Source organism: Gordonia liuliyuniae, from assembly GCF_021739025.1.
Taxonomy (GTDB): Bacteria; Actinomycetota; Actinomycetes; order Mycobacteriales; family Mycobacteriaceae; genus Gordonia; species Gordonia liuliyuniae.
In genome coordinates, this window is sequence record NZ_JAKKOT010000002.1 from 230,687 (window position 1) to 288,357 (window position 57,671).

Genomic DNA, 57,671 nt, shown 5'->3' on the forward strand with positions numbered 1-57,671 from the left:
GTTGGCTGAGTTGGACCGCTCCGGCCCCGACCCGAATCGTCGACGTCGCGGCGAGCACGTGTGCCGCGACCACCGCCGGCGCAGACGAGGCGAGCGCCGCGAAGTGGTGTTCGGCCAGCCAGTAGCGCCGGTAGCCGAACTCCTCTGCGCGGCGAGCCAGGTCGACGGTGTCGTCGAGCGCCTCCCGTGCGGTGCCTCCCGCCCGGATCGGGACGAGATCCAAAACTCCGAGTTCGGTCATGCCGGGGCTCCTTCGCCTCGTCCTATCACCAAGTTGGCAGCCCACGCGATCAGCGCGCCGACCAGCAGAAACACTCCCGCATAGAGGAGCCCCCGGTCGGCGTCCGACGACGCATAGAGCGCGGCGGCGACGGCGGCGCCTAGTGCCCCGCCGAGGTTGTGGAATGTCCAGGACGCGCCGATGGCGAACCCGGACTCGGCTGCAGGCACCGCGGACAGAGCGGCGAGGGTTGCCGGTGCGAGGATCAACGCCCAGCCCAGTCCGAAGAACACGAAGCCGACGAGGAGCGTGACGAGCGATCCGGTCGACGCGCCGACCAGGACGGCGCCCGCAGTGACCGCCAATGCCGCGAACCCGTACCGCAGCGGTCCGGCGGGGCCGGCCTTGTCGACCCACCTTCCGACGTGGGGCGACGTCACCGCCATCGTCCCACTCACCAGCAACAATGATCCGCCGATCGCCGGGTCGCTCAGACCGTGTCGGTCGGCCAGGTACGGAGGTAGCACCAAAAGCGCCGATGCATAGAACGCGGCCAGAAAGAAGTCCGACAGCAGGGCCGCGCGGAAACGTGGGTGTGCGAACAGGTCGATGCGCAACAGTGGATCGTCGGCCCGCCGTTCGACGGCCACCAGTGCGATCACGCCGACCGCGGCGATCGCGGCGGCGACGAGGACGGGAGCACTGATCCACCCAATCGTCTCCGGCAGGGACACGAACGCGACCACCGCGGCGACTGTCACCGCCAGGAGCGCCTGGCCCGGCACGTCCAGAGCGGTGGTCGACCTCGGGGCCGGCGACGGGACCGCCGCGAGGATCAACGCGATCGCCGCCAGCCCGAACGGGACGTTGATCCAGAAGACCGCTCCCCAGCCGAAAGCGGGCACAAGGAGCCCGCCCAGCACCGGTCCGATCGCCAGCCCGACACCGTTCACCGCATACAGCCACCCCACGGCACGTCCACGCTCTCCCTCCGGGAACAGCTGTTCCACCAGTGTGGACGTGCCCGTGTACAGCACCGCGCACGCCGCACCCTGGACGAACCGCGCGGCGATGAGCCACCCGATGCCAGGCGCTAGCGCGGCGCCGACGGACGCGACGACGAACACTGCGAGCCCGACGAGCAGCACCGAGCGGCGCCCGCGCCGGTCGCCGAGACGCCCGGCGGTCACCATGAACATCGCGAGCGCGGTCAGGAATCCGCTCAGCACGAGCTGACTGGTGCCGATCGTGGTTCCGAGCTCTCGGGTGATCGACGGCAGAGCCGTCGATACGATCGTCAGATCGATGCACCCGAGGAACGACGCCGTCGCCAACCCGATGAATCCTCCGGTACGGCGTCCGACACTCACATCGGCCTGCGCCACACTCATCGCGCCGACCGCCGTTTCTTGAACCGCAACGGCAACCACGCCGCACCGCTCTCGACGAACAGGTCTCGAGTCGCCTGCATCGCGGTCGAGATCTGCTGCGGATACACGACGAAGTCGTACCCTTGCGCGGCCCACAGCGGTTGAATGATCGGGACCTCCTCGAGGAGGTAGGTGCGGCAGCCGGTGCGAACACGTTCCTCGTCGGGGAGGTCGTCACCGCGGCGCGCGACGAACCGATCGATGGTCGTGTCGATCGCAGACGCGTATGCGGCGTCGGACGCGTATGCGGCGCGCACTCGGTCGAGTGCCCGCGGATAGTCCGGGTCGCTGAGTGCGGCGTCCCAGCGCAAAATGTCGACGTCGGCGGTGAGAAGGTCGAGCAACCGGCGGTTGCGGGCCAGCCACTGGTCGCCGCGACGGCGCGAGAAGCGGTACGCGCTACCCGGGTCAGCGTCGAGGTTGTGCCGTTGCAGTGTGTCGGCGACGGCGACGGTGACGCGTCCGAATCCGCTTCGGTTGAGCAGATCGATCGTCGCGCCGAGCTTCTCCCCCTCATGGTAATCGGCTCCGACGCTGACCAGCAGGATCGTCGAGCGGCCCGAGTAGTCGTAGTGCAGCCCTTTGAGATCGAATGCCGCCTTGTGCGACACCGAGCCGACGGGTGCGTCTGCGGTGGCGACGGACATCAGCTCCACACCGCCAGCGGTTGCTCGTCGGCACGGACACCGATGAAGAGTCCGATCGTCACGCGAGGCCGATCGGCGGACGGCGCGACCGCATGGACTCTGCGTGGATCGATGAAAATCGCCTCCCCCACAGTCGGCTTCACCGTCACCGCGGGCTCGCCGACGATGCTCCGGTCGACGCCCCAGGCACGCCCGCCGGACAGCTCGCGGTAGTCGTCTTCGGTGGGGAACGAATCCCAGATCTCGAGTTCGCCGCCGACGTCCGGCACGTCGAGGTACACGTTCACCGACAGCTGCCTGCGGATCCCGAGGCCCCCGTCCGGCAGGTTGCGTTGGACGTTGTCGGTGTGAGGCTCCAGGTCGACGCCCGCCTGCTGGTAGCGGACGACGCCCGCGAAGAACTTGCGACTCTCAGACTCGAGGAGGGTGGCTCCGAACGGCCAGGTCTCGTCGAGCAGGAGCCGAACGCTGTCGGACGGGTACGGGTAAGGCGCAGCGAGCGATCGCAGCGAACGCCGGTGGCCCGCCGCTTCGTCGAAGTACTCGGCCTCCCGCCCCGGACCGGTCTCGGAGAACGCATGTCCGATGCGCCTGAACTGTGGGTCAGTAGCGAGCGGTCCATGATCGTCCCGTCCGACGAACACCCTGCGCAGCCCGTCGAGGGCGTCGGCATCGATCAGCCCCGGAACCCGCACGGCGTAGACGTCGCCTTTGAGCAACTGAAGCAGATGGTCGGCGGAGAAGTCGTCCGCCGCCGTGGTCGCGACGCGCGGATGCCCGTCGGCGGTCCCGCCCGGGCCGTCTACCCGGGTATCGAATGTCGTGGTCATCGTGCACCTCCCCTGTCCGGACCGTCGCCGGACTTCGTTCGATCTCGATCGGCCCAGGGGCCTGGACCGCCACACGTCGATCGATCACGAGCGGGCGAAGAACCGGCAGAGTCGCCCGGTGGCGGGTTCATCGTCTCTGGCATTAGCACCTGGTGGAGGATCCACGGTTGCTGCGGCGTCAAAGAGCCAGTCTCTCGGCCGCTCGTGATGAATGTCTGTGCATTGGAAACCTATGCGCGGCACTGCTTTCCCATCAATGGCCGATACCGCGCTCGCCGGATTCCCGCGCAGGTCGGAGCCTATTAATCGGCGCGCACGTAATCGAGGGTCTTCTCACCGTCGGAACAGAATGCTACGTTCATGTAGGAAATGGTCCTACACCACCGTAGGAATCTGAGAAGGGCACCATGGAGATCTTCAATCCGACGACGCACACGTTCGACGAGTTCGACACTGCGACGCAGCGCATCCTGCGCAAGACCGTCGACTACTTCGAGGACCTCGGCAAGGCACGGCTGCTTGCCGACACCCGAGACCGGGTCTGGTACCAGGACTTCCTCGACTTCAACCGGCGCGAGCGGGTGTTCGCCACTTTCCTGACACCGAAGGCACTCGCCGACGGCGATCGCGACAAGCGGTGGGACACCGCGCGCAACGCCCGGATGAGTCAGATCCTCGGCTTCTACGGCATGCAGTACTGGTACGTATGGCAGGTCACCGTGCTTGGTCTGATGCCGATCTGGCAGAGCACCAATGCGGCCGCGAAGAAGCGTGCGGCGGCCCTCCTGGACGACGGCGACATCTTCGCGTTCGGATTGTCGGAGAAGGAGCACGGCGCGGACGTCTACTCCACCGACATGCTGCTCGAACCCGGCGACGGCGGATTCACCGCGAACGGCGGCAAGTACTACATCGGCAACGGCAACCAGGCGCGGATGGTGTCGGTGTTCGGGCGACGGTCCGACACACCCGTCATCGACTCTGCGGACTCCACCCGCCGGATCTCCGACGACGAGTACGCCGGCTACATGTTCTTCGCGGCCGACTCGCAGCACGCGAACTACCGGCTGCACAAGAACGTCGTCGACTCGCAGATGTACGTCGCGGCGTTCGATCTGCACGACTATCCAGTCGCGTCCGACGACGTGCTCCACACCGGCCGCGCCGCCTTCGACGCGGCGATGAACACGGTGAACGTCGGAAAGTTCAACCTGGGTTTCGGGGCTGTGGGCGCGTGCGAGAACGCGATGTTCGAGGCGTTGACGCACGCCGACAACCGCATCCTCTTCGGTCACCGGGTGACTGAGTTCCCTCAGGTGAAGGCCCTCGTGTCCGACAGTTACGCGCGCCTGGCCGGGATGAAGCTGTTCAGCGAGCGCGCCGTCGACTACATGCGGTCGGCCAACCGCGACGATCGTCGATACCTGTTGATCAGCGCGATCGAGAAGATGTCGGTGACCCGTGCCGGACAGAAGGTGTACGAGGACATCGCGGACGTGATCGCGGCGCGCGGCTTCGAGAACGACATGATGTTCCCGAACGGCCTCACCTCGATGTTCGGGCTGCCCCGCCTGGAGGGCACCGTCCACGTGAACATGGCGTTGTCGCTGAAGTTCATGCCCGCCTACATGTTCAGTCCGACCGACGTCGGGCTGCTGGCCCTCAAGCATGTTCCGGCCGTCGCACCGTTGACCGGGGCGCTGCGCTGGGCGGGACAGCGGGCGGCGGGCGTGGTGCCGCGGCTGCGTTCCGAGACGGCCAAGGCCACGGTGCGTCGCGTCCCGGTACGACGCGACGCCGCCGACGACTCGTTTCTGTTCCACCAGGGGCCGAGCTCGGGGCTCGGCGCAATCACGTTCCCCGACTGGCGACCGGTGTTCACCGAGTTCGCACACATCCCGAACGTCGCGGTCTTCACCGAGCAGGCACTCGCCTTCCAAGCGCTGCTCGCGGCCGCAGAGCCGACAGCCGACCAGCGCAGTGACGTCGACTTCCTGTTCGCGATCGGCGAGCTGTTCACGCTGATCCCGTACGCACAGCTCGTACTGGAACAGTCGCGGATCGAAGGCGCGGACACCGATGTGCTCGACCATCTCTTCGACATCTTTGTCCGCGAGTTCTCCCGGCACGCGGTGACCCTGCACGGGAAGCCGACGGCGACCCCGATGCAGCAGTCGCGGGCGCTCGACCTCGTCCGACGTCCGGTCGCCGACCTCGACCGGGCCGACCGAGTCTTGGAACGGGCGCGCGGCCTCGCGGGCGCCTACACGATGAAGCCCTGACCCATCACACCCTGACCATCGGAGAATCCATGACTACCCAGAGTCCGTCACGCCCCGCATTCAGCGACCCGACGATGCCGCTGCGGGAGACCGACTACGGCTTCTTCGGCCCCGACTCCCCCACCTGGAAGGTGTGGACGTCGCCGACCGCGTTGATCGGCTTCCAGCGAGCCGTCACGCTCGAACACTTCGATCCCGATCTGACGGCGTCGGTCGCCGACGTCGGCGGCATCTACAGCGACCCGTACGGGAGGCTGGACCATACGTTTGCGTACTTCCTGATCGCCGCGGTCGGCGACAGCCGGATGGCGGTGACTGCCGCCGACCATCTGATGAAGGTGCACGCGGTGTCCACCGGGATCGAGCCGATCGCCGGGAAACGGTACAGCGCGAACAATCCCGCGTCGCAGCTGTGGATCCACGTGACGGGCTGGCATTCGGTCCTCAAGTGCTACGAGATGTACGGGCCGGGCGCGTTGACGCCGGACGAGGAGCAGCGGTTCTGGGCCGACTGCGTGGTGGCCGCCGAGTTGCAGACGTGTCGCCCATCGGACGTGCCGACGTCGCGCGACGAAGTGCACGACTACTTCGAGTCGGTCCGGCCGACTCTGTGCGTATCCGAACGCGCCCGACGCGGCATGCACTACCTGCTGCACACGCCGCTCGACCGCGGGCCGCGGGTGTGGGCGTCGAGCCGTCTCGTCGCACCAGCCGCAATCGCGACGCTGCCGAAGTGGATGCGGACGCTCGGCGGGTTCGACCAGCCTGCCGCCGTCGACGTCGCCTACCGGGCAGCGACGCGGGCCGCGGTGAGCAGCATGTCCCGAAGCCCGGAGTTGATGGACCGGCTCGTGTCGAAGGCGATCGGACCGATGACCGGCAGGCTGTACCGCCAGCATCGCCATGCGGGGACACCGATGTTCGCGCACACGGTGACCGTCGCCGATGCACGCGCGAAGTACCTCGGTGCCCCCGGCGGAGTCGGATCTGCTCCCTACCCCGACGGAGTCGGAGCTTCTCACTGAACCGTAGGGTTGGAGGTTGCTTCGACGAATCGAGCGGGAGGCGGGTGTGGCGGTGGTTTCTCGCACGTCACGGACGCGTGCACCGCACCTCGGTCCGGGCCGCCGCCGTCCGCAGATCTTGGATGCGGCGTTGGAGATCGCCAGCCGCGACGGCATCTCATCGGTGACGATGGCCGCCGTCGCATCGGCTCTCGACGTGACACGGCCGGTCGTGTATGCCGCCTACCCGAGCCGGTCGGAGATACTCGGCGCGTTGATCGCTCGGGAGGAGACGTATCTCGGCGAAGCGTTGTCGAGCATTCTCCGCGACCGCCGCGTGGACGCGACCGAATCGGTGTTCGTGGAAGGATTCCAGTCGCTGCTCGAAGCGGTCGACGCGCGGCCGGAGTCGTGGCAGCTCCTGTACGGGAACCCGGATGCGGAGGTCACGGACCTGTTCGGTCGGGGCCGCGCATTCGTGCTCGCCCGCTGCTGCGATCTTCTGCGGCCGACGCTCACCGCGTGGGGGACGCAGGACGCAGACCGAAAGCTGACCGCACTCGTCGAGTTCTGGGTGTCGTCGGGCGAGGGAGCAGTCCGGACGCTGCTCGCATCACGGGAGGCGGACGACGGCGCGTGGACGCCGTACGACCTCGGCGCGTTCGTCGGCGCGGCGGTGTACCGCGGACTCCGCGGAGCCTGACTCTGTACGCGTCATCTGGGAACCGTTCACTAGACGACGGGCCCCGACGCCCTTCGATTCCGAGCTGCGAGGACTGTGCCGGCTAGGATCGCGGATGCGGTCGATGCGATCAGGATCGCGGTTTTACCGTGTTCCAGGGCTGTGATGTCGTCACCAATACTCAGTTCAGCGACCAGCAGCGACACGGTGAACCCGATACCGGCGAGGGCTCCGACGCAAGCGAGATCGCCCCACCTGACAGATGGGTCAAGCTCACTGCGCGTGTAGCGAACCGTCAGCCACGTAGCGGCCACAATGCCGACGGGCTTACCGACGACGAGCCCGAGCAGGACGCCGATCGCGATCGGGTCTGTGAACATGTTCCCCAAACCTGTGAGACCGCCGACCGTCACACCCGCGGACAAGAATGCGAACGCAGGCACCGCGAACCCCGCCGAGATCGGGCGGAACCGATGCTCGAACTCCTCGGCGAGACCGGCCCCGCCTCGTCGAACAGGGACCATGAAACCAAGCACAACTCCGGCGATCGTGGCGTGGATTCCGGAGGCGTGCACGAGCGCCCAGGCAACCACCCCGAGAGGGAGCAACACCACCCACGCCGCCCAGCGCCGTTCCGAGAACCAGTCCGCCCAGCGGTGCGCAAGCACTGCGAACACCACAATCGGCACGATGGCGACCAACAACGGGATCGGCTTCACCTGTTCGGTGTAAACAACTGCAATGATCGCGATAGCGATCAGGTCATCGACCACAGCGAGCGTCAGCAAGAACAGTCGAAGCGCAGCGGGCAGCCCGCGTCCCACGACGGCGAGCACAGCGACCGCGAACGCGATGTCGGTGGCGGTCGGAATCGCCCAGCCATCGACACCGTCACGACCCCAGTTGACCGCCAGATAGATGGAGGCGGGAACAACCACGCCGCCGACAGCGGCGAACACCGGAACGATCGCGGTGCGTATCGACCGTAGTTGCCCGGCGACGATCTCTCGCTTCAACTCCAGTCCGACGAGGAAGAAGAAGATCGCGAGCAGACCGTCCGACGCCCACTGCCCGACCGTCAAATCGAGATACCAAGGCGCATAACCGATCGTGGTGTCGCGAAGGCTCTCGTAGGTGTCAGCGAGCGGGGTGTTCGCCATGACGATGGCGGCGATCGCAGCGGCGACGAGCAAGAACCCGCCGATCGTCTCGCGGCGAAGTAGCTCAATGACTCGTCGCGTCTCGGCAACGGGACCACGCTGGAAGACGCGGCCGACCACGGGGCTGTCGGTGTGGGGCATCAGGCTCCTCGAATCGGTACGACGACATAGACGCCGACCAGACTTCCCGGCACACCAGGTCTCAGCCTACGGGCCGCGAGAAGCGCCATCCAGCCAGTAGCCGGTTGTCTACTGCAGCGGTCCTCTTCCTACCTGACGCAAAGTACGTGGACGCGTACGCCTCGGCGCGTTCGTCGGTGTGACGGTGTACCGCGGACTCCGCGGAGCCTGACTACTCTGGCCACCATGCGATACGGGATCTGCATCCTCCCCGACATGCCGTGGCGTACGGCCCGCCCGTTGTGGCAACGCGCCGAGGAAATGGGATTTCACCACGCGTGGACATACGACCACCTGGTGTGGGGCGGACTCCCCGATTCCCGGTGGTTCTCTTGTATGCCGACATTGACTGCGGCGGCCGGTGTCACGTCACGCATCGGCCTCGGCACGTATGTGGCGTCGCCGAACTTCCGTCATCCGGCGGCGTTCGCGCGTGAGGTCCAGACCGTCGCGGACATCTCCGAGCACCGGCTGCTCGTCGGGCTGGGTGTCGGCGGATCGCCGGACTCGGGGCTCCTGGGGCAGCCGGAGTTGTCTGTGCGACGACGCGTCGACCGCTTCCAGGAGTTCGTCGGCGTCCTCGACCGCACTCTGCGCGACGACCACGTCACCGTCGACGGTGAATTCTTCGCCACGCACGAGATGCGTCTGGTCGGCGGCGAGGTCCGTTCGCGGGTACCGCTCATCCTCGCGGGCAACGGGCCTCGTTCGGTCCGGTTCGCCGCCCGCAACGGCGACGGCTGGGTGACGACCGGCTCGCCCGCAGACACGCTCGATGCGTGGTTCGCCAGCGTCGCCGCCAATCGCGACCTGCTCCTCGAGACCGCCGCGGGGCGGAGCCTCGACACGTATCTGTCGCTCGACTTCGCGCCCGTCTCCCCACTCACCTCGGTCGGCGCGTTCGACGACCTCGTCGGACGCGCTGACGCGACCGGCTTCAGCGACGTGATCGTCCACTGGCCGCGCGCCTGCGATCCCTATCGCGGCGACGTCGCCGTGCTGGAGGACGTGGCGTCACGCTTGAGCGGTCGTCCGGTCCGGTAACTGCGGACCCGACGTCCGCTGTATAGCGGGTGCAAATCATCCATTTGCGATACGGTCCGGCGGGGACCGTGTTCAGGCGTAGACATTCCTGATGTTGTCCTGCTTGTAGTTACCGGAAGGTTCATGGAAGACGACATCTCGTTGAGTGAAGACCACAATCTAGTAATGTCCGAGGACGTCTATCAGGTCCTGGTCGATCGTGACCCGGCGATATCAGGGACTGCAAGCGAACTAGGACCCGACGGAATCGTCCTGAATCGACTTATGCAGGGAATCTGACAGGCCATCATCCGAAGAGTCTGAGTCCCTTGAGCTATTTCCGCCTATTCAATTTTGCGGCCGCGGACGTCACGGACGTTCCCAGAGTTGACGCCGGAGGAGAGCCCATCGTGATGTTTGATATCGACGAGAATATGCCAGGCGCCCTGATCGGAAGGTTTGGGGCTTATGCCGTAACACGGGAGTTTGCGGAAGAACTTCGCCAGAGCGGGTTTACCGGATTTAGTTTCGGAGCAGCATCTATCCGCATCTCCGATCTAGTACCTGCCGACAATGCAATCAAGCGGACCGAGTTTGAACTTATTACCCCAACGGGAGTAGAAATGGTCGACGACCTCGCCCTAGACAGGCGGAAACGACTGGTCGCTTCCGAGAGGATGTTCCGGCTACTTTCAGAGTGGGATAGTTTTGTGTTGGAGGGCTCGACGATGCTGGACCAACCGGGACAGTGACGTTCTACAGACTAGATTACGCCGCAAGTGCTCATGTCGAATGTTCAGGCGGCCCGGGGGTCATCGACGGTTCGACTACTGAATTCTACCTCGACTACACGCCCCACGGGAGGTAATCGGGAGGTACGGAATATACGCCCTCACTGAACCACTTGCAGAATTAGTCGTTGAGCACGGATTCTCTGGTTGCCATTTTGAGGCCGCGGTTTCGTTAGTTTCGAGCCACGCCGATCCCGAGATAGAAATATCCCTTCCCGAATTACGTCGACTCGTAGCAGACGGCGTGTTCATGGAGGACGATTTTGCGGAGAAGGACGGTGATCTAATTGTTTCTCAGAGCGCCTACGACCTGATGGTCGCCCGAGACCCTGAGGTTGCGATATACACCCGTCAATTGAGAGAGGATGGGACGCCCATCGTTAGAGCAGGTTGGAGCGTTAGCTGATCTGCATCTGCGAATCCCCGGGCGCCGTCGACCTGCCTTTCGCCGGCGACAAGATGGGCCACGACTCCGCTGAGGCGCTGACGGCTGACGCTTGCCCTGTCGGAGAGCAATCGCGCATTGTCGGGCCTGCGCGGGTCGCGGGAACCATCGCGAGCCTTACGGTCAAGGGGTAGTCGGCCATGTCGGCGATCAGCGCTTCGAGTGCATTGCTTCCAGACTCTTGCGTGGGGGACGACTTCGTGGCCTCAAGCTCAGTTTGCTGAGCGTGCCTTCACGATGTTGACGGCGAGGTAGGCACCGTAGAGGCCGAGTCCGACGAACCCGATCTTGCGCGTCTGCGGAACTGCGATGGCCGTGCCGATCGCGGTCTCGAGTCCGCCGTTGATCTTGAGGGCCGTCGCGGCGTCGTCCGGGAACGCCGCCTCGGTGATCCCCCGGAACGCATCAGGAACGACGAAGTGCGCGACACCAGTGGCGGCAAGGCCGACCCCGGCCAGGGTGACGAGGCTGTTCGACTCAGACATGACGTTCTCTCTTTCGATGTCGCCGTCGGCGACGGCGGTTGTGTCATGTCTACCCGAACTTCGGACCGACATCAGGTTTCAACGCGAATCGGCGTGCGCCGCTGCCGATTCCGGAATTGTTCGGATATCTCTCGATCCCGAAGCACCCCGTCGCCGGACGCGGCCATCCGTGATAGACCGGAAGTCGCATTTAGTTAGGCATTCAAATTAATTAGTGGCACGACAACGTGCTCGACAAAGCGAGATCAGGGGGTCTGTACATGTGTGGAATCGTCGGCTGGGTCGGCTTCGACCGGGACATCTCACGACAACGCGAGATCGTCGAGGCCATGACCGACACGATGCGATACCGGGGCCCGGACGATGCGGGGACCTACATCGCCGACCACGTCGGGTTGGGTCATCGCCGTCTCGCCATCATCGACCTGCCACTGGGCCGACAGCCGATGACGCTGTCCACTCCGGCAGGGGAACTCGCCATCGTCTACAGCGGTGAGACCTACAATTTCCGCGAGCTTCGCGCCGAACTCTCGGGGCTCGGCCACCGATTCACGACCGAGAGCGACACCGAGGTCGTCCTGCACGGTTACCTCCAGTGGGGACCTGCCGTCGCCGAACGCTTGAACGGCATGTACGCGTTCGCAGTGTGGGACGCTCGGACCGACCAGCTCGTCATGGTCCGAGATCGCCTCGGCATCAAGCCGTTCTACTACTCGGAGACCGACGACGGCGTCGTGTTCGGCTCCGAACCCAAAGCTCTGCTCGCCAACCCGCTGGTACCCGGCGACGTCGACGCCGACGGTCTCCGCGAGTTGTTCGCGATGACCAAGAAGCCCGGCTGGTCGCTGTGGAAGCACATCCGCGAGGTGGAGCCGGGGACGATCGTCACCGTCGACCGCCGCGGCTGCTCCACCCGCACCTACTGGCAGCTTCCGACGCACGCACACGACGATGATCTGGACACCACGGTCGATCACGTCCGGGAGCTCATGACCGACATCGTCGAGCGTCAGCTGATCGCCGACGTCCCCCGCTGCGTCCTGCTGTCGGGCGGTCTGGACTCGAGTGCGCTCACCGGCCTCGCCGCAGCGAAGCTGCACGCCGAAGGCGAACGCGTGCACAGCTATTCGGTCGACTTCACCGACCAGGAGGCGAACTTCACCCCCGACGGCATGCGCGATACTCCGGACTCGCCGTTCATCCGCGACGTCGCCGGTCGCGTCGATTCGCTGCACCGCGATGTCGTCCTGGACGCCGCCGAGCTCACCGACCCCGATGTCCGTCGCGCCGTCGTCGCCGCACGCGACATCCCGGCCGGACTCGGCGACATGGACAACTCGCTTCTCCTGCTGTTCAAGGCGATCCGGGAGCAGTCGACGGTCGCCCTGTCGGGCGAGTCCGCCGACGAGGTGTTCGGCGGCTACCGCTGGTTCTTCGACGAGACGTCGCGCAACGCCGAGACCTTCCCGTGGCTGGCCTTCTCTGGCACCCAGATGGACTCCCGCAGCGCCATGCTGACCCCGCATGTCCGCGAGGTGCTGGATCTCGACCGATACATCGCCGACGAATATTCGACGGCGCTCGCCGGAATCCCCGCCGTCGCAGACGAATCAGACGTCGAGCGGCGCATGCGGGTCATCTGCCATCTTCATCTGACCCGATTCGTGCGCATGCTCCTCGATCGCAAGGACCGCACGTCGATGGCCGTGGGCCTTGAGGTGCGCGTCCCGTTCTGCGACCACCGACTCGTCGAATACGTGTACAACACGCCGTGGGCGTTCAAGACGTTCGACGGCCGCGAGAAGAGTCTGCTGCGCGCCGCCACTCGACACGTCCTCCCCCAGTCGGTGATCGACCGCACGAAGAGCCCCTACCCGTCGACGCAGGACCTGGGATACACCGAAGCACTGCAGAAGCAGTTGTCCGAGGTCGCCGGGGACGACAGCGACCTGTTCGGCATCGTCGAACGCGACGCTGTGCGCGCCATGTGCCGGGCCGACGCGGCCACCGTCTCCGGGGAGCTGCGCAACCAGATGGATCGAGTGCTCGACCTCCACCACTGGTTCGACATCTACAAGCCGACGGTCGACGTGGCGTGATAGCCCTGATGCGCCTGCGGCGATCGAGGTGAACGGGATGGCCTGCACTGCCCCGAGTTCTACGATCGGTCCATGGCACTTCACCCGAACGTGACAGTCACCGGACGTGGACCCGTGACCATCGTCGGCATCGACCGACCCGAGGTCCGCAACGCCGTGGACCGCCCGACCGCGGAGGCCCTCGCCGCCGCGTTCCGCGCGTTCGACGCCGACCCCGACGCGTCAGTTGCCGTGCTCTATGGCGAGAACGGCACCTTCTGTGCCGGCGCGGATCTGAAGGCGATCGCCGACGGATCCGGGAATCGGGTCGCTGAGGACGGCGACGGCCCGATGGGGCCGACCCGGCTGCGGTTAAACAAGCCCGTCGTCGCGGCCCTCTCGGGACATGCCGTGGCAGGTGGCCTCGAACTCGCCCTCTGGGCCGATCTGCGGGTCGCCGAGGAGAGCACGGTGATGGGTGTCTTCTGCCGACGGTGGGGCGTGCCACTGATCGACGGTGGGACCGTGCGGCTGCCCCGCCTCGTCGGCGCCAGCCGCGCGATGGACCTCGTCCTCACCGGTCGGCCGGTGACCGCGGCCGAAGCACTCGACATCGGCTTGGTGAACCGGGTCGTCGCCGACGGTACCGCACTCGACGCCGCGATCGATCTGGCGACCGAGATAGCGCAGTTCCCGCAAGAATGTATGCGGCGGGACCGACTGTCGCTGCTGGAACAGGACGGCCTCTCCGAGGCCGAGGCCCTCCTCAACGAGTACCGGCACGGGCTGACGTCGTTGCAGGCAGACACCGTCGCCGGGGCAACCCGCTTCGCCGACGGCGCCGGGCGACACGGATCGTTCGGCGAGTAGCGCACTGGCAGCGCTACTGCGGGCGCTTGGACCTGCGCAGATCGCGGCCGCACACGACGAGTACGACGACGAGCAGCAGTTCGACGACGTTGGCGAGCCATACGCGGGACAGCGCGATCGACCAGACGGTCGTCGTCTCCCCGGGCTGGGCCGTCCCCGGGAGCCCGGCCTCACACCGGTCGTCGAGCCAGGCGATCGAGTGCGGCGCGGCCAACGGGTGCAGCAGGATGTGTTCGCTGAGCCGGTCACGGAGAAAGGTGACGTCGGCGCCCTTCTCCCGGTAGCGGTCCACCTGAGCGGTCACGTCGTCGACGCTGATCACCGGATCGTTCACGGACTGGGTCACCAGGACCGGCATGGCAGGAGCCCGCCCGCCGAGTCGGATGTCGTCGAGAACCGTCTGCAGTCTGGGGTCGGCAAGGATCTGCGGCATCGTCAGATCGGTGAACTCGGAGATCTCGTAACGCGCGAACGCCCCGATCGCCTGCATCGTCGACATGCCGGCCGCTCGTTCGAGTTCCTGCTTGCCACGGTCGGTCCCGTGCACGTCGATCAACGAACGCACTTCGGGGTAGTTGCGGGTGAGTGCGGCGATCACCAGCACCGGAAGGCCGGCGAAGACCGTTCCGTTGAGCCGACGCAACGTCTCGCCCGGATCGCCCACCGGTGACCCCAAGACGGCGCCGATCACGTTGAGCTCTGGAGCGTATTCGGCCGCCATCTCGGCCGCCCACGACGAGGCGAGACCGCCGCCGGAGTATCCCCACAGTCCGACAGGTATTGCGGAATCGGTGGCGGCTTCATCGTTCAGAATCGCTCGGACACCGTCGAGAATGTGGTAGCCGGGCTCCCGGGCGACTCCCCAATTCCCTTGCAACCCTTCATGGTCGGGAATTGATACCGTCCATCCGCGGCGTACGGCAGCGGCGACGAGAAGATACTCCAGGCGGGGCACCGAAACGACGAAGCGGCTGCCGCGCTGGAACTCGTAGGACGGGAACTGAGTGCTGTCGATCGCGTCGATCGCGCACTGGTACGACAGCACACGCGCCGACACTGCGCGGCCTTTGCCGCGGACGACGGTGGTGACGGCGATTGTCGGCTCACCGTTCATCGCCGTCGAGTGATACAGCATCTGCGTCGCGTCGACCGCTTGGGGAACGACGCCGAGGAACCCGATCTCGACGGGTCGCGTCCTGATGATCGCGCCCGGCACGTCGTGCTCGAAATCCGTCGGCAACGCGTAGAACGGATCGTCCGCAGGGATCAACGGTCTCTGACGCTTCGACATGTGAACTCCCCCAGTCAGATACGCGTTGAGCCGCCCAGTAGCGAACGCGGCATCGTCGCGCGCGGGCGCTCGTCGAGTGTAGGGCACGGGCCGCGTTGCTCGAGCATCGCTGAACGGAGGACGAACCGGATATCCGGCGAATCTCGACGTCTGTCCATAAATCGGTCAAGAACGCCGGTCGGAGTACTCGGTGTAGGCGCGTCCGTCTCGAGGTAAGCCGTCGATCACGCCGGACCAGCGGTAGCCGGCGATATAGCCCCGTGAAGGGCGGACTTCTCCCATGGCGCGCTGGACTAAACTGACCCGCCTCCGTTCATTCTGACGAACCAACACAGAGGCCATTGACGCTCGCGTAGCCAGTGGCTACGCTGGTTTGAGTTCCGGAATTCTACTGATGGACCACCCATCCACTTACGCTGGCCACACCCCACACCCCACACAACGGACACCGTCTACAAATCGACCTACTCCAGTCAGGTGAACGTGTTCAAGAATCGACAGATAGGAATTGTCATCTGATGAGCCACTTGTTGGACAGGCACACATTGGGTGCCATCTCGCTGAAGAATCGTGTCGTGATGGCACCAATGACACGAGCACGAAACGCAGATTGCGTTGCCGGACCCCACAATGCAACGTATTACGGACAACGCGCGGGGGCGGGATTGATAGTCACCGAAGGCACCCCTGTATCACCCAATGGCCAGGGCTACGCTTTCGTTCCGGGCATATGGTCCGACGAGCAAGTCGCCGGCTGGCGTGGCGTCACCGACCGAGTTCACGAGCAGTCAGGTCGCATCTTCGCGCAGCTGTGGCATGTCGGTCGACTCTCGCACACCTCTCTGCAACCCAACCGGCAGCAGCCAGTGAGCGCCAGCGAAATTCCTGCGGACGGCGCCATGACCTTTGCGTTCGATGACAACGGGACCCTCGGCTTCCTGCCCGTGACCCCGCCGCGGGCGCTGACAGTTGACGAGATCGCGGGCGTGACAGCCGATTTCGCAGACGCCGGTAAGAACGCAGACACAGCAGGGTTCGACGGCGTGGAAATACACGGGGCGAATGGCTATCTTTTCGAGCAGTTCTTCAACCCGAACAGCAATGTGCGCACCGATCATTACGGCGGCTCGATCGAGAATCGGAGTCGGTTCGCGCTCGAGACCGTCGATCAACTCATCGACTTACTCGGCGACTCCACACGCGTGGGAATCAGGCTGTCTCCGTTCAGTCAATCGTTCAACATGCAGCCGTACGACGAGGCCGAAGAGACCTACCTCTACCTCGGACAGGAACTCGCGACGCGAAACCTCGCATACGTGCACATCAACGACCAGTTCCCTGACGGCAATCGAATCGTGAGCAAAGATTTCCTTGCAAGGTTCCGCACAGCTTACCCAGGTACGATCATCCTAGCTGGCGGACTCGATCAACAGCTGGCCGAGAACTACGTCGCCGAAGGGCTGATCGACCTGGCAGCATTCGGTCAGCCGTTTATATCGAACCCGGACCTTCCCGAACGTTTCCGCAACGATTGGGCACTCGCAGTCCCGGACAGAGACACTTTCTACGGTGGCGGCCTCGAGGGATACATCGATTACCCCGACTATAATCAAGCCCTCGTTGCACCGGCCGACGCGTAGGCCGAAATGGAGCAGTAACACACAGCGAAATTTCCCATTCTGCATTCGCACGTGGTTGCGCACGCAGCAATTACCCCCCCTCCCCCGATTTGATCGGCATTTACACGCCGATAGTCGCCTCGGACACTCTCTTACTACAATTGGAGGAATCGATGAATGAATTGGCGCTCCCAACGTACGACCCAGAAACCCTGGTTCGGTCGATCACCGTCGACATCAACGCCCCCGCGAGCGTAGTCTGGGACGTGCTCGTCGATCTCGAAGAGTATCCGGCGTGGAATCCGTTCTGCATCGCTGTGACATCGACGCTGGAGATCGGCGCGCCATTCGACATGACGTTGACCGACTACTCCCGAGGCGAGGGGACCTTCTCGTACACCGAGTACGTTTGCGCGGTAGTGCCGGAGAGGCTTCTGTCATGGGAGCTATTGCCCACCGCTGAATCGAATGATGCCGCACGGCGCGATCAGGTGATCGAGACCGTATCCGAGACGGCCTGCCGCTACTACTCGACCGACGCCTTCCTCGGTTCGCAGGCCCACACGATCATGGCCGAGACTGGCGAATGGGTGAAGCGCGCGTTCGACGACACCGCGATAGCGCTCAAGGAACGTGCTGAAGCCTTGTACTCAGCGCGCTGATAGGTACGAACGATGCGAAGGCCCGCCGAAATCGATTCGACGGGCCTTCGCGTTGCTTCCCTCATCAGCCGATCGCCGACTCCTTCAGCACAGAAGTCCGCGACTTCCGGTCGTCGGAAGCTCCGTCGATCCGACCGTCGTCGTCCGCGACGCCGCGCGTCGGGATAGTCCCGAACGCTACGATGGCGACAACCGCTGCGATGACGATCAGCACGGCCGCCGAGTACGGATTGCCGGACATCGCCGTCACTTTGGCTGCGAGGTAGGGGCCCGCGCCACCACCGATGGCCGAGCCCAAACCGAAGGCGATGGCCGCTCCGCTATATCGGACACGGGCCGGGAACACCGCGGTCAGGGCCGCGTACGCGGGGATCGCCGCCGCACCGGACAGTCCCGTGGTCAGTGCGTATCCGAGGGCGGAGACGGTGAAGTTGCCGTCCGTGGCCTTCATCGAATACATCACCGGGAAGATCACGCAGCCGAGGACCACCAGGAGGACCACCAAGGTGCCGCGACGACCGAGACGGTCGATGATCATCGCCGACACCATCAGCACGAGGATGGCGCCCGCAGTGCCGACGGCCGCGATTGCTGCGGCGCGTCCCGGTTCCACCCCAACCTCCTGGTTCAAGTAGACGGGAAGGTACGCGGCGAGGATGTAGCCGATCATCAGAATCGCCGCGCTGAGTATCACCAGGCGGATCACGACGCGCCAGTACTGGCGGAACAGCTCCCGCAGCGGATCACGAACCGGCTGGGACTCGTCGGCGATCCGACGGAACTCCGGAGAGTCTTCCAACCGAGTGCGCAGCAGCAGACACGTCGCGGTCAGCGGCAGCGAGAGCAGCAACGGGATCCGCCATCCCCAATCGTTCATGGCGGCGTCGGAGAGGATGAACGATACGAGGGTGACCACGGCGGGTGCGACCGCCGTGCCGATCGTGAAGCCAATCGGTGTGACCGCGCTGAGGCGGCCGTGGTTCGACTTCCCGGCGTGCTCAGAGATGAACGTCGTCGAACCCATTTGTTCGCCGCCTGCGGCGAAGCCCTGTGCCAGACGCAGGACGACCAGCAGGATCGGTGCAGCCACCCCGATCGTCGAGTACGTCGGCAATAGACCGATCAGAGTCGTCGAAATTCCCATGGCGACGATCGTCGTCACCAAGGTGAACCGCCGGCCTCGGCGGTCACCGAGCCGCCCGAAGAACAAGCCGCCCAGCGGTCGAGCGACGAACCCTGTGCCCAATGCCGCCAACGAGGCCAGCGTCGCCGCAGTGGAACTGTCACTCGGAAAGAACAAGGGCGCCGTGTAGGCGATGACGAACACGTAGACGATGAAGTCGTACGACTCCACGACAGTACCGAGGAGGCCTGCCGTCGAGGCTCGCCGGACGATGGCCGGCGAGGGAGTGAGCTGTGTGCCCATCGTGGACTCCTATCCGCGGTCGGTCGACGGGTCGGCCGTACGAGAGGTGATGAAATCGGTCAGGTGCGCGACGGTCGTGACCGAATCCGACTCGTCGGGGAACAGCAACGGCCAGGTGTGAGAGCGGCCGGCGACGACCTCCAACTGCGCCGACACATCGTGCTGAGCGAGCGCGCGGGCGAAGCCCACCGCGTCATCCACGAGCGCTTCCTGCGCGCCGACCTGCAACAGCGTCGGCGGAAATCCGGTGAGGTCAGCCAGCAGCGGTGACACGAGAGGATCGTCCGAGGCAGCCCCCTGCAGGTACGCCTCGCGGGCGGATTCCGCTGCCGCGTACGGGAAGAACACGTCCGGCGACGATCGATAGAAGGGCGAGGTGCATCGGAGGTCCAGCCACGGCGACAGTAGGGCGAGCCCGTCCGGCTTCCGACGGCCGGCTCGGATCGCAGCCGCGGTGAGCGATGCCGACAGGCCTGCTCCCGCCGAGTCTCCTGCGATCACCACCGGGCCGTCCGATGATGACACCAGGCCCTCGTACACGGCGACGACGTCGTGTAAGCCCGCCGGAAACGGATTCTCCGGCGCCAGTCGGTAGCGCGGAACGACCACGGTGGTCCGCGTCGCGTGTGCGATCACCGCGCAGTACCTCAGGTACGCCTCCGGGCTTCCCATCCGGAACCCGCCACCGTGCAGATACAGGACCGTGCCCGCGTCACCGCCGCGGAGTAGGCGACAGGGCACTGTCCGGTAGGACGTGTCCTCGACTGAGACTCCCAACGACGGGTCGGCAGGTGAGGCCGCGAATCTGGCTCGGCGGTCGATCAATTCGGGGTCGGCAGGCACCCCCGCTCGTTCGGCGGGCAGAAGTGCCGCGGCGGACGGCGCCGTCATCGGATGACCGCTCCCTGACCCGAGACCAACATGTCCGGGTGTCGTGCGGCGACCGTCCGCCGAATGCCCTCACGCCAGTCGACCGTGCACGGACCAGTGATCTCGAGTCGGCGCGACACATCGGCGACCGATCCACGAAGTGTGCCCTCGATCGGCGTGACCTCGATATCCGCCTGCACCCCCATCAACTCGGCCGCGTACGCGGCCCATTCCTGAGCGCTGACCGGTTCGTCGCCCGCCCAGTTGACGATCGTCGCAGGAACCGTCGCCGCCTCGAGGAGGCTGCTGACCTGACAGTTGATGTCGTCTTCGTAAATCGGGCTGTACATGCAGGGATCCCACCGCGTCGTGACCGTCCGACCAGCGGCGATCGCATCGGCGTGCAACGCTGGCAGACCGCCGTTCGGCCCGTACGAGGCATTCATTCGAGCGATCGTGACCGGCACACCGAAGGCGCGTGCGGCGAGTCGGGCCGTCGCCTCCTGGCCGATCTTCGATACCGAATAGGTGGGCGAATGCGTGCTGTTGCACTCGCCGAGCGGCGACTGCTCCGTGAAGGCGTACATCGGGTCGTCCTGCGGCCGATAGACCGAATGGGTCGACATCACCAGCGCGCCACGAGCGTTCCGGCAATGCTGGAGCAGCAGCCCAGTTCCCTCCGCGTTGTCGCGCAATGCCGTGTCGTAGTCCCAGCCAGGCGCCTGATTCGCGGCGAGGTGCACGACGTAAGTGAAGTCCGTCGGAAGATCGGTGAACTCGCCGCTGCCGACGTCGCCGCGCACCGGAGTGATCCCGGCGTCGACGAGCCGCTGCCGGTCTTCGGGCTTACTGAATCGTGCCAGCCCCCACACCTCGTTGGCTGCGCCCAACTCGCGCGCGATCGGGAAGGCGATCTGGCCCGCAGCTCCTGTCACCAGGATCTTCTCACCGCTCAGCATTCTTGACTGACCTCACAGATATAGGGAACGAGCACCGGCTCGTCGTGTTTCGGATCCACCGCGTGAAGGAGCGCGGCGGCAAAAGCAGATGCGCGGGCGACCGTTGCGCCCGCGCATCCGTGACAGTCACCAGAGTTGATCGGTGTACTTGTCGGTTCCCACTTCGGTCGGGATGAACGGCGCCGCGAAGGTGACGCGTCCCGCGCCGGACTTCTCCACGTCGGCGGCGTAGTCGATGATCTGCTGCCAGCTCTCAGTGGGATCGCCCTCAAGAAAGCAGAGCTGCATGATGCGGTCCATCGTTCCGCCGTCGTTGCCCATCTTCATCGGCACGTTGTGATCGGCGGGCCACGGCTTCATCCGCCAGCTGCTCACCTGGTCGACGCCGCCTTTGGCGAGCAGTTCACGGACCGGCCCCGCGTGGAGCGCGGCGATCGCGTCGTCCCGTTTGGTGGCATCGGCAGGCTCGATCATGACCGAGACCAGACCGCGGTAGTTGTGGTCGAGCGCGAGCTCCAGCGGTACGCCGTCTTCGTGTGCGGACGACGTGGCGTCGGGCAGATACTGGCCGGTGTGCACGTGCTCGCGCTCGGGGAAACCTCGGCCGGCCGCGTAGAGTTCGCCGACCTGGGTCCGGGCCCACGCCTCGGCCTCTTCCATCTCCGGCTCGTGGACCCAGTACGTCGCAAGGTACGAGCCTGCACCGACGGGCTCGGCGACGGGGCCGGCCTCCGGGAACCGCAGATCTTTGAGCGCACGCGTCGCGACCCAGCGGCGCCCGGCGAACCAACCCGGTCCGACCATGCAGCCCGCGTAGATGTGGTCGCGCTCGTACCACCGGTTGTACGCGACCTCGTGGCCACGTTGGGGGTCAACCATCGTAAAGAGCATCTGGCCGATCTTGACCGGTGCCTCCGACATTTTTCTGTCTCCTAAAGTTGTGATGAACGCTGGTGGGCGATGCACTAGTGCTCGGTGACGAGACCTTCGAGGTTGCCGTCTGCGCGCCAGTCCTCGAGTAGGTCGAAGTACTGGAATCCAGGCACAAACACGCCAGTGACCAGTGGGTTTCGCGAGTCGGTGATCTTTCCCTCGTTGTTGTACAGACCCGGGGTGCAGGTCAGCAGCCAGTCTGTACGAGTCGCGGTCTGGTCGCTCATGACCTTGCCCCAGGCCTGTTCGGCTTCGGCTGTCGGCTCGATGGTCCGGGCACCTGACGAAACACACGTGTCGATCAGATACATCATGTGGCGCGCCTGCTCGTCGATGAGATGGGCGATGTTCGTTATCGTGGCGGTCTGCGTGAAGCCGAGTAGAAACAGGTTCGGGAAGTCCTTCGAGAGGAACCCGTGCAGCGTGCTGAGACCGTCCGCGAACTTCTTCGACAACCGATTGCCGTTGCGGCCAAGGACGTCGTAGCCGGCCTTGTCGGTCCACGTGCGGCCGCCCTGGAAACCGGTCGCGTAGATGATCAGATCGAACTCGCGTTCCTGCCCGCCGGCCACGATTCCGGTCTCGGTGATCCGTTCGATCGGAGTGCTCGCGGTGTCTACGATGTCGACCGAGTCCTTGTTGAACGCAGGAAGGTACTCGTCGCTGAAACCCGGCCGTTTACACATCGTGCGGTAGTAGGTCTTGAGCTTGTCTGCCTTCGACTCGTCGGCGACGATGGCGTCGACACGATCGCGGAGCATCTCGTTCCACTCGTAGTCCGACCGCTCCATGGCGTCGATGAGTTGCTCGATGCTGGGGTTCTCGCCGCCCGCCTCGAACACGGCGTCCATCTGATATTTGGCGAACTTGACCCAGCCGTCGTCGACGTCGCTGAGCGTGGCGCGGTCCTGGACGCACTTGTCGAATGCCGCTCGCCGCTCGCGATGCCAGCCGGGCGTGAGCGCCGAGAACCACTCGAGGTCGGTTTCTGCGTTCTGACGCGGCATCACCTGCGTCGGCGTGCGCTGGTAGACGACGAGTTCGTCGGCGAAATCCGCAATCTGGGGAATCACCTGCAGGCCAGTCGCGCCGGTGCCGATGATCGCCACCTTCTTGCCGCGCAGACCTTCGAGATTTCCACTGTCATCGCCACCGGTGTAGGCGTAGTCCCAGCGGCTCGTATGGAAGCTATGCCCCGCGAAGGTCTCGATCCCGGGGATGCCGGGCAGGTGCGGACGTGTGAACAGACCGCTCTGAGTGGCGACGAAGCGCGCCCGGAACTCGTCTCCCGCATCGGTGCGCACGGTCCATCGTGCGGTGTCTTCGTTCCATTCCATGTCGGTGACACGCGTCTGGAACACAGCATGGTCGTACAGACCGTGCTTGCGGGCCAGGGACTGGCAGTAGGCGAAGATCTCGCTGCCACGGATGTACCGCTCCGTGGGAACGTACCCTGTCTCCTCGAGGTACGGCAGGTAGATGTACGACTCGACGTCGCAGCGGACTCCCGGGTATCGGTTCCAGTACCAGGTACCGCCGAAGTCGGCGGCGACATCCAGAATCTTGTAGTCGGTGATCCCGATCTTCTCGAGCTCGATACCCGCGGTCATCCCCATGAACCCGGCACCGATGACGAGGACGTCGAGGTCCAACGACACCGGTTCCGATGTACGCGGACCGTCGACGTGCGGATCGGCGTCGAAGTCGGCGAACTTGCCGGTGAAGTCGATCGCCTGGAATTGATCGGCGCCTTCCTTCGTCAGCCGCTTGTCCCGCTCGGCCGCGTACTTTTCACGGAACTCTTCGAGCTGTTCGACTCGTCGGGCAGGGATGAACGAATGAGGATCGGCGACACCGATATTCTGGTCACTCATGGGCTGGGTCCTAAAGGAGTTGTCGTGCATAGGTTTCAAGCCGAGACCTGGATCGGTCCAGACAGGGGTCATCGCACGCGTGTCACCACGCGGTGCCTGCGGGGATGTACATGAACTCGATCCGGTTGCCGTCGGGATCGGCGATGAAGGTGAACTGTGCGGCCTCGGGATCGTCGAGCCCGCTGCGTGTGTTGGGCACCGGGGTTCCGCCGTACTCGACCATTGTCTCGACGGCCTGATCGATGTCGTCCGCGAAGAACGACAAGTGGGTGAGGCCGAGGTGATTGCGCCGATGGTGCGGCTCGCCGATCACGCCGGGCTTGCTGTACGCCAGCAGCTCGATACGGAAACCGTCTTTCACGATCATCGTGGAGGTCAGGCTGCACGGGGCGTCGACCTCGGGGATCTGCTCGTCGAGCACGTAGTGCGCGACCTCCTCGAAACCGAGTCCGTCACGGTAGAACCGCATGCTCCTGTCCAGGTCGGTCACACAGAGTCCGACGTGGGAGGTGCGATACGTTGCGGCTGCGGCATTCTGAGTCATTGGGGTGATTCCTCTCGATCCAAATGAGTGGGTTGCGTCGTCGTCGATCAGCCGACGGCGACTGGGGTAACGGGACTTGCTGTCCCGCCGGTGATGTTGAGGGCACCGATGGTGAGCAGGAACTCGTGGCATTTGTCGCCCGCCAGTTCCTTGAGGTCGAGATTCTCGACGAGGTGGATACCGTTATCGACCAGCAGGACGATATGGCCGCCGAGGTAGACGTCCTGATCGAACGGGATGGCTTCGACAGCTGAATTGTCTGATCCGACGAGTGCGACGTCGCATTCGGCGAGGTACTTGGCTGCGTCGATTCCGATGCCCGGCTGCGGGAGGAGCTCGGACTGGGTTCGCATGAACTCTTCGAGCCACCCGGTGCGGATCAACACGAGGTCGCCGGCGGCAAGGGCGACGCCCTGCACGTCGAGCGCGTGACGCAACTCTTCGCGAGTGATCACGTGGCCCGCGGGCAGGACATCGACTCCCGCGGCCGCCGCGACGTCGATCAGCACTCCGCGACCCACGATGGGGTCGACGTTCTCGATGCCACACTTGTCCGCACCCGAGTATGGACTGACCCCGTCGTGCGGATGCCCGTTGTAGATCTTGTGGTCGGAGTACACGTGGCAGAGGGCGTCCATGTGCGTAGAGGTGTGCGACGGCATGACCAACTGGTCTTCGTGCGCACCGACCCCGGGGACGCCCCCATTCGCTTGCGCCATCGCCTCGTCGTCGTGGTTGATCATCGTGAGGCGTTGCGGCGTTCCGCGGTACTCCATGTTCGGCACACCGGAGCGTTGGATCGGGATTCCGAGGCTGTAGCGCTTACCCGTCCGAGGAATCTTCAGGGCAGCGAGCACGCTCTCTTGGGTCAGCAGATTGAGGGCGCCCTTCTCGTCCGATTCGCCCCATCGCCCCCAATTCGACTCGCGTGTACTCACATCGGCTCCTTGTCCGTCGATCATGTCGATTCCGTAGAAATTTCGTCCCGGCGAAGGTGGTGTGTTCGTGCGCGATCCGCTCAGCGGTTCGTCGGTGTCGTCTCCGTCGCACGATTCCGTTGCCGTGATACGAGTCACTGTAGCCATCGGCTACGCTTCCGTCAACACATTGGTGATTCTGGAGGCATCTACGCAGATAAGCGGGAAATTCATAGAATAGACCCACCCCGAGGAGCGGCGACTATGGAGGCATAGCGCAGCAGGTCGTCAACCGTCTTGGTTGCCGACCTGCTGCGTGGCATACAGTCAGCGGGTCGTGGCCACCGTCCGGTGCGTAGCTGTGGGCGGATCAACCTCAGCAGACTGCCCGTTCGGGGCGATACTGCTTACGTCGTTGGGCTCACCGATAATGGTTAGGTCGCCGACTGCGTCGTTCTGGACCGTGACCTCGATGATCTTTCGTGGCACGAAGAGGACGGCGACAACGCTGATGAGCGCGATACCGGCCGCCCCGATCCACGCGAACTTCATGCCGTTGGCCGAGTAGAGGGTGACGCCGTCGACCACGCGAGCGACGTTCGAGTTCAGGAGGGTGAACACGGCAACGGGAAGGATGGCGCCCAGCATGGACTGTGACGTGGCGACGATGCTCGCGGTGGACGCCTGTAGCTGCGGCGGCACCGTGGAGAACTGAACGTTCGGAATGGCACTGTAGGCCAGGCCGGTTCCGATGCCGGTGATGATCGCGCCCACCAGCACGATCCATCTAGTGTCCATTCCGGACATGATGACCAGCGAGCCGACGGCGAGCAGGCTGGACCCCAAGGCGAGCAGGACGCGCGGGGTGAGGCCGCGCCCGATCATGATTCCGACGAGGACGCCGCCGATGACCTGGGCGACACCGAGCGGTGACTGAATGGCGGCGAAACCCTTGGCGTCGATGCTGAACCCGTAGCCGAGGCCGAACGACGCCGAGGTCATGCTCATCAGCGGAAGAATCGTCGAACTCACGGTGGTGGAGCCGTACGCCGTGCCGGCGGCGATTGCGGTCAGCCCGATGGACCTTCGAGTGAGGAGACGGAGATCGATCAGCGGTGCCTTGACGACTCGGGCCGAGTAGATCCACAGGCTGAGCATCACGATGCCGACGAGGAACAGGCCGAGCGTTTTGCCGTCCGTCCAGCCCCAGTCCACTCCGAAGCTGACCGCGACCAGGATCGCACCGATACCGGCGCCGAGCAGCCCGGCGCCGACGAAGTCGATCTTGGATCGCAGGCGGAACGACGATTCGTCTGTAAAGAGCCTGATGCCGATGCCCGTGATCACGAGGATGACGGTGAAGAACCAGAACAGGGACCGCCACCCGAAGCCGTCCATGAGCCAGCCGGTCAGGAATGGCGTCGCGACGCTCACGACTCCCATGCCGCTGGTCGCGAGAGCGGCAGCCATGGCCACCGTCTTCGGCGGGTAGACGTCGCGAATGAGCGAATAGCCGAGGAAGAGGCAGGTGACGAGCAGGCTCGACATCGCTCGGCCGGTCAGGAGCAGGATGAAGTTCGGAGCGAGCGCCGAGACGAGCGAACCGGCGGCGGAGACGAATACGCAGATGAGCAAGACGCGTCGCTTGCCGAACATGTCGGCGATCTTGCCCAAGGTGGGGCTGATCACAGCGGCGACGAGGAGGAACGCGGTCTGAATCCAACCGCCCTGGTTGGTGTGGAAGTAGGCCATGATGCCCGGCAGTCCGGTCGAGATCATGCTGGCGTTCATGGTGAGGGCTTCGAGCAGTACGACAAGAGATATCAGCGACATGATGAGCCGGGGAGACCATCCCCGATCGGAGGCCGGGGACTCAGTTGCGTCAACTGGACCGGTTTGCGTCATTGATGTTCCTTCGGCTTGCGGCGTGTGCCTGGGGGGCGAGTGCTGCGGCCCGCGAAACTCGGGCGCGGCGAGCGCGGCGGGCAGGTCGTCAAGATGATCGATCGGATCGTCCGCCGGTCGTCTGACCGGCTCGGTTCGGGCGATTGAAGCTTGCGGTGCGATCGCCTGAGTCACGAACTGACGGCGCGGTCGGCCGGTGATTACAGCAGTGCTCCGCGCACTCATGCGCGCTTCGAAACCGGCGCATCCGCGCTGAGTCACAGGAAAGATGGTTCGTGACTGAAGTCACTGTAGCCACCGGCTACGTCGGCGTCAACGGTTTGGTCGGAATTGGTCCTCGCCCGTCCGGAGCCTAGGCCGGGCGGGCGCACCCCACACCCGCCCGGCTTCGCAGCGTCAGGAGCCAGCGAAGTCGATCACCGCTCGGCCGCGCAGCGAGCCATCACGGAGCTTGCCGTACGCCGTCTCGATCTCGTCGGGCGAGAACACCTCGACCGGGCTCTGGATCATTTCGCGTCGGGCCAGTGCCATCACCGATTCGAGATTGCGCACGGTCGAGCCCTGATAGGTGAAGACCTCGCCGTCTCGCGGCAGCAGGTGGAACCACTCCCCCAGCGTTGCGAGTCGACCGCCACCCGCACCGACCAGCCCGTACTTGCCGCCGGGTCGCACAGCTGCGATTCCGGTAGCGATCGTATGATCGATTCCGACGAAGTCCAGGAGCGCGTCGGCTCCGCGACCGTCGGTGAGTTCGCGGATCTGATCGAGCGTCGAGTCGTTCACTCCCTCGAGCGTCTCGTGCGCACCCAGTTCACGCGCCATGGCCAGCTTGTCCGTCGACATGTCGATAGAGACCACGAAGGCGGGACTCACGGCGCGGAGGAACTGGATGGCGAAGGAACCCAAGCCGCCCGCACCGAACACGACGGCCGTCGACTGCGGCGTCAACGCCCCCCGGATGCGATCGACTCCGTGGTAGGCCGTGGAACCCGCATCACTGAGTGGTGCGGCGTGGATCGGGTCGAGCCCACCGAGCGGCACGATGTCGCGCGCATTCTTCACGAGTACGTAGTCGGCCAATCCACCGTTGTCGCCGTATCCGCGGCCTGCACCCGCACTGCTGCAGTTGTTCGGGGCGTCGCGCAGGCAGTACCAGCAGTGTCCGCAACTACTCGCGGGCAAGACCACGACAGGCTCTCCGACACTGAGGTGATCGACCCCCTCACCCAAGGCTGCGACTTCTCCCGCGATCTCGTGGCCGAGGGTGAAAGGGAACAACCACCCTGCGGGTTCGACTGTGGCAGCGGGCATTTCCTGCATGTCGAGGTCAGACCGGCATAGCCCGACAGCGGTGACCCGCAGGACCGCCTCCCCCGGACCCGGGGTCGGCTCCGGGACCTCCTGCCACGTCGGTGCAGTCAACGGTGCCGTGATCCGGAAAGCGCGCATACTTCACTTCTCCTTCATTCCAATGGGGCGGCTCGGTGCGGGCCGCGCTCGGACAATCAGCTCCTGATATCCGTCGATGAATTCTTCGGCGGCGGCCGGTGACCGAGAATCCGCGTGCACACACAGGGAGGTGGCTCCGGCCGCGCGCAAGCGATCCACTTCGACCTGCCAGCGCGCAACGGATTCATCGTCCGAGACGTCGACGTGCGGAGCCTCGACCTGAATGTCGATCTCCGACAAGCTGCGTCCTGCCGCGGCCAGCTCGTCAGCGAGTGCATCGACCGCCGTGGCGAAGGCCGCCACACCGTCAATCACGTCCGTTCTGATCGCGGCGGAGACTCCGACGTCGGCGATGACCGGACACCAACCGCTACCGAACGTGACCACACGACGACGCGCGGCCACGCTGTTGCCACCGATCCATAACGGCGGGTGCGGGTTCTGCACCGGACGCTGCAGGTGCATGTCGCCGATCGCCGCGAAGTCCGCGCCGACCACCGGCGCCGACGGGTCGCGCCAGATGCTGCGCAACGCGCTAAGCGCCTCGTCGAACAGCTCGGGACGCCGCGCGAAGTCAACACCGAGCGCCGAGAACTCGGAGCGAAGGTAACCTGCGCCGACGCCCGCGATGAGTCGGCCTCCCGAGAGCGTGTCGAGAGTGGTGAATTCCTTGGCCGTCAGATACGGGTTTCGGGCGGGGAGAATGAAGAGGTTCGTCATGAGCTTCAATGACGTCGTCGCGGCCGCGGCATACGCGAGCGCCACGACCGGTTCAAATGTGTCGTGGCCGCCATTGCGGTACCACTTCGCCGAGGGTGCGGGATGGTCGGAGAGCGCGACGGCATCGAACCCGCATATCTCGGCACGTCGGCTGATGTGCGCCAGCGCAGCTCCGGTGGACACGCTCGTGTGAGAGCCGGGTGCACCGCTCGGATACTCCAGGGTGAACTTCACGTCGTGACTCCAGTCCTCATCGCGGACACGCCGAACCGGGGCCGTGACGACCCACGAGGACCGTGCCCGCGGGGTGGGGACGCAGAGTCGTCTCGCCCACCCCGCGTGTGCGAATGTGTCGCTACTTCGCGCCCTTGATGGCCGTCCGACCCGCCGTGGCGCCACCGTCGACCACCAGGTCGTGGCCGGTCACGTAGTCGGCCTCGTCGGATGCGAGGTACAGGATGCCCGTCGCCATCTGCGCTGGATCCGCTGCGTAGCCGATCGGCTGAATGCCGTGCAACACCTTGATGAACTCCGGGTCCGGCGGGACCATCCCGGACAGCATGGTGCCCGGCGACAGCGTGTTGACGCGAACACCCTTCGGTGCGAGTTCGATCGCACATGCCTTGGACATCCCGATCACAGCGGCCTTCGATCCGCTGTAGAACGCCATGCCCTCGGTCGGCAGCGACCCGCCGTTCGACGCCGTGTTCACGATGGCGCCCGATCCTTGCGCAGCCATCACCCGGCCCGCGGCCCGAGTGCCGTAGAAGGCTCCGAGAATGTTCACCCCGACCATCCGGTCGACTTCCTCGTTCGGCGCGTCGATCAGCGGACTGCCGCCGAACACGCCCGCGTTGTTGACCATCACGTCGAGTCGGCCGTAGCGCTCGACGACACCGCTGACCAGTCTGTCGACCGCGGCCGAGTCCGCGACGTCGGTCTGCACGAACTCGGCGCCTGCGGCCGCGGCGATGGCGGCGCCCGGGTCTGCGTTGACGTCCGCGGCCACGACGGTGCCGCCCTCCGCGACCATCAGTTCCATCGTCGCCTTGCCGAGTCCCGACGCGGCACCGGTGACGATGATTATCTTGTCTTGCATTCGATTGCCCATGTACAACGAACCTCCTTCAGTGCGTGCGACGGTCGCACGACGAATCGCGGCGAGTTCTACGGTCAGAACTCGATCTCGATCGGACCGGCGTCCGGGCGGGACTGGCATCCGAGCACGTATCCCTCGGCGGCGTCTTCGGGATCGAGGACGTCGCCGACGTCAGTGGTGACCGACCCCCGCGTCACCCGGCAGACACACGACCCGCATTCACCAGACCGGCAGGAGTAGGGGACCCCGACATCGCGCGCCAGTAGTGCGTCCACGAGTGTGACACCTGGCGACCAGTCGAAACTGTGGGTGAGACCGTCGAGCACGACAGTCGTCTCGACGTCGGAACCGGGAGCCGACTCGGCGGTGTCCTCTGGTACCGGAACGGCGGCGAACGGGTCGCCGCTGATCGACGAGAAGACTTCCCGATGGAACCGCTCGCGCGGCACGTGCGTCGCCTCGACCGCAGCACTGACGGTGTCCATGAAGGGGCCGGGCCCGCACACGAAGACTTCGCGCGACATGTCAGCGGCGATCAGCTCGGCGAGCTGCTCACTTCGCGGATACCCGTTGACGTCGTCGAACCAGTCGATGACGGTGAGCCTGCCTCGATGTGCTTCTCGCAGACCTGCCAATTCGCTGGCGAAGATGACCGAATCGGCGTCCCGGTTCGCATAGAACAGCGTGACCGATCCGGTGCCGCGCACCAGTGCAGCTTTCAGTATCGACATCACCGGGGTGATCCCGCTGCCCGCCGCGAAAAGCAGCAGATCGCGCTCGTAACTCGCCGGTGTGAATCGGCCTGCGGGCGGCAGTGACGTCATCGACGCACCCGCTTCGACGTTGTCGCAGAGCCAGTTCGACCCGTATCCGGACGAGACTCGCTTCACGGTGATCTTGAGATCCGGGTCGAGAGACGGCGCACTCGAGAGCGAGTACGAGCGCGCGATGTGACCGGTCCGATCACTCGGAATCCGGATGGTCAGGAACTGTCCGGGGTGGTACGTGAACGCCGGTTGGTCGACCTCGCTCGGCCGAAGGACGATCGATCTCGCATCCGAAGTCTCGTCGATCACCGATATCACCGTGAGCTCGTGCCCCCGGGTCGACGACTCGCGGTCGACGGTTTCGCTCGGCTGCACGACCGCTCTACTCCGCGCTCGCGAAGGCGAACTCGAAGTCGCCGATCCGAGGATTGACGCACATCGCGAAGTATACTTCACCGTCCCATGGGGCACTGACCTGCAGCCGACCGAACTTGTTGACGTAGTAGTTCTTCCGCGTGGCACTCGTCTGCGACAGGTAGATCAGACGGCTCGCTTCTTTGTGCAGCTGTTCGTTGTAGTGGTCGAACGCCTCACGCCGGATCGCCGTCGATCCGTAACCCTTCTCGAGCATCTCCAGGATCAGTTCGGCGATGTAGCTGCACCAGGTCTCCAGCCAGATCGGCAGGCCTGCACCGCTCGCGACCGGCTGTGAGGTCGGACCGTAAAGCATGAACAGGTTCGGAAAGCCAGGGACGGTCATGCCGAGATGAGCCTGCGCGCCCTCGGCCGCCCACACGTCTTCCAAGCGGACGCCGTCCTCGCCGATGTACTCGGTCGGCCACAAGAACTTCTCGGTCTGGAATCCGACCGCCGCGATGATCAGGTCGGCGTCGCGCACCGTGCCGTCGGAGGTCTGCACGGCCGAGTCGGTGAGTCGCTGGATCGGCGTCGTCACCAGCTCGACGTTGTCCCTGGTCAACGACGCGTACCACTGGTTGTCCACGACCGGCCGGCGCGTCATCGGCGGATAGTCCGGGACCAGTTTCTCGACCAGGTCCTCGCGGTCGTTCACCTGCTTGCGGATGTAGCCGACCAGCATGTCCCGCATCGCGTCGTTGCGCCTGTTGACATCGCCGCCGTCGGCGATCCACTGCTCGTCGGCGATGAGGAGGTCGCGAAGGTCGTTCGACGCGAACCCAGCGATGTACTTGTTCCAGTTCCAGTAGAACGGCATCGTCTGGAACAGCCACTGCAGTTCCTCGGAGATCGCTTCGCCGTACTTCGCGCGCGGCGAAATCCATTGCGGGGTCCGCTGATAGACCGTCACCGACGCTGCTTCGCTCGCGATCTTCGACAACAATTGGACGCCGGTCGACCCGTTCCCGATGATGGCGACGTTCTTGCCGGCGTACTCGATCGAGTCGTTCCACTCCGTAGTGTGCACGATCTGGCCGGAGAAGCCTGCGGCGCCCTCGACCGGCAGTTCGCGCGGTGTCGCGAACAGACCGCTCGCTGCCACCACGGCGTTGGCGACGACGGTGGTCGGCTCCTGGTCGGCCACAGATACCGTCAGGGACCACGTCTTCGCGTCGTCGGCGAACTCTGCGGCGGTCACATCGGCGTCGAACACGATGTGCTCGAAGACACCGTGTTTTCGGGCGACGAAATCAAGGTAGTTGCGCACCTCGGACTGGCGCGCGAAGTACTCGGTCCACGGATACTTCTTCTCGAAGGAGTACTCGTACGACGCACTGAGTGTGTCGACGCGGACGTCCGGATAGGTATTGATGCTCCACACTCCCCCGATCTCCGAGCGCCGCTCGTAGACGGTGAAGGGGATACCGAGTCGTGCGAGCTGCACTCCCATCGCGATACCGGAGAACCCGGCTCCGATGATCGCGACCGAGTAGCCTTCCGGCGCGGGATTGGTGTCGGTCGACGTCCGCTGGAACGGCCATTCGGGGAACGACAGGATCTGACGGCGCATGAACATGTTGTCGTCGGCCAGCTCACGGGCCTCGGCCATGCGGATCAGATCGGTGATCTCGTCGTCCGATGGCGTCTGGTCCTCATCGGCGTACTCACCTGCAAGTAGGTAGTCGACCGCTTTCGACCTGATCAGTTCGGTGTCGGCGTCGGTGAACACCACAGTGTCGGCCACCGCGCCCTCGACACGCTCAGCCTTCACCGCAGCGATCTCGGGATCACGAGTCGCCTGAAACAGGGCCATGCGCAGAGCGTTCACCTCTGAGTCGGCGACCGCGCGCTCGAGGAATTTACGGTCTGGAATCTTGGGATTCAATTTCTCACTCCTGTACATGAGCCAGGCATGAACGCACGTGCGTCGCTGCCGGGGATGGAAGGATCGTCGGCACCTGTCGGGCGGGCACCACAGACAGATGGCCGTCAGGCGGGTGAGGGTTGCGGGTCGGCGATTCGTTCACGCAGTTGCTGCTTGCGGATCTTCATCGTCGGGGTCTTGGGCAGTTCGGTGACGACCTCGAGTTGCTCGGGGAACTTCGCCGGCGATATACCGGATTCCTTGCAGAACTGCCGCAGCTCGTCTAGTTCGACGGTCTGACCGGGGTCGACGAGTTCGCACACCGCGCAGATCCGCTCGCCGCGGACCTCATCGGGAAGCCCGATCACCGCGACATTCGCGATCGCCGGGTGGTTCACCAGCACGTCTTCGATCTCGGACGGGCTGATCGATTCGCCCTTGCGGATGATCAGGTCCTTCTCGCGGCCAACGAGGGTGAGGTGCCCCTGGCGTCCCACCTGGCCGATGTCACCGGTGAAGAACCAGCCGTCGGAGTCGAAAGGCCGGACGATCTCACCGTCGGCGATGTAGTGCTTGAACAGGATCGGGCCGCGCACCCACACGCGACCGGTGCCGCCGATCGGAAGGACTTCGTCTGCCTCAGAACGGATTTGGATCTCGCAGTTGAGAACTGGACGGCCTGAGGTCGTTGCGAGTTGATCAATGGTGTCGCTCGGTCGAGACGACGCAATCATCGGCGACTCCGTCATGCCGTAACCGTGCAGAACCGGCACACCGACGTCGGTGAACACTTCGTGGAAGAGCTTCTCCGGCATCGGCGCGCCGCCGCCCGCGAGCACCCTCAGCGTCGGCACCACCCGCGTATCCGGGCGCTGCCTCTGCTGGTGAAGCAGAAGTGAGTAGTGGGGTGTCGATCCGCCGGTGATCGTGACACCGTGCTTGCGCATGAGCGCGACTGCCGCGGCTGGTTCGTACACCTCCATCAGCACCAGTGGCATGCCTGCCCACAACGAGGTGATCAGCATGTCCGGGCCGCCGATGTGGGCGTACGGGAAGAAGATCGTGCCGGTGTCGGCGTACGTCGCCTCGATGGCGTCCGCCACACCGACGCCGCCCGCGATCAGCGAGCCGTCGGTGTGGCAGACGCCCTTCGGCGCCGACGTGGTGCCGGACGTGGTGTATATCCAACGGACCTCGTCCGCCCCGTCCTGCACCGGCGCGAGTGCTGTCGGATCGCCGTCGGGCAGGCCGTCGGCGAGGACCAGCGTCCGGAGCCGGCCTGACACCGCGCCTTTGACCTCTTCGGCCATGAGCGCGTGATCGAATCCGCGGAACTTGCCGACGGTGATCAACCATTGCGATCGGCACTGCTCCACCATCGCGGTGACCTCGCGGCCACGGTAGAGCGGAATGATCGGGTTCTGCACCGCGCCGAGTCGCGACAGCGCAAGGCTCAGTACGACGGCGTCGATGCTGGTGGGAAGCTGCCAGCTCACCACGGCGCCGGGCTCGATGCCCAGCTCGCGCAGGCCTGCGGCGGTGCGCCGCGCGGCGTCGAAGATCTCGACGAACGTCTCCGAACGGTCGTGCTCGTCGATCAGTGCCACGGCATCGGGCGTCGCCTCGACGCGGCCGGCCAGCAGCGACCAGATCGACGTCGCCGCGCCGGTCGGGTCCGTCGCGGTCACGACTCGTCCTTCTTCGATTCGGCAGGCAGCGGCGCCGCGCTGAGCAGCGGGTAACCGGTGGTCAGCATGGAGTTGGCGTGTCCGAGCCAGTGCATATCGAACGCCGACTGCAGTGCGGCCTGCTGGCCCATGATGTCCAGCGTCTGGTTCACGGCGCGCTTGCCTTGCCGGAGGGCCCAAGCGTCCATCTGCGCGATCTCACGGGCGAGATCCATTGTCTGCGTGTCAAGTTCGTCGACCGGAACCACCCGATTGACCATGCCTGCGGCAAATGCCTCCTCAGCGGAGAAGCTGCGAGCGGTGAAGAGCATCTCCTTGGCGCGACGTGGACCGAGTTCCCAGGTGTGCGCGTGGTATTCGACGCCGCCGATCCCGTACTTGGCCACCGGATCGCTGAAGAACGTGTTGTCGGCCGCGATGATCAGGTCGCACGGCCAGATGACATTGAGCGCCCCGGCGACGCACGCGCCCTTGACCGACGCGATGCTCGGCTTCGGGACGTCTCGCCAGCGGCGAGAGAATCCGAGGTAGAATTCGGTCTCCCAGCCGTAGGCCTTCTCCAGCTGACTTTTATCGGCCGACGGCTCGTAGCCGCTGGTCACCGATTTCAGGTCATGCCCTGCCGAGAAGTTGTCCCCGTTGGCCCGAACGACGATGACCTTGACCGCATCGTCCGTTGCCGCCTTCCGCCACGCAGCGTCGAGCTCCTCGAGCATCGGCTCGTTCTGCGCGTTGTGCTTCTCCGGGCGATTCAGCGAGATCAGGGCGACTGCGTCCTTGACCTGATAGTCGATCAGCGACATAGTCACACTCCTTCGTAGATTTCGGTGATAGCCGAGACGATCGAGCTGTTGAGGTCGGCGGCGTCGCCGAAGTCGAACTGCCAGCGTTTGGCGGCGTCGGTGAACAGGTGGACGTTGGACTCGACCATGTACCCGATGCCTGCGTGGACCTCATGTGCGCAGTGGACCATCTCGCGCGCGGTGAGGATCGCCTGGTTACGCATGAGGTCGACGTACGGTCGTCCGTCACCGGTGGTGTCGATCGCCGTCGCGGCCGCTCGCGTGTGTGCCGAGGTGACATGCGCGTTGACCGCGATGTCAGTGCACAGGTACTGAACGGCTTGGAAGCGGCCGATTGCCCCGCCGAACTGGTGACGTTGCTGGGCGTACCGGACAGTCATGTCCAGGAGTCGCATGCCTGCGCCGTGCACCTGCGCTGCGCGCAGTACGTCGCCGCGCTGGGAAGCCAGATCGATCGCGTGGTCGGCGGCGGAACCGCGAGCGAGAGTCCGCTGGTCCGTCATGGCGACGTCGGTCAACGTAACGCTGAAGGTCGGGTGTCCACCGATGTTCGGCATCGCCTCGACGCTGACCTCCGCCGAATCGACGAGCAGCAGGAGGCTCTCGCCGTCGGCCACCGCATGCACCAGCAGGCTCTCCGCCTGGTCGGCGTACTCGACGCCGAGCACCCGCCCGGTGGCGCTGCCACCGGTGACGCTGACTGCCGATCCCCAGTTCTCGGTGCCGAATGCCGGGACGACGACGGCGTCGCCGTCACCGATACGCGCGGCCAGGGCGGTCGCCGTCGGGGACCCTGCGAGGATCGCCGCGTCGCGGGCGACGGTGAGATCGAGCAACGGTGTCTGCGCCAGTGCCCGGCCCATTTCGACGAAGATCGCGGCGATGGTTCCCAGCGATGCGCTCTCGTCCCCGGTTCCCGACGGATCGGCGAGTTGTAGCCAGCCCAGTTCGGCGAACTGTCTCACCTGTTCGGCGAACGGCACGGTATTCGAACGGTCGTCCAACGGCGAGTAGCGCGCGAAGACCGACTTGCTTACGTCAGTGAGGGCTGCGAAGTCCTCGCCCCATGTGAGTTCCATGATCTTCTCCTATCGCGGCAGGCCGAGGCCCCGCGTCGCGAGCACCATCCGCTTGAGCTGAGACGTTCCTCCGGCGTGGTTCGCGAACGATTGTCGGTACCAGGCCTCGGGCTTTCCGTTGAGCGGTGCGTCCGCCGATCCCTTGCGCAGCTGACTCGTCGGTCCGAGGACGCGATCGAAGACCTGGGCGAAGACCGGCTCGTACTCCTTGGCGATGACTTGCTGCGCGCCGCCTGCCCAGGGCGTCTTGCGGCCTGCGGCGTTGTCGCCGATGATCTCGTAGGCCAGCGCGCGCTGGGTCTGCACCATCTCGGCTAGCTTGGCGATGTCGGCTTGCACGTGCGGGTCGTCCAGCTTGCCGGGAATCGCTTTGCAGTGCCCGATCAGGTCACGCAGTCGACTCTCCTGCATCGCGTAGATCGGTTCGACGGTGCCCGAAGCGTAGAAGGCCCGCATGATGTAGTGCCAGCCCTTCCCCTCCTCGCCGATCAAGGCGTCGGCGGGCACTCGGACCTTGTCCAAGTACGTGCTCGACTGCACGCCGCCGCCGTAGTTCCGCATCGGGTGCAGCGTGACGCCCGGAGACTTCAGGTCGACGACGAAAATGCTGATCGCGTCCCGCGCGGCATCGCCTGTCGAGGTGCGCGCGGCCACGAAGAGCACATCGGACATCGGCCCCCACGAGGTGAACGCCTTCTGTCCGGTGATCACCCAGTCGTCGCCTTCACGGACGGCCTTGGTCTGCAGGCTTCCCAGGTCCGAACCGGCCTCAGGTTCGGTGAGCCCTTCGGCCCACAGCGTGCGCATGTTCGCGATGTCGGGAAGCAGGCGCTGCTTCTGCTCTTCGGTTCCGCCCACCAGGATGGTGCCTGCCGCCAGAAAGATGCCGACCGAGTTGATCAGTGGCGCGTCGGCGGCATACAGCTCCTCGAGGAGGATCTGGTTCGCGACCGGCGTCAATCCCTTGCCGCCGTACTCGACAGGCCATGTCAGTCCGATCCAGCCCTTCTCGGCGACCTTCTTGCTGAAGTCGACAGCGATCTGCCACTGCTCCGGTGCGTCGTCGAATTCTGGGTTGAACGCGTTCTCGCGAGGCAGTTCGGCGTTCAGGAACTCGCGGATCTCGGTGCGCCAGGCTTCGAGATCATCGGTCAATGGTGTGCGCATCAGGCCTCTCCTGCTGTCTGTGCGTCGGTTCCGGCCAACTGATCGTCGACGCGGTGGCCCTTTTCTCCCTCGGGGTAGAAGCGGCGGGCCCACTGACGAATGTCTCGGAATCCGGCCGCCTCGGCTGTCGCCAGACCCGGCGGCTCGGTATAGCGCTGGTGCTCCCAGATCGCGATGTCCGCACGTACCTGGTTGATCGCGCTGCGCTGCCGTTTGGCCACCTTGTCCTGGTCCTGCCCTGGTTCGATACTCGCCCATGCGGAGAACCGCAGGATCGATGTCTCGTCGTCGACCGGCGTGACCGCGGAGAGGCTGCAGACGTCGCCGACTCCCCATGCGTAGGCGTACCCGAGCCCAACTCCGAGGAGGGTCGCGTTAGTGCCGCCGGGTACGGACTCGATCTCACCGTCCGCGCCACGAACTTTGAACGCCAGAGCCAGTTCGGTCTTGAAGTCGTGATCACCGAATTCCCGGCTCACCACAGTCGGAATCTCGTCCGCGCGGTGCACATACTTGAAGTGCGCGAAGTCGACGCCGTTCTCCGCCGCGTACTGCGGATGGATGGGGGCCTTCGGATGCTCGTACCGGCCGGTCTCACCGGCCTCGTGGTAGTTCTCGGCAGGTCCGCTCCCCTCGAACAGGTCGAAGACGCTGGGTACGTCGTACGTGGGCTCGCCGCCGTTCGCGTCGTGCCACACGTACATGACTCCGTCGCGCTCGGCCGCCGTCCATACGCCGATTCGGCGCACCCGGTTCGTCGACTTCTGGTACGGAATGCAGGTGTTTCGGCCATTCGGCCCCCATCGCCATCCGTGGAACGGGCATTGGATGTCGTTGCCCTGCACGGTTCCGCCGTACGCGAGATTGGCCCCGAGGTGCTCGCAGTACGCGTTCATCACGACCAGTTCACCGTCGTCGGTCCGATAGGCGACAAGGTCCTTTCCGAAGTATCGGAGCGGCAGGACGGCGCCCACCTCCAGTTCGTCAGACCATCCGATCTGGAACCAGCCGGTGGGCTTCATCGACAACGCCATCGATGTCATTTCAGATCTCCTCGCTGTGTCGGCACTGCCGCGGGTGGAAGGAAGTCGGACGGGCTCGCGGTTCGAAGTAGCCCACACGGAAGATGTCGGCCCTCCGGGGCTGGCTATACGGCTCGTGGGCTCCGTGACTGCTATCACTGTAGCCGTTGGCTACGCACGCGTCAACTTCGTCAACTTGAATGGCTACAACTCGCTTGACGCCACTCCTGAGCGGCTCTACAGTATGGCTACGAATGAGACGTCTGCCACGGAATTGGCAGGCATTCGAACTTCCTATTTCCCGTTTTGGGCGGACGAGGCGAGTCGCGCCGCGACGTGCGCTGCGGGGTCGGCCCCATTTCCTACGACGATCAGTGAGGTTGAGACGTTGAGAGCTCTTTTGTTCGACGGAAGCGAGAACAAGCTGGTGGACGGGGTAGAAGTCCGCACACCGGGCGTCGGTGAAGTCGCCGTCCGAATCGAGGCGAGCGGACTGTGCCAAAGCGACCTGAGTGTCATCAACGGCAAGATTCCGTTCTCAGTGCCGGTGATCCTCGGGCACGAGGGCGCTGGCGTAGTGGAGGCGGTCGGCCTCGGCGTGACCAACCCGGTCGTCGGCGATCATGTCGTGCTGTCGACGCTCGCCGCGTGCGGAATGTGTGCGTCCTGCACCAGCGGCCATCCGACGATGTGCCGCGAGTCGTTCGGCAAGACAGCGACTCCGTTCCGCATCGGAGACACTCAGGTGCACAACTTCGCTGCGCTGTCGACTTTCGCTGAGCGCATCGTGGTGGCCGCAGGCCAGGCCGTACCCATCCCGAAAGACGTCCCGATGGAGGCCGCCTGCCTGATCGGCTGCGGCGTCCTGACCGGGGCCGGCGCCGTGATCAACCGCGCCCGCGTTCAGATCGGCGATTCGGTGGTCGTCATCGGCGCCGGCGGCATCGGCCTGAACGTAATCCAGGCGGCCCGTATCTCGGGCGCCACGAAGATCATCGCCATCGACACGAATCCCGACAAGGAGGCGACGGCGCGGACATTCGGTGCAACAGAGTTCGTCAACCCGTCCAGCGTCGACGCCGTGGCCGCCGTCCGATCGCTTACCGACGGAGGCGTCCACCACGCTTTCGACTGCGTCGGCGGAGAAGCGATCACCAGCATGGCGATGGAGATGATCGACTGGGGCGGCCAGCTCATCATGCTTGGCGTCGCCGGTCCCGACGCCAAGCTGTCGGTGCCTGCAAGCACTTTCTACATGGACCGCTCGGTGCTCGGATGCCGGTACGGATCGTCGCGCCCCGGCACCGACGTGCCCCGCTATGTGGACCTTTACCAGTCGGGAGAGCTCTACCTGGACCAGCTGATCACCAAGGTGTACGACTTCGAGGACTACGAGTCGCTGTTCGCCGACGCGAGAGAGGGCCGCCTCGACCGCGGCGTCCTCCGCATGAGGACTGAGACTGAGTCGGCCGTCTGATGTGCGGCGCACCCGCTGCGCTACCGCGCCGCGGGTGCCGTCCGCTACCGGTTCGGTCGCGTCGCGTACACCAGCACCTGCAGCATCTCCGTCACTTCCCGACGGATGTCAGCCGCTGTTCGGTCCGGGCTATCTGCGAGCTCGGTGAGGTAGGGCTCATACAAGTTCCACACGGCGCCGACCAACGCCAGCAGTGATGCGAGCACATTCGAATCGAACTCCGCACGGACATCCGGTTTCCGATCTTCCCCATTCCAAAGCGCCTCGATCTGATTTCGATAACCGCGAGACTTCACCCCGTTTAGGAGTCGATCCGGCGGTGTCCCCTCGAATACTGACCACGTCAGCATTCGACCGAACTGCCCGGAGTCGACGTCTGCGCCGAATGAGTTCTCAAGGGCTGCGTACGCATCGTCTTCTTCCGAAAGTCGGTCGCCACCGTATGTCACGAGCATCTCCATGACACTCATGAGGAGATTCTCTTTCGTTCGATAGAACCGATGGATGAGGCCGTAGGAGACATCGGCTGCGGCGGCGACCTCTCGCAAGGAGACTTTCGCGGGGCCTTTTCGTGCGAACAGATCTGCGGCCGCTAGGAGGATCGCGTGCTGTGCACCGGAGTCTTCCCCTTTCGGGGGCGGCACCCATGCGGGAACGGGCTTGCCCCCTTTGCCTTTCGGCCCGCCGTTGTTCGCACCGTTCGCTGCGGCAGTTCCCGGCGTCAACGCCGACGCCATCGCGAGAACGACGTCCTTCGTCGCCGGATCGAACAGCATCGTTGCGGGTGTGAGCCCCTCGTCGGTCGCTGTCGTCATCCATTCCGCGAGTGCGCGACTTCCGACCTCGTCGTCGACGACGTCGAGGAGCTCAGCGACCTCCTCGCGCACTTCGTGCCGATCCAGGTCGAACTGCCAAGTCGGAAACAGTGTCACCTGAGCGCCCAAATAGCCGAGAATCCTTCTATTCCTCAATCGCCTGTTGATTGCCTGTCGGCTAATATCGAGAAAATCCACGACTCGAGGAGTCGGCCACAACTCCACAACCGTCTCGACAACCTCGTTAGTGGCACCCATGACCCGAAGTTTACCAGCTGATCGATCTAGCAATGGTGTATGAATTCAGGTTTCTGACGACCAGTGCGCCTTCCCGTGACAGGCCAACGATTAAATAGTTGTCTAGCCTCACGAGATCGACGCAGCGCGTTTCGACGTTGTCAGCGTGCGCAAAGCCGTCTTTCGCCCTGCGGACACCACTACTCAGTCATGCGCCGCGTAGATCGCCCCCGCCAGCTCAGTTCTCAGCCGCTGGAATTCGGCGGTCGCCGTCACCGACCTGTCCCGCACCACACCGGGGCCGTCGCCGGGCAGATCTATCTCGCGATCGATCGCGATCCGGCCAGGCCGCGCCGACATCACGATCACACGGGTACTCAAGAACACGGCTTCGTCGACCGAGTGGGTGACGAAGACGATGGTCTTGGCCGCCCTGCGCCACAGTTTGAGAAGATCGACTTGTAGTCGTTCGCGGGTCAGCGCGTCGAGGGCGCCGTAAGGCTCGTCCATCAGGACGATGCCGGGATCATTCACCAGCACCCTCGCGATCTGTGCGCGTTGCTGCATACCGCCGGACAGCTCGTACGGACGTTTGTCTCCGAAGTCCCCGAGGCCGACTTGTTCCAGCAGTCGCTCGGCCTGCTCGCGTCGCTGCGTCTTGCTCACGCCCCGGACTTTGGGACCGAATTCGACGTTGCCGCGCACGGTGAGCCACGGGTAGAGCGTCGGAGCCTGAAACACGACACCGCGGTCGGCAGACGGAGCGGTGACTCGCGTCCCGCCCACCTCGACTACCCCCTCGGTGGCATTCTCGAATCCGGCGATCAGCCGGAGGAGGGTCGTCTTTCCACAGCCCGACGGACCGACGATCGAGACGAACTCCCCCGGCTCGATCGCCAGGTCGGTGGCTTCCAAGGCCAGCGTCTCACCACTCGACGTCTGGTAGGTCTTGCTGACGCCCGCCAGGTCGACGCGTTCTGTGCCGCTCATCGTGTTCCCCTCACCGTGTCCCGACCGCGTAGACACCGTTCGCGTAGTGCTGCGCCGGTCCGACGCGTTGCACTTCGCCTTCTTGCAGCAGGAACTCTGCGGTTCTGCGGATGTCTCCGGCGACCTGGCCACCCAAGTACTCCGGGCCGACCTGGGTGGCGGCGTCGAAATAGTCGTAGCCCTTGATCTGGTCGATGATCCGTTCGACCGGAACGCCGAGTTGGCCTGCGATGTGTTCGGCGGCCTTCGTCGGATCGGTGTTGATCAGATTCGCCGCCCACCCCTGCACCGTCGTCCACATCTTCACGAATGTCGGGTTATCGCGCAGGAAGTCGCCGCGGGCCCCTTCCAGGTCATAGGTGGATGCGCCGAGCTGACCGACGTCAGCGCTCGTGGTGACGACCTTTCCGCCGTCGCCGGTCAGTTCGCTGAGCGTCGGCTCCCAGATATACGCAGCGTCGATCTGTCCGCCGCCGAAGGCGCCACGGATGGCGTCGGGGCTGAGGTTGACCACTTGCGTCTGGGAGCCGATGCCGACCTTATCCAGCGCGGTCAACAGACTGTAGTGTCCAGTCGACGCGAAGGGCACGCCGATTCTTTTGCCGCGCAAGTCGGCCACTGAGGTGATCGACGGGTCGCGCACGACGAGCGATTCGGCGGCACCGATCCGGTCCTGGATCCAGATCACCTTCATGTCGATGTTCAGCGGGGCCGACAACGCTTTCGCAGCGGGCGCGCTGCCGAGCAGACCGATGTCGAGCGAGTCCGCTCCGAACGCCTGGACGACGTCGCCGCCGGAGGCGAACTTGCTCCACTCGGTCGTCACGTTCGGCAGGCAGGTGTTGAGCAGACCGGTGTCTTTGACGATCAGGTCGCCGTTGGGAATCTCCTGCCAACCGATCCGCACGGTGCCGGTGACGGACGCGTCTGGTTCGACGGGGCAGGGAGTGGCACCGCCGAGGGAACGCGATTGTTCGGGTCGTCCGGATTCGACGATGCAGCCAGACAACGTCAGTCCGATCGCGACGAGGGCCGCGACGTGCATCGCTAGACGGCGGCCCTTGCCGAGGCCGGGTCTCATACTTTCCCCTTCCACGGAACCAGCAGCACGCCGATCCATTTGATGAGTGCGTCGAGGAGCAGAGCGGTGATGCCGATGACGACGATGCAGGCGATGGTCAGCGGCGTGTTGAGCTGCTGGCCTGCCAGATAGGCAAGACCGCCGATGCCGGGGATGCCGTTGTTGAGCTCTGCGGCGACAACGGTGGTCCAGGCGAAGCCGACGGCGATGCGGATGCCGTTGATGGCCTCGGGCAGGCTCGCCGGCACCACGACCCCGGTCAGCACCTGCAGACGGTTTGCGCCGAGCGCGCGGGCGGCATTGATCTGGTCGCGGCTCACGCCTTGCACGCCGCTGACAGTCGAGATCGCGATGGCGGGAAAGGCCGCGAGAAACAGCAGCCAGACCTTCGAGGTGTCGCCGATCCCGAACCACACGATGAGGAGGCCGATGTAGCCGAGCGGCGGCAACGCACGAAGAAAGTTCAGGTACGGCTCGGTGACCGTGTTGAAAGTCTTCGACATGCCCATCGCGAAGCCCACGATCGGCCCCAGGACGATGGCGACGCCCACGCCTGCGAAGATCCGCTGCAGGCTCGCCACCAGGTGTTCCCACAGGAAGTAGTTCTGTTCGCCGAGCACTTCACGCGGTACGCCCGGCGCTACCTGATGCCAGGTGCTCGCTCGGACGGCGGCATCCCAGACGGCGTTCGGCGAGGGCAGGAACTTCTCGTCCACCAGGTGCAGGCCGGCGATCAGCAACCACACTGCGATGAACACGACGAGCGCGATCAGTCGGACCAACCACGACCGGACGACGTCTGGCACCGATTGTTCGACGGCGTTCTTCACCCGCAGCAGCGGGGGCTCTCCAGCCATGCGTTCCTCTCTCGTGCCGCCCCGAGGACGGCCCGAGCGGGAACTCTGCCTGGCCCGTGTGCGCGAGGGTAGAGATTCGCGCGTGGTGATCTTTTCAGTTGCGCGGCCGGTGGCCAGTAAGCGGCCCCGAACGTGCCGACCCAGGAACGCTGCGAGGCGCCCGGAGTTCCCCGATTCGACGCGCGCGCTGCCGGACACCAGTGCGTCGGCGTGAGCGAGCAGTGCTCGAGCGGTCGGGCCTTCGCCTTCACCACCGAGTCCACGCCGTCGTCGACGATGAGCGCGTACGCGTCGTCGATATACCGGGCGCGCCAGTGTCGCGTCGTCCCGCGCCTCCGCCCGGTCTATATGAGGAGCGACCAGACCTCCTCCTCGGTCGTGCTCGCCTGCTGACCCGTCGCGCTTGTCTCTGTCACCGATTCCGTCACAGGATCGCTGTGGCACGGACCGCTGACAAAACGCGTATATCGCTCAATCGGTGGACAACGTCGGCGGCTGATACCCGGCCCGTACCGCTCGACCATGCTCGTCAACCATTCGACACCGACGGGGTTCGCGGAATGCACCCGCACCACGGCGGGCCAACCGCCGTACTCGGCCAGATACAGCACGACCGGCCGCGACGTATCCTCACCACCCAGGTCGTGATCCAGACTCAAGTCGGTGACGAGAACACCGCTCCGGAGAATCTCGAGGGCCGCCGCGCTCGTGCGGGCCACAGTCCAGGTCATGTCGGGCGGATCGCGGAAAGCGTCCACGAACAGCTTCATGGGCGGTGACAGTACGGGGACGGGCGCGGAGCGGCCACTGATTTACCGAAGGTTGCCGACGACGTCCGGGGCTACGGCGGTCGGGCCTCGCCCTAGTTCTCGAAGAGCGCAGCCATCGTGGTCTGTCCGTCGATGGATTCCCGAACGATGTCGGCGTGGCCGCAGTGATGCGCGGTCTCCCTCAACAAGTGCAGTACCAGCTTCCGGACACTCCACCACGTCAGTTCAGGCTGCCAAGGCGCCCTCGCTTGCGGAATCAACTCGTCGAGGCTGTTGATTCCCGCGATGAGGCGGTCGAACTCATCGGCGGACCGCTCGTACCCCTCAAGGCATTCGGCGAGAGTCTCGTCCGCGCGCAAGATGTAGGCGTCGCCCAGCTCCTCCATGTCGAGCTCGGCATTCTCGTCGCGTTCGATGATCTGACTCGTCATGTCCCGCTCGACGCGAGAGACGTGCTTGATCAGGCCTCCCACAGTGAGCGCGCTCACTGTGGAAGCGGTCCGGGCCTGCTCGTCGGTGAGCCCGCGCGCAGTGATTCTGAGCAGCGCGCGCTGGTCCCGGAGCAGTGTCAGCAGGTCGGTTCGCTCTGCGTCGACATCGAGATCAACGGTGACTGGGGTGTACGTGCCGGCCATGAGGTGCCTTTCGACGGTGCCTGATTGGTTCCGTCGCCCACGCTAGTTCTAATACCGGTCAGTTACTGACCTCTACGAAAATGATGTGCACGACCGTTCTGTTGCAGCCGCCCTCATGCGCCGATAGCGGGCCCGATCACACGCCACGACTGACGCAGCCCGGCTTCAAAGACGTCCCAACTGTGCTCGCCACGCAGTCCATCGGAGGTCACGCGGATGCCCTGTGCACGAAGCGCTGCGGCGGACGCGTCCGAGCATGCGCGGACCGGGAGTTCGAGGCCGGCGTCACCGGCCGAGATGTAGATCGCCTTGCCACGGAGTCGCGCAGCGTTGAGCACAGGATCGTGGACCACGTAGTCACCTGGCGTCCACATGTTCAGCGGATTGCCGCCCTGCCCTATCACTGTGCCCATCACCGCGGGAAAGCCCAGGGCTTGGGCGGGGCATCCGCTGTACGACGCCGCGGCTCGGTAGAGACGCGGTGCCCGCGCAGCCAGATCGATCGCCGGTCCGCCACTCATCGACACACCCGCGATCGCGTTGCGGCCGTTGCCGCCGAAGTGCCGGTTGACCGCTGCCAGCAGTTCCCTGGTCAAGTAGGTCTGCCACTTGTTCAGCCCGAGCTTCCGATCACGCGAGCGCCAGTCTGTGTAGAAGGAGCCAGCGCCTCCGACCGGGGACACCACGGTCACGTCCTTGTTCCGGAGGAACTCGCGGTATCTGGTGTTCCACTCCCAGCCGATGTGATCGCTGCCGCCGCCCGCGCCGTGCAGGAGGTACAGGACGGGAGCCTTTCCGCCTCCGGGTGCGGGAAGGACGTTGTTCATCACCGTTCTGTGCATCGACGGTGAGTACACCGGGAACTCGACCAGGGCCCTCGACGGCGCGGCCTCTACGCGCGCGGTCTCGGACACTGTTCCGGCGGCCGTGAGCAGAAGCCCCGCGATCAGCAAGATTCTCAGTACACGTCGCATGCGAGTCCCCACGTCTCGTTTCATCTCGTCTGGTCTCGTTTCGTCCTGTCCGGAGGATAACCCTGACGGCGACGGATCCGCGGCTCTCCACGACATCCGCGCGTCGAGCGCCAGGCTGGTCTCGATCCCGAACACCTGGGGTCCTGCTCTACGCGTCTGTTCCCGCTAATAGTCCGGACTATTAGCGGGAACAGACGCGTGATGCGATAGCTGCTTTGGATCGAAAAATGAGTCGCGGCACCGTGTTAGCCTCAATCTTTCGTCGGGGGCTTGTCCTGGCCTGAGCGGTTCGGATTGATTGAGCTTGTCAAGTTTTCTGTGTAAGTCGATCAGGTGTTCGATTTATAGGTGGTGGTTGATACGGTCCGGGTACGCGAGTGAGAGTTGCTCGAGGGCGCGTTTCCAGTTGGTCGTGACCGCGCCTTCGATCAATCGTCCGGAAGCGCGGCGCTTGTTGGCGGGAAGGCCGCGTTCCTTGGCGCGTTCGCGAGCTCGTTTGTCCTCGATGTTGCAGATCGCCATCCAGAGCAGTTTCATCGCGGCCTGGTCGTTCGGGAAGTGCCCGCGATTCTTGGTCACCTTCCGCAGTTGATAGTTGAGCGATTCGATGGGAGTTGGTGGTGTAGATGACCCGCCGCAACTCCGGCGGGAACGCCAGGAACGGGATGAACCGCTCCCACGCATCCCGGAAGGTTTTGACCGCTGACGGGTACTTACGCCCCATGTCCGAGTCGGCGAACGCGTCCAACGCGTCGGCGGCGGCCTGCTCGGTCGGGGCCTGGTAGATCGGCTTGAGCAACCCGGCGACGGCCTTGCGGTCGCCGTAACCGACGAACCGCATCGACGCCCGGATCAGGTGCACCACGCACGTCTGGACGGTCGCCTGCGGCCAGGTGACCTCCACAGCATCGGCGAACCCGGTCAGCCCGTCGCAGCACACGATCAACACGTCGGCGACCCCGCGATTGCGGAGCTCGGCGCACACCGCGGCCCAGAACTTGGCGCCCTCGGTCTGCTGGATCCAGATCCCCAGGACGTGCTTGACGCCGTCCATATCGACGCCGACAGCGAGGTGCGCGGCCTTGTTACGCACGTGTCCTCCGTCGCGGATCTTGACGATGATCGCATCCAGGTAGATGACCGGATACAGGGCTTCGAGGTCGCGGGTCTGCCATTTGGCGACCTCGTCGGCGACTTCCTCGGTGATCTTCGAGATCGTCTCGTGCGAGAGCTCGGTCCCGATCGTGCTCGCGAGGTGATGGGCAATGTCGCGGATCGTCATGCCGCCGGCGTAGAGCGAGACGATCATCGCGTCCAGGCCGTCCAAACGACGCTGGCCCTTGCGCACCAGCATGGGGGTGAACGTGCCGTCCCGATCACGCGGGATCGCCAGATCGACATCGCCGACCTCCGTAGCGACGGTCTTCGGGCTAAATCCGTTGCGGGAGTTCGGGTACGACGCCGCTTCGGGGTCTCCGGCCTCGTACCCGACATGCTCGGAGAGTTCAGAATTGAGGACTCGTTCGAGAGTGGCCTTGAGTAGCGAGTTCAGCAAGCCGTCCTGCCCGCCTACCGGCTCGCCGGCATCGATGCGGACGAACACCTCATCCAACGCTCCCGAGGCGATCAGCTCGCCTGCCATCTCAGTCTGCCGACGCCGTTGCTCTGCACGTGAATCATCCACGCTCACATCATCATTGATAGTCACTACAGCGGTTCCCTTCAGGGTTGAACCTCACCGCTTACACAGACCATCTGACGTAGAGAATGGTAAGTACCTCCCGGCGAAGGGCGTGTGACCCTCCATCTGACTGGCGGCCCCGTCTCGGGTCCTGCCTGTGGCCTGATCCGTCCGCGCCCTCCTCCGGCGAGGTGACCGACACGAGCGTCGGCCAGAGGTGAGCATGACCTGATACGAGCCTGGAGCGCCCTCATCAACGTCCTGTCTGCCCAGCCCCTGGTCGGCGTGCCCACCACGCATGGAAGGCATGACATCATCATGACAATCACCGCCTGCGATGTCACCACCGAAGACGACCCGGCCGCTGCCGTTCCGGTCGTCGCCGGTGTCGATACGCACAAAGACACCCATCATGTCGCTGTGTTGCACGCGATGACCGGCGCCCGTCTCGGAGATCTGCAAGTATCCGCGACACCGGCCGGTTATCAGCGGCTAGCCCGGTTCGTTACCTCGTTCGGGATTCTCACGGTGATCGGTATCGAGGGCACCAATTCCTACGGCGCCGGCCTGACCCGATACCTGACCGCGGCCGGTGCGCTCGTGCGGGAAGTGATCCGCCCCAAACGTGCTCAGCGCCGACACGGCAAATCCGATCCCATCGATGCCTACGCTGCCGCGCAACAAGCACTCGCCGAGCCCCACAACCTGCCGTTCGCGAAAACCAGCGATGGACCCGTAGAGCAGATCCGCATGCTGATGATCGTGCGCCGCAGCGCGATGAAAGCGCGCGTGGCAGCAATCCGACAACTCAAGTCCCTGCTGGTCACGGCCCCCGACCAGGTTCGATCCCGCTTCGTCGCCCTCGACGGTGGGCCCCTGATCAACGCCCTGATCGCGACCCGACCGGGCCCGGCCACCACCACGGTCACCGCCACGGCAGGGCAGGCCTTACGGCCTCTGGCACGCCGCCACCAGAGTCTGACCGACGAGATCACCGAGATCGACACCGAACTACGCACCCTCGTCGAACGCGCCGCACCTTCCATGTTCTCTACCCACGGATTCGGCGTCGTCACAACAGCCACCTTGCTGATCGCCGCCGGCGACAACCCCGACAGACTCCGTTCACAGGCGTCCTTCGCCGCCCTGTGCGGTACCGCCCCGATCCCGGCGAGCTCCGGCAAAACCCACCGATACCGCCTCAACCGCGGCGACGACCGGCAAGCGAACTGGGCACTACACCAAATCGCACTCGTACGTCTGTCAACAGACCCCAGAACCAAAACCTACGCAGCGAAACTCACCGCCGCCGGAAAAAGCAAGAAGGACATACTCCGATGCCTCAAACGAGCCATCGCCCGCGAAACCTGGCACCTACTCGTCCACCCCGCCCCACCTCCCCGCATCGACGATCTGCGACCACTGCGCCAACAGCAAGCCCGCACCCTCGCACAGGCCGCTGAACACCTCGACACCGTGCCCGCCCGCATCAGCGAACTCGAACGAGGCACCCGCTACGACCCCACGCTAGCCACCGCCTACCGCCAATGGCTCACCGCCGCTTGACAACCCATAGGAGCATCACGCCCGCGAAGAGAGTGAGGCTATCGACCCCAGAGTCCGCGCACCCCTACCTACCCCCTATCTCGCCCAGCAACGAACCCGATACTGAACATCCCGATGACGACGAGCGTAAACACAATTGCCCAGATCACCCTTCCCCCTCCCGAGTAGGCCCCGAAGAAGTCCCCAGATAGAGGAAAATTGACCTCGTCCGAGGTTCAAATCTGGAACTGTTACCTACCGCCTGGGACGCCCCCAAAGACTCGCAATACTAGCGGCCCGAGGCCGAGTAATCGACGGTGCGGCTCAGACTATGCGTCCGGGTTCATCTCCCAGTACTTCGCGCCGTCTGCCGCCGCCATTCTCTTCAGAACATCATAAATGGAGGAACCTAGCTCGTACCATTCCTCACGCTCGTCAAGAGGTAGCGCGACAGAAATTCGCTTTGGCCCACTCTCGGACGGCGAATATACAAGGAGGTCTGAATCTCCCAGAAATTCACCGATCACCTGGTCATCATCCCGAAAATCCTCCGGACGACCAGCCCTCTCGGTAGCCGATCGTGCGGCACTATCAGAGGGGCTCAGTATATGAAGGCCCCACTGCCCGTAGTCTATGTCTTCAAAAAGCCAGGCTTCACGGATGGATGACCAAAGTTCATAGACTTCCGAGGGGGTACCGCTGACGAGGTCAGGGGTACTACTCAGATCGACGTTAAAGTCGACGCGACACTTCAGGTTAAATGGAGAAATCGCACTGCTTGGCCTCTCCCAACCATCGAGGCGTTTCATCACTTCGCTGATTCTAGTCATTAGTAACGCATCCACCATGGGTTAAATTGGGTCTGGTGTGGAATTCTTTTGACCGGAACGAATTCTCGAAGTCATTTCCTCCACCGTATTCTCGAGGCTGAATATGGTGAATATCATAATCCTTCCATCCTCCTTCCGGGGTTTCATATCCACGATCGTACCACTCTGCAATATATTGCCCACGCTCATTCGCCCCCCATTGCACCCGAGCAGACTTCGGAACCTTCGTTAACCCGTCTCCTGGGTAGTGGATTGGGGCCGCAGTTCGTGGGTCAAGTATATTTGGGTAGGGCTCGCCTGCTCTGTTACTAACAGAGTCTCCGGGCGCTTTCAGGTCCGGCGGAACCGCTGTTCTCGGGACTGAAGGTTGAATATCGGGATTGGCTTCGTGAATAGCACCTTGAATGAGAGTTCGTAACGCAAAACCCCCAGGGGCGACCGCACCCAGAACATGCTGCAATGTTTCCGAGTCAGCGACGACTTGCCCAGAGTCAAGTCTGTACTCTCCGAGGAGGTTTCCTTGTTGGTCGAAATGTCGGATTAGGACACCGTTTGTTGTCTCGGTGTACGTGCCGTCTGGGCGTTGATGGGTGGTGATCGTGATCTTTTTGCCATCGACCATCCCTGTCCGGCTGATTTCGCCAGCTGGACCTGGCTTGTTGATGATCCACCAGTTGCCGTTGGTGTCTTGTACTGCTGGTTGACCGGTCCCGGTTTTGCCGGTTCCGTCGCCGAAGTTGTAGACGGTTTCGTTTTCCAGGGCGGTGCCAAAGCCGGTGACGGGGCGTTCGATCTGTTCGCCGTTGGGGCCGCGAGACAGGTCGTAGTAGGACACGGTGCCGTCGTCGGCGACCCGCTCGTGGACTCTGCCGTCTAACCGTTGATTGTGGGTGTATTGCAGCCACTCGGTGTAGGTCATCGATTGCCCTGCTGCGGGGGCATCGACGCGCCCGTCGGGCTGAGGTGACCCGCCCGGCGGTTCAAGGTGTTGCGACGACCAGTTGAATCCGCCCTACCGGCAGTCACCTGGTGAGTCATACACCGTGGCACCGTAGTGATCGGGTGCTTCGGCTCTATGGGAGACCGAAATCGCCACGCATGTTCCCTTCTCGACAGCCTCCCGTGCCGATAGCGTGATCGACGGACCGTAGTAGTCCAGATCGATGTCGCTGAAGGGCGTCGGCAGTGACTTGACGAGTTCGTCGCGTCGCGGCGTGAGAAGCTCTGCTGACTCGGCTTTTGTGAACCGATGTTCCTCGGTCGTTTCGTATCCAGGCATCTGGAAGGTACGCGAGTAGCTCGGAGACGGCGGTGCGGAGTCGGACGTCGAACCACAACCGACCGTGATTATTGACGCGCAGGTCAACGAGACCCCGACCACGCCGCGGATTACCCAGGAACCCCGACGCCCTGCGACCGAAGGAAATTGATCTGATCGGGTGTTGCTCGTTCCCATTGTCCCCACCCTCCCGGGAATCTCTGTGTGCCCCCACCGTTGGTGACATTGGCGATGCTCGCCGATTGGATTTCGTACTGAAGTTCCCAAGTGATCGCAATGTATTGATCACCACCAGGACCTGGAGCGGAACCGTTGTAGGATCTCGTTCGCGCGCTCCAACTCCCGCACCTGCTTCTTCAACCGGGTGATCTCGGCCTGCGCTTCGCTCGGCACCCCGGGGCGCAGTCCGGCATCTACTTGCGCTGCACGCGTCCAGTTCCGCTGCGTCTCGGGGTTGACCCCGACCTTGCCGGCAACGTGGTTGAACGCCGCCCAATCGGACGGATGATCAGGGCGCACCTCGGCCAGCAACCGCAGCGCTCGCTCCCGAAACTCGGGCGGGTATGTTCTCGACATCGTTCCAACTCTCACAGATGAAGATGTCGGAACGAAACCCAGGCCGAATCATTCGGCATCTTCCGACTCTCGTTCATAAGGCTCAGAACTAACTGCGGGTCGCTTCAGTCCAGAGCCTTGCGGCGGATCTGATCAGGTGTACCCGACGCACTGCTGAACGCAGTGAAATTGGCCGCAGTCTCTGGGAACGACGCACCGATGTCCTCATCTACTTCGACACGGCGGGCCCGTCGAAACGATCAACGGACGCCCTCAAGCACCTCCACGAAACCGCACAAGGCTTCGGCAGTCTCGACCCCTACATCTTGCGGTCCGCACTGCACTCCGGTCAGATCGCCAACCGCTTCAAAGCACTCTGAGATCCGAGAATCCCGTATAGTCGGCCCGTTGCTGGCGTTCTTCATATTTCTAACTATGTCCCGACTATCTTATTCGCTGCTTATCGAGGCAAGGTCGCGATCTACGGTTTGTCCGACCTGGCCTTGCTTTTCCAGCGCCTTCCCGAAAGCTTGTTAGACGGTCTGGATACTCTAAATCCGCCCGCCCAGGCGTAACAGACAACAGACCCTATCAGGATTACTGGAACAACGTTATATCCGGGAAAGTTCAAACTTCCGAAGATCCATATAGAGACTATAAAAACGATTGGCGTACCAACCCAAATGGACTTACGAGCTATCCAATTTTCATACCACTTATTTCCCGATTTATCGTCAGCAATCTCAATCAGAAAATCTAAGAATATTAGCGCCAATAAGATTGCTATAATAGCGATTTCTAGCATCCGGTATCCATGCGTTTTCCGTCTGATTTCTGGCGGTCGTCCGGGCGGTATATGCGCGACGAAACATTCGATAATTCGTCTTCAATGGATCCCGCTGGGCCAGTCTGAGCGGTACCAACCACCGTAAAAGTCCGATCTGTGGTGGCGACTATCTCGTGCGTACTCACCGTTTGTAGAATCAGCTTTCCGCTCGCGTGCGTACCGTCGATGTTTAGATGTCGGCCACAGTGTGTCGACTCTTGATTCGTGGTAAGCGACAACCAAGATGCACCCGTGGTGAGGGCGCGTTCGAGCAGGGTGGCGATGTCCTCGATTGTCGTAGGTGTCGTGGCCTCGACACTACAGCAAGCGTAGATAATGGTGGGACTGAAATGTGAAGACTCGATCGACGGAGGCTGGCAGAGAATCCGGAATGCGTTAAGCTTGCCGGGGTCAGGGAGTTCGTGCCAGCCAGGCAAAGGTGCTGGAGTATCGATCGGCGGGACTTTCTCAGGGTCGACAATTGGAGTGATCTTGAACCGGGATATATCATTATCGAAGGTAGGATGGTTTACGTGATTCATCACTACACCTCGCTGTAACTGGCGTTGCGTACCGGGGTTACTGGGGATTCAAACTGTAGATTCGGAATTACGGCGGGTTCGTCTGGCTCGATTGTCATGGCCTCCGGGGAATGCTTCATCAGAATAGTCCGCCAATTTTCTCGCCGACCCATGATCCGCCGAGAGCTCCAGCGGTACCTAGGATCGCTGCGCCGGCCATTGCTCCAGGCGGTCCTCCCATCGCGAATCCTCCGGCGGCACCGATCTCGGCCATTGCCCATCCACCAGCCCAGCCGCCAGCTGCTTGACCTACGGTCTCGCCGATCGGCTCTCCTTGTGCGAGATCAGTCACGATCGTCACCGCAGCTCCGGCAGTTCCTAGCCGACCCATAAATTTTCCCGCTGTACCCAGTTTACTCTGTTGGTCGGGAGTAAAGTCCTGCCCTGGGGTCCATGCGCGCCGCGGATTGCCTTCTAGAAACTTGTTGCCACTATTTATGCCGGATTCGATGCCTTGCCCCGCGCCACCGATCGCAGTGAGGGCGTTGCTGCCGGCATCTTTACCTTCCGTCCATGAGTGTTGATAGTCTACGGTTGCGTCGACAGTGTCTGCTTGATCTTCCGTAAGAGGTAGGATGTTGCCGTCGCCGTCGCGGTAGTAGACCTGTTCTGGTTGGTCGGGGTGGTCTTTCCAAGAAATCCTGTCGAGGACGAGTTTCCCGTTCTCGTCGTAGAGTTTCTGGTGCTGCACGTCGCGCGTGAAGCCGGGGAATTCGACTTCCTCCACACTTGTCCGCGTGGAAGTTCCATCTTCCATGGTCACGCGAGTGATCGGGTTCCCGTTGGCATCTGTCTGGCGCGTGATGTCGCGGACGGATAGGGACTTGTTCATGGCGGTTGATTCGATGGCCTGTCCGTTTGTAGCGGTGACGACCACGTGGTCATAGACTTTTCCGTCGTCGCCGATGGATGCGTCGTTGGTGATGGTCGCACCACTGGGCAGCCGGGACTCTTCACCTGGGCTCGGGATGGAGTGGGGCAGCATCACGACATCTTCAGGGGTTAGCCCGTCGTCGCCGGCTAGCGGGGTGACGGTAGTTGTTCCGTCGTCCCCTTGCGTGACAGCGGCTCCGGGGAGAAGCGTCTGGATCTGTGCACGCTCGGATTCCGTTAACGGGGCTTCGGTGACAACGGGATCGCCATACTTCGGCGTGACCGAGTAGATATTGTTTCCGCTGACAGATCCGTCTGGATTGGTGTCCCAGTTCTGTTCGTGGCCCCACGTGTTTCCCGAGGACGTGATCGTCGGGTTACCGGGCGAGGGAGGATCGGCGAGGACATCGGGGATGTCTTGCGCGGTGACACCACCACCTGGTGGTATTTCTGCCGGTGCAGCATCGGGAGTATCTGCCGTATCGAGGTTCGGAGTGATCCCGGGCATCAGATCCAGGGTGTCTTGATCAACCCATACGCGTTCGCCTTCACCGTTACTGACCCACGGGTCGGCGAGGATCGGGAATAGCGCGTTGTCGGCGGGTTCGATGTGCTGAATCAGGTCACCGTTCTCATCGACGGTGTACCAGGTCTTTTGCGGTCGGCCGGCAGCGTCGAAGGCCCATGGCTTCGCGATCTGACGGACGGCGTTGCCATCCTTGTCGTAGATGGTCGCTGACCCGTCGGGGTTGACTTTCGTGTAACCGCCGTCAGGGACGTTCATAGCGAACCGATAGGTGGTCGGCGAGGACTCATCGTGCATCAACACCATCCGCGACGGACCAACAGTCGCCCGCGTAGAACCACCCCGCCTTAGCAGTGAGCGGCTCCGTGGGCTCGCTGCGGCGATCGCGGCGGCACCGGCCGATGGCCCACACCGGGAGCGGGATGGTCAGCTCGCCGTCGGTCAACGGGTTCAGGAGGGCTTTATCGGTCGCTGTGCCGGGTGCCGGGTTCCCGACGGGAGTGTCCGCGGGCGCGCTCGTCCGGTCAGGGCGTTCCTCGACGTTCCGCTGGCCTGGCTGTGCGCGCTGCCCAAAGGTGGGTGAGAGTGTCGTCGTGCCCGGTGCCTGTGTTGTCGGCACCTCTGGTGCCTGCGTGTTGTTGGGGCGGCTGGATGTCTCGGCGCCGCCGATGATGGGTGTGCCGTTGCCCTGTCCCGGGCCCGGTCCGGCATCGCCTCCGATCACCGGCCCGTTCCCGGAAGGTGCACCGGGAGCGTTCGGGGTAGTGGGCTGTGTCGGCATGGTCGGTGGCGGGGTGTAAGTCGGCACCGAGACGCACGGCCAACTCGGACCGTACTGGGCCCGCATCTGATCACAGAGCGCGTCAGCATGGGCGTCTCCAGAACCCCCGAAGCCTGCAGCGAGGACCGCGGCGGTGAACGCCAACGTCCCTGCTCCAGCCGCCAGTGCCGCTGCGCGGCGAGCCGTCCGCGGATGGTTGTTCATCGAGGCCACGATCAGTTCCCCTTGTGTCGAATAGCGCTCCAGAGGGCGTCGATACCGGCCCAGAACCAGCGACCGCCGATCGACATCACCAAGAAGAAGCACAAGAACACCAGGACGTTCCCGTGCTCGTCGCCCCACTGGCCAAGGTTCGGCAGGTTGATCGCCGCTATCACCAGGAGCGCGCACCCCGCGATGAACAACAACATCGTCCACACCGACACCGACCTGCCACTGTCGGTAGCTGGATGTGCTGGCTCGTTCGCCGCAGCCGCCAGAGGCTGTGCCTGCGTCGCCTGCGAGTGCTTCGGTTGGTTGGCAGATGCCGTCGACCGCGTCGCGCTCGTGTTTCCTGTTGTGGTCATCCCACACCTCTTGTTCGATTGAAAATTGCCAGCTCAGCAGACAGAGATCGATACTCGCGAACCGTCGGCTCCGCGGTGTCTACGGTCAGAGCAGGTGTGGTTTGCCGTACAGGTTGAACGTGTTGTCGTTGGCCTTGCTGGTCATCGCGCCCCGCACATACGCACGTACCGCGGGGCGCGCTCCGACGCACCCGGCGATCTCGACCCGAACACCGTCCAGACGGACGCCCGCAGACGGGCCCTGCAACGGCTTCTGCCCGAACGGAACATCCACCGACACACCATTCTTCAAAGTCGTCGAAATGTTCGGCATCACCTGCGCACCGAGAACGACAGCGGGCGGATACGAGATCGACATCTGCGCGGTCGGGCCACCGGTCACCCCGAGGTTGAGGCCGTCCATCTGCCACTGACACGAGACCTGAAAGCCCGTCGAGACGACAGCGGCGTCCACCGGCACCGTCCCGGACCCCGACATCTGCGCAGCACCACGCAACGACAAGAACGCCTCATACGAACCGTGCCCACGACTCAGGGCCGGCACGCTCCGGATCTTCTCCCCCGACTTAGACAGTTTGTACTGTCCACCC

General features: G+C 64.0%; 50 protein-coding genes, 1 pseudogene and 1 riboswitch (1 of these 52 cut by a window edge). Of the genes and pseudogenes, 11 read left to right on the forward strand and 40 right to left on the reverse strand.

Features of this window, described 5'->3' with window-relative positions:
- The 4 genes in view from L5G28_RS02125 to L5G28_RS02140 are tightly spaced (each overlapping or abutting the next) and all read right to left on the reverse strand, a layout consistent with a single transcriptional unit that may run on beyond the window.
- Positions 1–241 carry the start of an LLM class flavin-dependent oxidoreductase gene (locus tag L5G28_RS02125; protein WP_237000122.1) on the reverse strand. 353 nt of this gene lie to the left of the window's left edge, so 241 of the gene's 594 nt are visible here — the first part of the coding sequence; it begins with the start codon at positions 239–241; its stop codon lies off the left edge, out of view.
- Positions 238–1,611, reverse strand: coding sequence for an MFS transporter (locus tag L5G28_RS02130; protein WP_237000123.1), 1,374 nt, complete (start codon positions 1,609–1,611; stop codon positions 238–240). Before L5G28_RS02130 ends, L5G28_RS02125 begins: the two co-directional genes overlap by 4 nt.
- A complete protein-coding gene (locus L5G28_RS02135) occupies positions 1,608–2,297 on the reverse strand; it encodes a tRNA-dependent cyclodipeptide synthase (RefSeq protein WP_236996426.1) in 690 nt (229 codons plus the stop codon). The genes L5G28_RS02130 and L5G28_RS02135 overlap by 4 nt, the downstream gene beginning before the upstream one ends.
- Positions 2,297–3,127, reverse strand: coding sequence for a 2OG-Fe(II) oxygenase (locus L5G28_RS02140; RefSeq protein ID WP_237000124.1), 831 nt, complete (start codon positions 3,125–3,127; stop codon positions 2,297–2,299). The genes L5G28_RS02135 and L5G28_RS02140 overlap by 1 nt, the downstream gene beginning before the upstream one ends.
- Before the next feature lie 124 nt (positions 3,128–3,251).
- Positions 3,252–3,341, reverse strand: a riboswitch (SAM riboswitch).
- A gap of 193 nt (positions 3,342–3,534) precedes the next feature.
- Between L5G28_RS02140 and L5G28_RS02145 the strand changes: the two genes are divergently transcribed.
- The 3 genes from L5G28_RS02145 to L5G28_RS02155 are packed head-to-tail and all read left to right on the forward strand — an operon-like array spanning position 3,535 to position 7,116.
- The gene (locus L5G28_RS02145) at positions 3,535–5,409 is read left to right on the forward strand and encodes an acyl-CoA dehydrogenase family protein (protein WP_237000125.1); all 1,875 of its coding nucleotides are present in this window, start codon (positions 3,535–3,537) and stop codon (positions 5,407–5,409) included.
- A 29-nt stretch (positions 5,410–5,438) separates the two neighbouring features.
- Positions 5,439–6,434, forward strand: a complete 996-nt coding sequence (locus tag L5G28_RS02150) for an oxygenase MpaB family protein (RefSeq protein ID WP_237000126.1) — start codon at positions 5,439–5,441, stop codon at positions 6,432–6,434.
- Positions 6,435–6,486: 52 nt separating this feature from the next.
- Positions 6,487–7,116: a TetR/AcrR family transcriptional regulator gene (locus tag L5G28_RS02155; RefSeq protein WP_237000536.1), complete on the forward strand. Its 630-nt coding sequence runs from the start codon at positions 6,487–6,489 to the stop codon at positions 7,114–7,116.
- A gap of 29 nt (positions 7,117–7,145) precedes the next feature.
- On the opposite strand, the gene nhaA is transcribed toward L5G28_RS02155, so the two are convergent.
- Positions 7,146–8,396 carry a Na+/H+ antiporter NhaA gene (gene nhaA, locus L5G28_RS02160; protein WP_237000127.1) on the reverse strand — a complete coding sequence of 417 codons (1,251 nt, stop codon included), beginning with the start codon at positions 8,394–8,396 and terminating at the stop codon, positions 7,146–7,148.
- A gap of 225 nt (positions 8,397–8,621) precedes the next feature.
- Between nhaA and L5G28_RS02165 the strand changes: the two genes are divergently transcribed.
- Together L5G28_RS02165 and L5G28_RS02170 are read left to right on the forward strand one after the other, a co-directional pair.
- Entirely contained in the window at positions 8,622–9,479 is an 858-nt protein-coding gene (locus tag L5G28_RS02165) for an LLM class flavin-dependent oxidoreductase (RefSeq protein WP_237000128.1), read from the forward strand.
- Between the two features lie 389 nt (positions 9,480–9,868).
- Positions 9,869–10,210 (forward strand): hypothetical protein, encoded by a 342-nt coding sequence (locus L5G28_RS02170; protein WP_237000129.1) that lies wholly within the window; start codon positions 9,869–9,871, stop codon positions 10,208–10,210.
- Positions 10,211–10,906: 696 nt separating this feature from the next.
- On the opposite strand, the gene L5G28_RS02175 is transcribed toward L5G28_RS02170, so the two are convergent.
- A complete protein-coding gene (locus tag L5G28_RS02175; RefSeq protein WP_237000130.1) occupies positions 10,907–11,179 on the reverse strand; it encodes a DoxX-related protein in 273 nt (90 codons plus the stop codon).
- Between the two features lie 260 nt (positions 11,180–11,439).
- On the opposite strand from L5G28_RS02175, the gene asnB reads away from it, so the two are divergent.
- Complete coding sequence (gene asnB, locus L5G28_RS02180) at positions 11,440–13,278, forward strand: asparagine synthase (glutamine-hydrolyzing) (RefSeq protein ID WP_237000131.1); 1,839 nt, start codon at positions 11,440–11,442, stop codon at positions 13,276–13,278.
- 72 nt (positions 13,279–13,350) lie between these two features.
- Positions 13,351–14,127, forward strand: coding sequence for a crotonase/enoyl-CoA hydratase family protein (locus L5G28_RS02185; protein WP_237000132.1), 777 nt, complete (start codon positions 13,351–13,353; stop codon positions 14,125–14,127).
- 13 nt (positions 14,128–14,140) lie between these two features.
- On the opposite strand, the gene L5G28_RS02190 is transcribed toward L5G28_RS02185, so the two are convergent.
- The gene (locus L5G28_RS02190) at positions 14,141–15,418 is read right to left on the reverse strand and encodes a lipase family protein (RefSeq protein ID WP_237000133.1); all 1,278 of its coding nucleotides are present in this window, start codon (positions 15,416–15,418) and stop codon (positions 14,141–14,143) included.
- A 518-nt stretch (positions 15,419–15,936) separates the two neighbouring features.
- Here L5G28_RS02190 and L5G28_RS02195 point away from each other — a divergent pair.
- A complete protein-coding gene (locus L5G28_RS02195; protein WP_237000134.1) occupies positions 15,937–17,058 on the forward strand; it encodes an alkene reductase in 1,122 nt (373 codons plus the stop codon).
- A gap of 140 nt (positions 17,059–17,198) precedes the next feature.
- Positions 17,199–17,699: an SRPBCC domain-containing protein gene (locus tag L5G28_RS02200; protein ID WP_237000135.1), complete on the forward strand. Its 501-nt coding sequence runs from the start codon at positions 17,199–17,201 to the stop codon at positions 17,697–17,699.
- Positions 17,700–17,763: 64 nt separating this feature from the next.
- Here the strand turns inward: L5G28_RS02200 and L5G28_RS02205 are convergent, their stop codons facing one another.
- From L5G28_RS02205 to L5G28_RS02290, 18 genes are all read right to left on the reverse strand, one after another.
- Positions 17,764–19,125 carry an MFS transporter gene (locus tag L5G28_RS02205; RefSeq protein WP_237000136.1) on the reverse strand — a complete coding sequence of 454 codons (1,362 nt, stop codon included), beginning with the start codon at positions 19,123–19,125 and terminating at the stop codon, positions 17,764–17,766.
- Between the two features lie 9 nt (positions 19,126–19,134).
- The gene (locus tag L5G28_RS02210) at positions 19,135–20,016 is read right to left on the reverse strand and encodes an alpha/beta hydrolase (RefSeq protein ID WP_237000137.1); all 882 of its coding nucleotides are present in this window, start codon (positions 20,014–20,016) and stop codon (positions 19,135–19,137) included.
- Positions 20,013–20,954: an NAD-dependent epimerase/dehydratase family protein gene (locus L5G28_RS02215; RefSeq protein WP_237000138.1), complete on the reverse strand. Its 942-nt coding sequence runs from the start codon at positions 20,952–20,954 to the stop codon at positions 20,013–20,015. The genes L5G28_RS02210 and L5G28_RS02215 overlap by 4 nt, the downstream gene beginning before the upstream one ends.
- Positions 20,955–21,080: 126 nt before the next feature.
- Positions 21,081–21,833 carry a hypothetical protein gene (locus L5G28_RS02220; protein ID WP_237000139.1) on the reverse strand — a complete coding sequence of 251 codons (753 nt, stop codon included), beginning with the start codon at positions 21,831–21,833 and terminating at the stop codon, positions 21,081–21,083.
- A gap of 86 nt (positions 21,834–21,919) precedes the next feature.
- Positions 21,920–23,761, reverse strand: coding sequence for a flavin-containing monooxygenase (locus tag L5G28_RS02225; protein ID WP_237000140.1), 1,842 nt, complete (start codon positions 23,759–23,761; stop codon positions 21,920–21,922).
- A gap of 82 nt (positions 23,762–23,843) precedes the next feature.
- Positions 23,844–24,305: a VOC family protein gene (locus L5G28_RS02230; RefSeq protein WP_237000141.1), complete on the reverse strand. Its 462-nt coding sequence runs from the start codon at positions 24,303–24,305 to the stop codon at positions 23,844–23,846.
- 47 nt (positions 24,306–24,352) lie between these two features.
- Positions 24,353–25,243: a cyclase family protein gene (locus L5G28_RS02235; RefSeq protein WP_237000142.1), complete on the reverse strand. Its 891-nt coding sequence runs from the start codon at positions 25,241–25,243 to the stop codon at positions 24,353–24,355.
- Between the two features lie 306 nt (positions 25,244–25,549).
- Positions 25,550–27,013 (reverse strand): MFS transporter, encoded by a 1,464-nt coding sequence (locus tag L5G28_RS02240; RefSeq protein ID WP_237000143.1) that lies wholly within the window; start codon positions 27,011–27,013, stop codon positions 25,550–25,552.
- A 510-nt stretch (positions 27,014–27,523) separates the two neighbouring features.
- Positions 27,524–28,576 (reverse strand): alcohol dehydrogenase catalytic domain-containing protein, encoded by a 1,053-nt coding sequence (locus L5G28_RS02245; RefSeq protein ID WP_237000144.1) that lies wholly within the window; start codon positions 28,574–28,576, stop codon positions 27,524–27,526.
- 3 nt (positions 28,577–28,579) lie between these two features.
- Complete coding sequence (locus tag L5G28_RS02250; protein ID WP_236998371.1) at positions 28,580–29,530, reverse strand: TIGR03619 family F420-dependent LLM class oxidoreductase; 951 nt, start codon at positions 29,528–29,530, stop codon at positions 28,580–28,582.
- A gap of 121 nt (positions 29,531–29,651) precedes the next feature.
- Positions 29,652–30,407, reverse strand: coding sequence for an SDR family NAD(P)-dependent oxidoreductase (locus tag L5G28_RS02255; RefSeq protein WP_236998370.1), 756 nt, complete (start codon positions 30,405–30,407; stop codon positions 29,652–29,654).
- Positions 30,408–30,469: 62 nt separating this feature from the next.
- Positions 30,470–31,537, reverse strand: a complete 1,068-nt coding sequence (locus tag L5G28_RS02260; protein WP_237000145.1) for a ferredoxin--NADP reductase — start codon at positions 31,535–31,537, stop codon at positions 30,470–30,472.
- A 7-nt stretch (positions 31,538–31,544) separates the two neighbouring features.
- Positions 31,545–33,464 carry a flavin-containing monooxygenase gene (locus L5G28_RS02265; RefSeq protein ID WP_237000146.1) on the reverse strand — a complete coding sequence of 640 codons (1,920 nt, stop codon included), beginning with the start codon at positions 33,462–33,464 and terminating at the stop codon, positions 31,545–31,547.
- Between the two features lie 104 nt (positions 33,465–33,568).
- Positions 33,569–35,131 (reverse strand): class I adenylate-forming enzyme family protein, encoded by a 1,563-nt coding sequence (locus tag L5G28_RS02270; RefSeq protein WP_237000147.1) that lies wholly within the window; start codon positions 35,129–35,131, stop codon positions 33,569–33,571.
- Positions 35,128–35,934 (reverse strand): enoyl-CoA hydratase, encoded by an 807-nt coding sequence (locus L5G28_RS02275; protein ID WP_236998366.1) that lies wholly within the window; start codon positions 35,932–35,934, stop codon positions 35,128–35,130. Before L5G28_RS02275 ends, L5G28_RS02270 begins: the two co-directional genes overlap by 4 nt.
- 2 nt (positions 35,935–35,936) lie before the next feature.
- Entirely contained in the window at positions 35,937–37,013 is a 1,077-nt protein-coding gene (locus tag L5G28_RS02280; protein ID WP_236998365.1) for an acyl-CoA dehydrogenase family protein, read from the reverse strand.
- A 9-nt stretch (positions 37,014–37,022) separates the two neighbouring features.
- Entirely contained in the window at positions 37,023–38,180 is a 1,158-nt protein-coding gene (locus tag L5G28_RS02285) for an acyl-CoA dehydrogenase family protein (RefSeq protein ID WP_237000148.1), read from the reverse strand.
- Entirely contained in the window at positions 38,180–39,223 is a 1,044-nt protein-coding gene (locus L5G28_RS02290) for a Rieske 2Fe-2S domain-containing protein (RefSeq protein WP_236998363.1), read from the reverse strand. The genes L5G28_RS02285 and L5G28_RS02290 overlap by 1 nt, the downstream gene beginning before the upstream one ends.
- Before the next feature lie 367 nt (positions 39,224–39,590).
- On the opposite strand from L5G28_RS02290, the gene L5G28_RS02295 reads away from it, so the two are divergent.
- A complete protein-coding gene (locus L5G28_RS02295) occupies positions 39,591–40,679 on the forward strand; it encodes a Zn-dependent alcohol dehydrogenase (protein ID WP_237000149.1) in 1,089 nt (362 codons plus the stop codon).
- Positions 40,680–40,723: 44 nt separating this feature from the next.
- On the opposite strand, the gene L5G28_RS02300 is transcribed toward L5G28_RS02295, so the two are convergent.
- From L5G28_RS02300 to L5G28_RS02335, 8 genes and pseudogenes are all read right to left on the reverse strand, one after another.
- On the reverse strand, positions 40,724–41,611 hold the full coding sequence (locus L5G28_RS02300) for a TetR/AcrR family transcriptional regulator (RefSeq protein WP_236998361.1): 888 nt from the start codon (positions 41,609–41,611) through the stop codon (positions 40,724–40,726).
- Positions 41,612–41,935: 324 nt separating this feature from the next.
- Entirely contained in the window at positions 41,936–42,721 is a 786-nt protein-coding gene (locus L5G28_RS02305) for an ABC transporter ATP-binding protein (RefSeq protein ID WP_236998360.1), read from the reverse strand.
- A 10-nt stretch (positions 42,722–42,731) separates the two neighbouring features.
- Positions 42,732–43,802: a taurine ABC transporter substrate-binding protein gene (locus L5G28_RS02310; RefSeq protein ID WP_237000150.1), complete on the reverse strand. Its 1,071-nt coding sequence runs from the start codon at positions 43,800–43,802 to the stop codon at positions 42,732–42,734.
- On the reverse strand, positions 43,799–44,659 hold the full coding sequence (locus tag L5G28_RS02315; protein ID WP_236998358.1) for an ABC transporter permease: 861 nt from the start codon (positions 44,657–44,659) through the stop codon (positions 43,799–43,801). The genes L5G28_RS02310 and L5G28_RS02315 overlap by 4 nt, the downstream gene beginning before the upstream one ends.
- Before the next feature lie 344 nt (positions 44,660–45,003).
- Entirely contained in the window at positions 45,004–45,429 is a 426-nt protein-coding gene (locus tag L5G28_RS02320) for a cyclic-phosphate processing receiver domain-containing protein (RefSeq protein WP_237000151.1), read from the reverse strand.
- A gap of 92 nt (positions 45,430–45,521) precedes the next feature.
- A complete protein-coding gene (locus L5G28_RS02325) occupies positions 45,522–46,064 on the reverse strand; it encodes a DinB family protein (protein WP_237000152.1) in 543 nt (180 codons plus the stop codon).
- Between the two features lie 113 nt (positions 46,065–46,177).
- Complete coding sequence (locus tag L5G28_RS02330; RefSeq protein ID WP_237000153.1) at positions 46,178–47,038, reverse strand: alpha/beta hydrolase; 861 nt, start codon at positions 47,036–47,038, stop codon at positions 46,178–46,180.
- A gap of 342 nt (positions 47,039–47,380) precedes the next feature.
- Positions 47,381–48,680 (reverse strand): annotated as a pseudogene (locus L5G28_RS02335) (IS256 family transposase).
- Between the two features lie 357 nt (positions 48,681–49,037).
- Between L5G28_RS02335 and L5G28_RS02340 the strand changes: the two are divergent.
- On the forward strand, positions 49,038–50,285 hold the full coding sequence (locus L5G28_RS02340; protein ID WP_237000155.1) for an IS110 family RNA-guided transposase: 1,248 nt from the start codon (positions 49,038–49,040) through the stop codon (positions 50,283–50,285).
- Between the two features lie 308 nt (positions 50,286–50,593).
- Here L5G28_RS02340 and L5G28_RS02345 read toward each other — a convergent pair whose 3' ends face one another.
- The 7 genes from L5G28_RS02345 to L5G28_RS02375 all read right to left on the reverse strand — a co-directional run bounded on the left by L5G28_RS02345 (position 50,594) and on the right by L5G28_RS02375 (position 57,625).
- Positions 50,594–51,076, reverse strand: coding sequence for a hypothetical protein (locus L5G28_RS02345; RefSeq protein ID WP_237000156.1), 483 nt, complete (start codon positions 51,074–51,076; stop codon positions 50,594–50,596).
- A 10-nt stretch (positions 51,077–51,086) separates the two neighbouring features.
- Complete coding sequence (locus tag L5G28_RS02350) at positions 51,087–52,013, reverse strand: hypothetical protein (protein WP_237000157.1); 927 nt, start codon at positions 52,011–52,013, stop codon at positions 51,087–51,089.
- 645 nt (positions 52,014–52,658) lie between these two features.
- A complete protein-coding gene (locus L5G28_RS02355; RefSeq protein ID WP_237000158.1) occupies positions 52,659–52,949 on the reverse strand; it encodes a transposase in 291 nt (96 codons plus the stop codon).
- A 1,465-nt stretch (positions 52,950–54,414) separates the two neighbouring features.
- Positions 54,415–55,992 (reverse strand): hypothetical protein, encoded by a 1,578-nt coding sequence (locus L5G28_RS02360; RefSeq protein ID WP_237000159.1) that lies wholly within the window; start codon positions 55,990–55,992, stop codon positions 54,415–54,417.
- Positions 55,993–56,020: 28 nt separating this feature from the next.
- Entirely contained in the window at positions 56,021–56,719 is a 699-nt protein-coding gene (locus tag L5G28_RS02365) for a hypothetical protein (protein WP_237000160.1), read from the reverse strand.
- Between the two features lie 11 nt (positions 56,720–56,730).
- A complete protein-coding gene (locus tag L5G28_RS02370) occupies positions 56,731–57,081 on the reverse strand; it encodes a hypothetical protein (protein ID WP_237000161.1) in 351 nt (116 codons plus the stop codon).
- Positions 57,082–57,166: 85 nt separating this feature from the next.
- Positions 57,167–57,625 (reverse strand): MspA family porin, encoded by a 459-nt coding sequence (locus L5G28_RS02375; RefSeq protein WP_237000162.1) that lies wholly within the window; start codon positions 57,623–57,625, stop codon positions 57,167–57,169.
- Positions 57,626–57,671: the final 46 nt, after the last annotated feature.

Bases quoted from the DNA above. Each gene is read 5' to 3' on its own strand.
- L5G28_RS02245 (WP_237000144.1), bottom strand. From the start codon at position 28,576: ATGCGCGCTTTCCGGATCACGGCACCGTTGACTGCACCGACGTGGCAG.
- L5G28_RS02210 (WP_237000137.1), bottom strand. From the start codon at position 20,016: ATGACGGCGCCGTCCGCCGCGGCACTTCTGCCCGCCGAACGAGCGGGG.
- L5G28_RS02140 (WP_237000124.1), bottom strand. From the start codon at position 3,127: ATGACCACGACATTCGATACCCGGGTAGACGGCCCGGGCGGGACCGCC.
- L5G28_RS02305 (WP_236998360.1), bottom strand. From the start codon at position 42,721: ATGAGCGGCACAGAACGCGTCGACCTGGCGGGCGTCAGCAAGACCTAC.
- L5G28_RS02185 (WP_237000132.1), top strand. From the start codon at position 13,351: ATGGCACTTCACCCGAACGTGACAGTCACCGGACGTGGACCCGTGACC.
- L5G28_RS02310 (WP_237000150.1), bottom strand. From the start codon at position 43,802: ATGAGACCCGGCCTCGGCAAGGGCCGCCGTCTAGCGATGCACGTCGCG.
- L5G28_RS02360 (WP_237000159.1), bottom strand. From the start codon at position 55,992: ATGAACGTCCCTGACGGCGGTTACACGAAAGTCAACCCCGACGGGTCA.
- L5G28_RS02145 (WP_237000125.1), top strand. From the start codon at position 3,535: ATGGAGATCTTCAATCCGACGACGCACACGTTCGACGAGTTCGACACT.
- asnB (WP_237000131.1), top strand. From the start codon at position 11,440: ATGTGTGGAATCGTCGGCTGGGTCGGCTTCGACCGGGACATCTCACGA.
- nhaA (WP_237000127.1), bottom strand. From the start codon at position 8,396: ATGCCCCACACCGACAGCCCCGTGGTCGGCCGCGTCTTCCAGCGTGGT.
- L5G28_RS02190 (WP_237000133.1), bottom strand. From the start codon at position 15,418: ATGTCGAAGCGTCAGAGACCGTTGATCCCTGCGGACGATCCGTTCTAC.
- L5G28_RS02320 (WP_237000151.1), bottom strand. From the start codon at position 45,429: ATGAAGCTGTTCGTGGACGCTTTCCGCGATCCGCCCGACATGACCTGG.
- L5G28_RS02355 (WP_237000158.1), bottom strand. From the start codon at position 52,949: ATGTCGAGAACATACCCGCCCGAGTTTCGGGAGCGAGCGCTGCGGTTG.
- L5G28_RS02350 (WP_237000157.1), bottom strand. From the start codon at position 52,013: ATGACCTACACCGAGTGGCTGCAATACACCCACAATCAACGGTTAGAC.
- L5G28_RS02275 (WP_236998366.1), bottom strand. From the start codon at position 35,934: ATGTCGCTGATCGACTATCAGGTCAAGGACGCAGTCGCCCTGATCTCG.
- L5G28_RS02255 (WP_236998370.1), bottom strand. From the start codon at position 30,407: ATGGGCAATCGAATGCAAGACAAGATAATCATCGTCACCGGTGCCGCG.
- L5G28_RS02340 (WP_237000155.1), top strand. From the start codon at position 49,038: ATGACAATCACCGCCTGCGATGTCACCACCGAAGACGACCCGGCCGCT.
- L5G28_RS02150 (WP_237000126.1), top strand. From the start codon at position 5,439: ATGACTACCCAGAGTCCGTCACGCCCCGCATTCAGCGACCCGACGATG.
- L5G28_RS02225 (WP_237000140.1), bottom strand. From the start codon at position 23,761: ATGAGTGACCAGAATATCGGTGTCGCCGATCCTCATTCGTTCATCCCT.
- L5G28_RS02325 (WP_237000152.1), bottom strand. From the start codon at position 46,064: ATGGCCGGCACGTACACCCCAGTCACCGTTGATCTCGATGTCGACGCA.
- L5G28_RS02290 (WP_236998363.1), bottom strand. From the start codon at position 39,223: ATGACATCGATGGCGTTGTCGATGAAGCCCACCGGCTGGTTCCAGATC.
- L5G28_RS02285 (WP_237000148.1), bottom strand. From the start codon at position 38,180: ATGCGCACACCATTGACCGATGATCTCGAAGCCTGGCGCACCGAGATC.
- L5G28_RS02370 (WP_237000161.1), bottom strand. From the start codon at position 57,081: ATGACCACAACAGGAAACACGAGCGCGACGCGGTCGACGGCATCTGCC.
- L5G28_RS02135 (WP_236996426.1), bottom strand. From the start codon at position 2,297: ATGTCCGTCGCCACCGCAGACGCACCCGTCGGCTCGGTGTCGCACAAG.
- L5G28_RS02130 (WP_237000123.1), bottom strand. From the start codon at position 1,611: ATGAGTGTGGCGCAGGCCGATGTGAGTGTCGGACGCCGTACCGGAGGA.
- L5G28_RS02330 (WP_237000153.1), bottom strand. From the start codon at position 47,038: ATGCGACGTGTACTGAGAATCTTGCTGATCGCGGGGCTTCTGCTCACG.
- L5G28_RS02280 (WP_236998365.1), bottom strand. From the start codon at position 37,013: ATGGAACTCACATGGGGCGAGGACTTCGCAGCCCTCACTGACGTAAGC.
- L5G28_RS02315 (WP_236998358.1), bottom strand. From the start codon at position 44,659: ATGGCTGGAGAGCCCCCGCTGCTGCGGGTGAAGAACGCCGTCGAACAA.
- L5G28_RS02240 (WP_237000143.1), bottom strand. From the start codon at position 27,013: ATGAACGCCAGCATGATCTCGACCGGACTGCCGGGCATCATGGCCTAC.
- L5G28_RS02205 (WP_237000136.1), bottom strand. From the start codon at position 19,125: ATGGGCACACAGCTCACTCCCTCGCCGGCCATCGTCCGGCGAGCCTCG.
- L5G28_RS02175 (WP_237000130.1), bottom strand. From the start codon at position 11,179: ATGTCTGAGTCGAACAGCCTCGTCACCCTGGCCGGGGTCGGCCTTGCC.
- L5G28_RS02220 (WP_237000139.1), bottom strand. From the start codon at position 21,833: ATGGTTGACCCCCAACGTGGCCACGAGGTCGCGTACAACCGGTGGTAC.
- L5G28_RS02195 (WP_237000134.1), top strand. From the start codon at position 15,937: ATGAGCCACTTGTTGGACAGGCACACATTGGGTGCCATCTCGCTGAAG.
- L5G28_RS02365 (WP_237000160.1), bottom strand. From the start codon at position 56,719: ATGAACAACCATCCGCGGACGGCTCGCCGCGCAGCGGCACTGGCGGCT.
- L5G28_RS02215 (WP_237000138.1), bottom strand. From the start codon at position 20,954: ATGCTGAGCGGTGAGAAGATCCTGGTGACAGGAGCTGCGGGCCAGATC.
- L5G28_RS02230 (WP_237000141.1), bottom strand. From the start codon at position 24,305: ATGACTCAGAATGCCGCAGCCGCAACGTATCGCACCTCCCACGTCGGA.
- L5G28_RS02165 (WP_237000128.1), top strand. From the start codon at position 8,622: ATGCGATACGGGATCTGCATCCTCCCCGACATGCCGTGGCGTACGGCC.